The sequence below is a fragment of the Dysgonomonas hofstadii genome, assembly GCF_014196915.1.
Lineage (GTDB): Bacteria > Bacteroidota > Bacteroidia > Bacteroidales > Dysgonomonadaceae > Dysgonomonas > Dysgonomonas hofstadii.
Genome location: NZ_JACIEP010000015.1, coordinates 1 through 57671, shown reverse-complemented (window position 1 = coordinate 57671; position 57671 = coordinate 1). Strand labels below are relative to the sequence as shown.

Annotated in this window: 60 protein-coding genes (1 of these 60 running past the window's edge); 23 read left to right on the top strand and 37 right to left on the bottom strand. The window is 40.5% G+C overall.

Annotated elements, in window-relative coordinates; all coding sequences use genetic code 11:
* The 4 genes from GGR21_RS17090 to GGR21_RS17075 all read left to right on the top strand — a co-directional run.
* Positions 1–86, top strand: partial view of a DUF4831 family protein gene (locus tag GGR21_RS17090; protein ID WP_183308452.1) — the end only. 994 nt of this gene lie to the left of the window's left edge; only the last 86 of its 1080 coding nucleotides appear in the window; its start codon lies off the left edge, out of view; it ends in the stop codon at positions 84–86.
* 81 nt (positions 87–167) lie between these two features.
* Positions 168–650: a CYTH domain-containing protein gene (locus GGR21_RS17085; protein ID WP_183308451.1), complete on the top strand. Its 483-nt coding sequence runs from the start codon at positions 168–170 to the stop codon at positions 648–650.
* A 270-nt stretch (positions 651–920) separates the two neighbouring features.
* Positions 921–1130 carry a hypothetical protein gene (locus GGR21_RS17080; protein WP_183308450.1) on the top strand — a complete coding sequence of 70 codons (210 nt, stop codon included), beginning with the start codon at positions 921–923 and terminating at the stop codon, positions 1128–1130.
* A 35-nt stretch (positions 1131–1165) separates the two neighbouring features.
* Positions 1166–2629 carry a hypothetical protein gene (locus tag GGR21_RS17075; protein ID WP_183308449.1) on the top strand — a complete coding sequence of 488 codons (1464 nt, stop codon included), beginning with the start codon at positions 1166–1168 and terminating at the stop codon, positions 2627–2629.
* Here GGR21_RS17075 and GGR21_RS17070 read toward each other — a convergent pair.
* The 4 genes from GGR21_RS17070 to GGR21_RS17055 form a co-directional block, all read right to left on the bottom strand.
* Positions 2626–2766: a hypothetical protein gene (locus GGR21_RS17070; protein WP_183308478.1), complete on the bottom strand. Its 141-nt coding sequence runs from the start codon at positions 2764–2766 to the stop codon at positions 2626–2628. The genes GGR21_RS17075 and GGR21_RS17070 overlap by 4 nt on opposite strands.
* Before the next feature lie 83 nt (positions 2767–2849).
* Positions 2850–3674 (bottom strand): MBL fold metallo-hydrolase, encoded by an 825-nt coding sequence (locus GGR21_RS17065; protein WP_183308448.1) that lies wholly within the window; start codon positions 3672–3674, stop codon positions 2850–2852.
* A 96-nt stretch (positions 3675–3770) separates the two neighbouring features.
* Positions 3771–4100, bottom strand: coding sequence for a zinc ribbon domain-containing protein YjdM (locus GGR21_RS17060; RefSeq protein WP_183308447.1), 330 nt, complete (start codon positions 4098–4100; stop codon positions 3771–3773).
* 64 nt (positions 4101–4164) lie between these two features.
* The gene (locus GGR21_RS17055) at positions 4165–4365 is read right to left on the bottom strand and encodes a helix-turn-helix transcriptional regulator (protein WP_183308446.1); all 201 of its coding nucleotides are present in this window, start codon (positions 4363–4365) and stop codon (positions 4165–4167) included.
* 135 nt (positions 4366–4500) lie between these two features.
* Between GGR21_RS17055 and GGR21_RS17050 the strand changes: the two genes are divergently transcribed.
* Complete coding sequence (locus tag GGR21_RS17050; RefSeq protein WP_183308445.1) at positions 4501–4785, top strand: hypothetical protein; 285 nt, start codon at positions 4501–4503, stop codon at positions 4783–4785.
* A gap of 227 nt (positions 4786–5012) precedes the next feature.
* Positions 5013–6533 carry a glutamine-hydrolyzing GMP synthase gene (gene guaA, locus GGR21_RS17045; protein WP_183308444.1) on the top strand — a complete coding sequence of 507 codons (1521 nt, stop codon included), beginning with the start codon at positions 5013–5015 and terminating at the stop codon, positions 6531–6533.
* A 268-nt stretch (positions 6534–6801) separates the two neighbouring features.
* Here guaA and GGR21_RS17040 read toward each other — a convergent pair whose 3' ends face one another.
* Complete coding sequence (locus GGR21_RS17040) at positions 6802–7851, bottom strand: linear amide C-N hydrolase (RefSeq protein ID WP_183308443.1); 1050 nt, start codon at positions 7849–7851, stop codon at positions 6802–6804.
* 312 nt (positions 7852–8163) lie between these two features.
* On the opposite strand from GGR21_RS17040, the gene GGR21_RS17035 reads away from it, so the two are divergent.
* The 3 genes from GGR21_RS17035 (at position 8164) to GGR21_RS17025 (ending at position 9596) form a co-directional block, all read left to right on the top strand.
* Positions 8164–8547: a DUF6249 domain-containing protein gene (locus tag GGR21_RS17035; RefSeq protein ID WP_221233032.1), complete on the top strand. Its 384-nt coding sequence runs from the start codon at positions 8164–8166 to the stop codon at positions 8545–8547.
* Entirely contained in the window at positions 8547–9092 is a 546-nt protein-coding gene (locus tag GGR21_RS17030; protein WP_183308442.1) for an RNA polymerase sigma factor, read from the top strand. Before GGR21_RS17035 ends, GGR21_RS17030 begins: the two co-directional genes overlap by 1 nt.
* Positions 9093–9233: 141 nt before the next feature.
* Entirely contained in the window at positions 9234–9596 is a 363-nt protein-coding gene (locus GGR21_RS17025) for a hypothetical protein (protein ID WP_183308441.1), read from the top strand.
* A 12-nt stretch (positions 9597–9608) separates the two neighbouring features.
* On the opposite strand, the gene GGR21_RS17020 is transcribed toward GGR21_RS17025, so the two are convergent.
* The 3 genes from GGR21_RS17020 to GGR21_RS17010 form a co-directional block, all read right to left on the bottom strand.
* Positions 9609–9968, bottom strand: coding sequence for a hypothetical protein (locus GGR21_RS17020; RefSeq protein WP_183308440.1), 360 nt, complete (start codon positions 9966–9968; stop codon positions 9609–9611).
* 77 nt (positions 9969–10045) lie between these two features.
* Entirely contained in the window at positions 10046–10597 is a 552-nt protein-coding gene (locus GGR21_RS17015) for an NAD(P)H-dependent oxidoreductase (RefSeq protein WP_183308439.1), read from the bottom strand.
* Between the two features lie 87 nt (positions 10598–10684).
* Positions 10685–11464, bottom strand: coding sequence for a radical SAM protein (locus tag GGR21_RS17010; RefSeq protein ID WP_183308438.1), 780 nt, complete (start codon positions 11462–11464; stop codon positions 10685–10687).
* A 457-nt stretch (positions 11465–11921) separates the two neighbouring features.
* Here GGR21_RS17010 and GGR21_RS17005 point away from each other — a divergent pair, with 457 nt between their 5' ends.
* Entirely contained in the window at positions 11922–12314 is a 393-nt protein-coding gene (locus GGR21_RS17005) for a barstar family protein (RefSeq protein ID WP_183308437.1), read from the top strand.
* A gap of 7 nt (positions 12315–12321) precedes the next feature.
* On the opposite strand, the gene GGR21_RS20820 is transcribed toward GGR21_RS17005, so the two are convergent.
* The 14 genes from GGR21_RS20820 to polA form a co-directional block, all read right to left on the bottom strand.
* The gene (locus GGR21_RS20820) at positions 12322–12579 is read right to left on the bottom strand and encodes a hypothetical protein (protein ID WP_221233031.1); all 258 of its coding nucleotides are present in this window, start codon (positions 12577–12579) and stop codon (positions 12322–12324) included.
* Positions 12580–12590: 11 nt separating this feature from the next.
* The gene (locus tag GGR21_RS20815) at positions 12591–12953 is read right to left on the bottom strand and encodes a hypothetical protein (RefSeq protein ID WP_221233030.1); all 363 of its coding nucleotides are present in this window, start codon (positions 12951–12953) and stop codon (positions 12591–12593) included.
* A gap of 5 nt (positions 12954–12958) precedes the next feature.
* Positions 12959–13402 carry a YqaA family protein gene (locus GGR21_RS16995; RefSeq protein ID WP_183308436.1) on the bottom strand — a complete coding sequence of 148 codons (444 nt, stop codon included), beginning with the start codon at positions 13400–13402 and terminating at the stop codon, positions 12959–12961.
* On the bottom strand, positions 13395–13607 hold the full coding sequence (locus GGR21_RS16990; protein WP_183308477.1) for a hypothetical protein: 213 nt from the start codon (positions 13605–13607) through the stop codon (positions 13395–13397). Before GGR21_RS16990 ends, GGR21_RS16995 begins: the two co-directional genes overlap by 8 nt.
* 2 nt (positions 13608–13609) lie before the next feature.
* Entirely contained in the window at positions 13610–15298 is a 1689-nt protein-coding gene (locus GGR21_RS16985; RefSeq protein ID WP_183308435.1) for a glycosyltransferase family protein, read from the bottom strand.
* Positions 15255–17015, bottom strand: coding sequence for a glycosyltransferase family protein (locus tag GGR21_RS16980; RefSeq protein WP_183308434.1), 1761 nt, complete (start codon positions 17013–17015; stop codon positions 15255–15257). The genes GGR21_RS16985 and GGR21_RS16980 overlap by 44 nt, the downstream gene beginning before the upstream one ends.
* A 1-nt stretch (position 17016) precedes the next feature.
* Entirely contained in the window at positions 17017–18678 is a 1662-nt protein-coding gene (locus GGR21_RS16975; protein ID WP_183308433.1) for a glycosyltransferase family protein, read from the bottom strand.
* A 6-nt stretch (positions 18679–18684) separates the two neighbouring features.
* Positions 18685–20370 (bottom strand): YfhO family protein, encoded by a 1686-nt coding sequence (locus tag GGR21_RS16970; RefSeq protein WP_183308432.1) that lies wholly within the window; start codon positions 20368–20370, stop codon positions 18685–18687.
* A gap of 2 nt (positions 20371–20372) precedes the next feature.
* Entirely contained in the window at positions 20373–21653 is a 1281-nt protein-coding gene (locus tag GGR21_RS16965; RefSeq protein ID WP_183308431.1) for a hypothetical protein, read from the bottom strand.
* Positions 21641–22033: a hypothetical protein gene (locus GGR21_RS16960; RefSeq protein WP_183308430.1), complete on the bottom strand. Its 393-nt coding sequence runs from the start codon at positions 22031–22033 to the stop codon at positions 21641–21643. The genes GGR21_RS16965 and GGR21_RS16960 overlap by 13 nt, the downstream gene beginning before the upstream one ends.
* Positions 22030–23727, bottom strand: a complete 1698-nt coding sequence (locus GGR21_RS16955; protein WP_246348102.1) for a glycosyltransferase family protein — start codon at positions 23725–23727, stop codon at positions 22030–22032. Before GGR21_RS16955 ends, GGR21_RS16960 begins: the two co-directional genes overlap by 4 nt.
* The gene (locus tag GGR21_RS16950) at positions 23720–25429 is read right to left on the bottom strand and encodes a hypothetical protein (RefSeq protein WP_183308428.1); all 1710 of its coding nucleotides are present in this window, start codon (positions 25427–25429) and stop codon (positions 23720–23722) included. Before GGR21_RS16950 ends, GGR21_RS16955 begins: the two co-directional genes overlap by 8 nt.
* 62 nt (positions 25430–25491) lie before the next feature.
* On the bottom strand, positions 25492–26004 hold the full coding sequence (locus GGR21_RS16945) for a hypothetical protein (protein WP_183308427.1): 513 nt from the start codon (positions 26002–26004) through the stop codon (positions 25492–25494).
* Positions 26005–26023: 19 nt separating this feature from the next.
* Positions 26024–28819 (bottom strand): DNA polymerase I, encoded by a 2796-nt coding sequence (polA, locus tag GGR21_RS16940; RefSeq protein ID WP_183308426.1) that lies wholly within the window; start codon positions 28817–28819, stop codon positions 26024–26026.
* A 245-nt stretch (positions 28820–29064) separates the two neighbouring features.
* Between polA and uvrA the strand changes: the two genes are divergently transcribed.
* Positions 29065–31851: an excinuclease ABC subunit UvrA gene (gene uvrA / locus GGR21_RS16935; protein WP_183308425.1), complete on the top strand. Its 2787-nt coding sequence runs from the start codon at positions 29065–29067 to the stop codon at positions 31849–31851.
* Between the two features lies 1 nt (position 31852).
* Here uvrA and GGR21_RS16930 read toward each other — a convergent pair whose 3' ends face one another.
* The 12 genes from GGR21_RS16930 to GGR21_RS16875 all read right to left on the bottom strand — a co-directional run bounded on the left by GGR21_RS16930 (position 31853) and on the right by GGR21_RS16875 (position 43200).
* Positions 31853–32767: an FkbM family methyltransferase gene (locus tag GGR21_RS16930; RefSeq protein ID WP_183308424.1), complete on the bottom strand. Its 915-nt coding sequence runs from the start codon at positions 32765–32767 to the stop codon at positions 31853–31855.
* A gap of 63 nt (positions 32768–32830) precedes the next feature.
* Positions 32831–34069, bottom strand: a complete 1239-nt coding sequence (locus GGR21_RS16925) for a 3-deoxy-D-manno-octulosonic acid transferase (RefSeq protein WP_183308423.1) — start codon at positions 34067–34069, stop codon at positions 32831–32833.
* Between the two features lie 3 nt (positions 34070–34072).
* Positions 34073–35593 (bottom strand): glutamate--tRNA ligase, encoded by a 1521-nt coding sequence (gene gltX, locus GGR21_RS16920; protein ID WP_183308422.1) that lies wholly within the window; start codon positions 35591–35593, stop codon positions 34073–34075.
* Between the two features lie 232 nt (positions 35594–35825).
* Complete coding sequence (locus tag GGR21_RS16915; RefSeq protein ID WP_006800744.1) at positions 35826–36047, bottom strand: DUF2795 domain-containing protein; 222 nt, start codon at positions 36045–36047, stop codon at positions 35826–35828.
* 67 nt (positions 36048–36114) lie between these two features.
* On the bottom strand, positions 36115–36675 hold the full coding sequence (locus GGR21_RS16910; RefSeq protein ID WP_183308421.1) for a cob(I)yrinic acid a,c-diamide adenosyltransferase: 561 nt from the start codon (positions 36673–36675) through the stop codon (positions 36115–36117).
* Positions 36676–36686: 11 nt separating this feature from the next.
* Positions 36687–37376 carry an O-methyltransferase gene (locus GGR21_RS16905; protein ID WP_183308420.1) on the bottom strand — a complete coding sequence of 230 codons (690 nt, stop codon included), beginning with the start codon at positions 37374–37376 and terminating at the stop codon, positions 36687–36689.
* Position 37377: 1 nt separating this feature from the next.
* A complete protein-coding gene (locus tag GGR21_RS16900) occupies positions 37378–38082 on the bottom strand; it encodes a porin family protein (RefSeq protein ID WP_183308419.1) in 705 nt (234 codons plus the stop codon).
* Positions 38076–39866 (bottom strand): lytic transglycosylase, encoded by a 1791-nt coding sequence (locus GGR21_RS16895; protein WP_183308418.1) that lies wholly within the window; start codon positions 39864–39866, stop codon positions 38076–38078. The genes GGR21_RS16900 and GGR21_RS16895 overlap by 7 nt, the downstream gene beginning before the upstream one ends.
* A 158-nt stretch (positions 39867–40024) precedes the next feature.
* The gene (locus GGR21_RS16890; protein WP_183308417.1) at positions 40025–40759 is read right to left on the bottom strand and encodes a lysophospholipid acyltransferase family protein; all 735 of its coding nucleotides are present in this window, start codon (positions 40757–40759) and stop codon (positions 40025–40027) included.
* Positions 40760–40926: 167 nt separating this feature from the next.
* The gene (locus tag GGR21_RS16885; RefSeq protein WP_183308416.1) at positions 40927–41592 is read right to left on the bottom strand and encodes a DUF4252 domain-containing protein; all 666 of its coding nucleotides are present in this window, start codon (positions 41590–41592) and stop codon (positions 40927–40929) included.
* 144 nt (positions 41593–41736) lie between these two features.
* Positions 41737–42654 (bottom strand): tRNA (adenosine(37)-N6)-dimethylallyltransferase MiaA, encoded by a 918-nt coding sequence (gene miaA, locus GGR21_RS16880; protein ID WP_183308415.1) that lies wholly within the window; start codon positions 42652–42654, stop codon positions 41737–41739.
* 51 nt (positions 42655–42705) lie between these two features.
* Positions 42706–43200, bottom strand: a complete 495-nt coding sequence (locus tag GGR21_RS16875; RefSeq protein ID WP_183308414.1) for a hypothetical protein — start codon at positions 43198–43200, stop codon at positions 42706–42708.
* Between the two features lie 442 nt (positions 43201–43642).
* Between GGR21_RS16875 and rsfS the strand changes: the two genes are divergently transcribed.
* The 3 genes from rsfS (at position 43643) to GGR21_RS16860 (ending at position 47087) form a co-directional block, all read left to right on the top strand.
* Positions 43643–43999 carry a ribosome silencing factor gene (gene rsfS / locus GGR21_RS16870; protein WP_183308413.1) on the top strand — a complete coding sequence of 119 codons (357 nt, stop codon included), beginning with the start codon at positions 43643–43645 and terminating at the stop codon, positions 43997–43999.
* A gap of 65 nt (positions 44000–44064) precedes the next feature.
* Positions 44065–46098 (top strand): ATP-dependent zinc metalloprotease FtsH, encoded by a 2034-nt coding sequence (gene ftsH, locus GGR21_RS16865; protein ID WP_183308412.1) that lies wholly within the window; start codon positions 44065–44067, stop codon positions 46096–46098.
* 125 nt (positions 46099–46223) lie between these two features.
* The gene (locus tag GGR21_RS16860; protein WP_183308411.1) at positions 46224–47087 is read left to right on the top strand and encodes a phosphatidate cytidylyltransferase; all 864 of its coding nucleotides are present in this window, start codon (positions 46224–46226) and stop codon (positions 47085–47087) included.
* Here the strand turns inward: GGR21_RS16860 and GGR21_RS16855 are convergent.
* Complete coding sequence (locus GGR21_RS16855) at positions 47081–48052, bottom strand: polyprenyl synthetase family protein (RefSeq protein WP_183308410.1); 972 nt, start codon at positions 48050–48052, stop codon at positions 47081–47083. The genes GGR21_RS16860 and GGR21_RS16855 overlap by 7 nt on opposite strands.
* A gap of 148 nt (positions 48053–48200) precedes the next feature.
* On the opposite strand from GGR21_RS16855, the gene GGR21_RS16850 reads away from it, so the two are divergent.
* The 6 genes from GGR21_RS16850 to trxA all read left to right on the top strand — a co-directional run bounded on the left by GGR21_RS16850 (position 48201) and on the right by trxA (position 53077).
* Positions 48201–49208, top strand: coding sequence for a hypothetical protein (locus GGR21_RS16850; RefSeq protein WP_183308409.1), 1008 nt, complete (start codon positions 48201–48203; stop codon positions 49206–49208).
* Positions 49209–49355: 147 nt separating this feature from the next.
* Positions 49356–49715, top strand: coding sequence for a MarR family winged helix-turn-helix transcriptional regulator (locus GGR21_RS16845; RefSeq protein ID WP_183308408.1), 360 nt, complete (start codon positions 49356–49358; stop codon positions 49713–49715).
* Positions 49716–49763: 48 nt separating this feature from the next.
* Positions 49764–52205, top strand: a complete 2442-nt coding sequence (locus tag GGR21_RS16840) for an FAD-dependent oxidoreductase (protein ID WP_183308407.1) — start codon at positions 49764–49766, stop codon at positions 52203–52205.
* Positions 52206–52225: 20 nt separating this feature from the next.
* Complete coding sequence (locus GGR21_RS16835) at positions 52226–52438, top strand: DUF6132 family protein (protein WP_183308406.1); 213 nt, start codon at positions 52226–52228, stop codon at positions 52436–52438.
* Between the two features lies 1 nt (position 52439).
* Positions 52440–52589 (top strand): hypothetical protein, encoded by a 150-nt coding sequence (locus GGR21_RS16830; protein WP_183308405.1) that lies wholly within the window; start codon positions 52440–52442, stop codon positions 52587–52589.
* 8 nt (positions 52590–52597) lie between these two features.
* Positions 52598–53077 carry a thioredoxin gene (gene trxA / locus GGR21_RS16825; protein ID WP_183308404.1) on the top strand — a complete coding sequence of 160 codons (480 nt, stop codon included), beginning with the start codon at positions 52598–52600 and terminating at the stop codon, positions 53075–53077.
* A 233-nt stretch (positions 53078–53310) separates the two neighbouring features.
* On the opposite strand, the gene GGR21_RS16820 is transcribed toward trxA, so the two are convergent.
* Positions 53311–53724 carry a hypothetical protein gene (locus GGR21_RS16820; RefSeq protein WP_183308403.1) on the bottom strand — a complete coding sequence of 138 codons (414 nt, stop codon included), beginning with the start codon at positions 53722–53724 and terminating at the stop codon, positions 53311–53313.
* A gap of 244 nt (positions 53725–53968) precedes the next feature.
* Between GGR21_RS16820 and fsa the strand changes: the two genes are divergently transcribed.
* Positions 53969–54625, top strand: a complete 657-nt coding sequence (gene fsa, locus GGR21_RS16815) for a fructose-6-phosphate aldolase (protein WP_183308402.1) — start codon at positions 53969–53971, stop codon at positions 54623–54625.
* A 43-nt stretch (positions 54626–54668) separates the two neighbouring features.
* Here fsa and GGR21_RS16810 read toward each other — a convergent pair whose 3' ends face one another.
* Positions 54669–55550 (bottom strand): methyltransferase domain-containing protein, encoded by an 882-nt coding sequence (locus GGR21_RS16810; RefSeq protein WP_183308401.1) that lies wholly within the window; start codon positions 55548–55550, stop codon positions 54669–54671.
* 128 nt (positions 55551–55678) lie between these two features.
* Between GGR21_RS16810 and GGR21_RS16805 the strand changes: the two genes are divergently transcribed.
* Together GGR21_RS16805 and ffh are read left to right on the top strand one after the other, a co-directional pair.
* The gene (locus tag GGR21_RS16805) at positions 55679–56005 is read left to right on the top strand and encodes a cupin domain-containing protein (protein ID WP_183308400.1); all 327 of its coding nucleotides are present in this window, start codon (positions 55679–55681) and stop codon (positions 56003–56005) included.
* Between the two features lie 209 nt (positions 56006–56214).
* Complete coding sequence (ffh, locus tag GGR21_RS16800; RefSeq protein ID WP_183308399.1) at positions 56215–57534, top strand: signal recognition particle protein; 1320 nt, start codon at positions 56215–56217, stop codon at positions 57532–57534.
* Positions 57535–57671 lie beyond the last annotated feature (137 nt).

Here is a 57671-nt window from a genome sequence, read left to right as displayed (position 1 = left end):
CCAAACAAATGTTCGATAACAATAAACAACCTGTCAAGGTGATCTTTTATCCCGATATGGGAGCGATAAAACAGATTATTCAATAACCGAAATAAGAGAGTATTATTGATATGCCGGTGAGAAGTCTGAAGATACTCACCGGCATATTTCTTTTTTATACATAATATATGGCACTGGAAATAGAACGTAAATTTTTAGTAACAGGTAGTTTCAAAGATGAAGCTTTCACTTATGAGGAGATTGTACAGGGATACTTGTCCTCGGTTGCCGAACGTAGTGTAAGGATAAGGATAAAGGGAGAAGAAGCATTTATTACCGTGAAAGGTATGGGTAATGAATCCGGCATCTCCCGCTTCGAATGGGAAAAAGAAATTCCTATTGCCGATGCACGTGAACTGATGAAATTATGCGAGCCGGGAAGAATTGAGAAAATACGTTATTACATTATTAGCGGTGACAATACTTTCGAGGTGGACGTATTTAGCGGGGAGAATGAAGGCTTGATTATTGCCGAAATTGAATTATCTTCGGAAGACGAAATCTTCGAAAAACCCGGATGGCTCGGAGAAGAAGTCACAGGCGACAAGCGTTATTATAATGCGGCATTGAGTAAGAATCCGTATAGGGAGTGGGGAGGAGGAGAGTTATAAATTATGCCAATCAGTAGTTGAAATTATTATGATTGTAAAAAATAATCGTTCTATTCATCTAACGCACCCTTCGGGTTTGTTTTTCATTTTGGCATTGCCCAAAACGAAACAAAAGGCTAGTGCTTGGTTCCCCGTCGACCTGTCAACGGCTTGCCGGCTAAACCAAATAAACTCGCCTTCGGCTCAGACAGTATTTGGTTTCACGCCGTCTTCACCGGACAGGTGAACCTATGCACGGAAAGCTGACGCACGATAGGGAATTACCCTGCCTTGACGTGGCTTTGCCCGGTGGCATTAGGCCGTAGTGCTGGGCACCCGTCAGGTGAAAGGGGCGTGAAACCGAAAGCGTCCGCAGGACAATCTTTCGGTTTAGCCCGTGAACCTGTAACGGGTAGCACGAAGGATGAGCCACCAAAGCGTTTTTGGTTCCTTTTGGGGATTTGGCCAAAAGGGACACAAGCAATCTGCGATTGCGCGTAGTATAAGAGAAATGAACGTTTTATATAACAAAATATATGATAGATACACAGGTAAAAGTACATGATAATTTTTCACTTGAATTCAAGATAGGCTTTATCACCGGCAGCAAAGATAGAGATGCCAATGAATTCAAGATAAACACATGGATTTTTGTGCCTAACAGTATCGATATAAACCGTGCGACTTACAAAAAGACAGATTTCTACCGTGATGTAAAAAATAATATCCGGCTCATTACTCCGGTCTATTCCCTGCAAGAGATTTTAAAAGCCGGGAGAGGGCCATTACCCCGCCTGCAAAAGGCCATAGATGCACTTGTGCTCGATCCGGCAGATGAAGTGAAAACAGAAAGCTTCGTCTATCAGGTGAAAATGTTTGTCTGCATAGTGAAAAGCGCCTTACGCAGACATGTGGAGATCATAGAGAGTATAGCGACTGATGACAAAACAATAGATCATGTAGAGGCTTTTATCCGCGACATCAGCGAGATCAATCTCCGTTACCGTGAAATGTGGGATGAACTGGAAAATCCGGAAATCACCAAACAGCAACGGGAATATTATCTTTTCGGAGACGATTTTCTGGGGAATATTACCGAGCAATATACTTTTCAAGTGATTAGTTCACTGAAAGACAACCCTCTGTACCCGCAAGTAAAGTCAGGCTTGAACCGATTGCTCGAAAATGAAATAGCCCACCGGAAGAAACGGGGTTTTATGCTGCTCGATAAAGACAACGACAAGCATAACAGCCTGGTGATAACACAACGCAATATCCTTAAAAAATTCGTCGAAAGTGACCTTTTCCTTCAGGTTATACGCAAAAGGGACGGGTTATTGGCCGAGCAATTCTATTACAGTATCGCCGCCGGTATCGCTATGGTGTTTGCCACAGTTGTTTCATTCTTTGCAACCTTGCGCTTCGGGAATTTCACAACCGACCTGTTTCTTATACTGGTGTTCAGCTATATGTTCAAAGACCGTATAAAGGACATGATGCGTTACTATTTTTCTTCGCAGATGGGGAAAAAATATTTCGATACCAAGCTCAAATTAAGTATTCGCAAACAGGAGATCGGCTGGGTAAAAGAAGCCTTCGACTATATGCCCGACGAAAAGATACCTGACGAAGTAAAGGCTATCCGTGCCCGTAGCCCACTGGTAGAAGCTGAGAATCAGGTATATGATGAAAAGATAATCTTATACCGCAAATGGGTGAAACTATCGAAAGAAGACATCGAAAAGTATAAGGAATATCGGCTTTCGGGCATTAACGACATTACCCGTTTCAACCTGATGAATTATACACAGAAAATGGATAATCCGCATATACCCCTTTATATGGCAGATGAAGACAACGGCTTTGTGAGTATCAGGGGAAATAAAATGTATTCGCTGTATTTTATTTTACATTGTAAATCCGATGAGGACGAGTATTACAAAAAATACAGGGTACTCTTCAACAGGAGGGGAATAAGCGACGTAAGCGAACTGAGTTAAATGAAGTTTACAGGTAAGTTCCTGCGTTTGGCCCTGTCACGTTTTTTCTTTTGTATATATGCATAAACCGCAACACTGCTCACTGCTGCAACAATAGTTATGGCTAGTACTTTTTTGGTCATGTCAGTTTGTCCCATTTTCTATGATATTAAGATATTGTAAAGGTAATAACAAAAAACAGGAAATCCATTTTCCCTATTTATAAACTTTAAATAAAAGATCAGAATTCCCTCAATCCCGATACCTTATAGCGGCTGAGAGCCTCCAGCCTGATATGTTTGCCTACCTGGCAGCCTTTGGTCTTGAGAGCCTCTTCTACAGTCTGGTATGCCAGTTCGGGGCGGTTGTTGTCCTGGCTGAGATGGCACAACCAGATGTTTCGCAGGCGTTCATTGTAAATGCTGGCGATAAAATCGGCCGAAAGACGGTTGCTCAGGTGTCCCATCCCGTTTCCTATGCGCTGTTTAAGGTAATAAGGATAACGGCCTGCCTGTAGCATATATTCATCATAGTTCGATTCGATAACCAGATGATTGGCCCGGGATGCATACTCCCTTATTTTGTCCGTAATGCATCCGATGTCGGTGACAATGACAAAAGACTGGCCGTCGAATTCGATATGATAGCCTACGTTATCTATACTGTCGTGAGGCACTTCGAACGCAGTTATTTTAAAATCCCTGATTTCGAACGCTTTTTCTTTCTCAATCACTCTTTTGGTCTGGAAAAGATCGGCATGAACAACCCTGTTGCGTTGTATACCTTCGTGTACGGTTTCGGTAGTATAAACCGGAATACTATGTTTATCCCCAAAACAGCCAACTGTTTTTATATGGTCGGCATGATCGTGGGTGATTAGTATAGCATTGATCTTCTCAAATGCCACCCCATACTCTTTTAATGCTTTCTTAACGGTGCGGATACCTACTCCGGCATCTATCAATATGCCGTATTCTTTGGTGCCCAGGTAGTAACAATTACCGCTACTGCCGCTGCCAAGACTAAAAAACTTATATTTATATTGTGTGAAGAGATCGTATTGCATAACGGCTGCAAAGTTATGCAGTATTCTCAATAAAAAAAGTATCTGTAACGTTAAAGTTATAAACACTTTTGTATAAATGATTAATAGTCAGTCAGATTATTTTTTCAGGAAACAGGTTTTCAATACGATGCTCGATCCTTCTATTTTGCAATCCACCTCGGTAGGTTCTTCTGTCAGACGTATGCTTTTTACTTTTGTTCCTCTTTTTATAACCATCGACGAACCCTTTACTTTCAGGTCTTTGATTACGGTCACAGCATCCCCGTCCATCAGCTCAGCTCCGTTGCTGTCGCGTGGAGTCGTATCGTCCGCTTCTGCCGGAGCATCTCCTGTCCATTCATGAAAACAGTCGGGGCAGATAAACATTGTACCATCAAAATAAGTATTAGCCATGCTGCAGGCAGGGCAATTTGGAGTTCCTTCCATTTTATATGTTAGTTTTTTATGTTAAAGGTGCAAAGATAAGGGAAATAGAGGCAGGGTGCAAATCTTAGTCTTTATCGTCCAGTTCGAATATCTCGTTTACTGATTTATTGAAAATTGCCGATAATTTCAAAGACAGCACTGTAGAGGGTATATAGCGGCAGGTCTCAATAGAATTGATCGTTTGTCGCGAAACGCCTACCTGTCTTGCTAGCTCCTGTTGGGTAAGATTCAGCCTGACACGTTCAAGTTTTAGTGTATTTTTCATTTCATTCTTCTTCTCAGGATATAAAACATGATAAGATAGCACAATAACATGAAAGATATAATTTCGTAAGAATTAACCTCAGTTATCCTGTCATATAAAATAAAATTTCCCAGTGGTTTTAGAAAAGAAAAATAGATGACGGTAGTAGCGAAAGAAAATACAATGGCTTTGGAACGTATTGATACGGTCATTTCATCTTCTATCCTTTCCCGGGCAAATGTGATGAACGATAGCCCGAGTATAATCACTGTAAAAAACAGAAATTTTAACAATGATTGTTCCATGTCCGCAAATATGTCTTTCCTTAAAATAATAAATACTAGAAATGGGGTTATACCAGAGATAATACATCCTAAATACTTGAACGAATGCGGTAATAAACGTTGCCTGTTTTCCATACTAATCAATTTTATTATGTAAAGTTAGTTTTACTAAAAGACAAATATACTTTACATTATTTATATTTGCAATTATATACCCATTTTTTTTCATCAGGCAGGATGCTGGCTGACCGGCGAAACAAAAATAATATAAGGTAAACAGGCAGATATTTATAAAATATATCAACAATAGCTTATAACAACTTTATACAAAAAAAATGATGTATCTTTGTGCTCATTAATTCAATAACTTTTACTTACTTCTTTATGCAAGAGAAAATTATTATCCTCGATTTCGGGTCGCAGACCACCCAACTGATCGGTCGCAGGGTCAGGGAATTAAATGCATACTGCGAAATTGTTCCTTATAACAAATTCCCTTTTGGCGATGAATCGGTGAAAGGCGTTATCCTGTCGGGAAGCCCTTTTTCTGTAAATGACGAAAATTCATTTAAACCCGATCTCAGCCAGATCAGAGGTAAATTTCCTGTATTGGGTATTTGCTACGGAGCGCAATATCTGGCTTATACATCGGGAGGAAAAGTAGAAAAAAGCGATTCCCGCGAATACGGACGGGCTCATCTGACTAAAATAAAACAAGGCTCCCCTTTGTTCGATGGTATAGGAGAAGGATCTCAGGTATGGATGTCCCATGGTGATACGATCACCGTTTTGCCCGATAATTTTGAAGTGATCGCCTGTACCGAAGATGTGGAGGCGGCAGCATATAGAATACAAGGAGAAGAAACATGGGCGGTACAGTTTCATCCCGAAGTGTACCACACAAAAGACGGGACAAAACTCCTGAGCAACTTCCTTAATATCTGTCATTCGAAAAGAGGATGGAGTCCGGCTTCATTTATAGATACCACTGTAGCAGAATTAAAAGAACAACTGGGCGATGACAAAGTAATATTAGCCCTTTCGGGAGGTGTCGATTCTTCTGTTACTGCTGTTTTGCTAAACAGAGCTATCGGCAAGAATCTGACATGTATTTTTGTCGATCACGGATTGCTACGTAAAAATGAATTCGAGAATGTGCTGAAAGACTATGAACATCTCGGACTGAATGTTATAGGTATCGATGCCAAAGAACGTTTCTATAAGAACCTTGCGGGAGTAACCGATCCTGAACAGAAACGTAAGATCATAGGTAAAGGCTTTATCGACGTTTTCGACGAAGAAGCGCATAAGCTTGAAAATATAAAATGGCTAGGGCAGGGAACTATTTATCCCGATGTTATCGAGTCATTATCTATCACCGGAACGGTCATAAAATCACATCACAACGTGGGTGGATTACCCGAAAAAATGCATCTGAAGCTGGTGGAGCCGCTTCGTTTGCTATTCAAAGATGAGGTTCGCCGGGTAGGATTGGAGTTAGGCATGGCCGAGCACCTGATCAAACGCCAGCCATTTCCGGGGCCGGGACTGGGTATCCGTATATTAGGTGATGTTACCGCTGAAAAGGTTGAAATAGTACAGAACGCTGATGATATATTCGTTCGTATGCTTCGCCAGCATAACCTTTACGACCAGATATGGCAGGCCGGAGCTATCCTGTTGCCAATCCGTTCGGTGGGAGTGATGGGTGACGAACGTACTTATGAAAATACCATCGCACTTCGCGCCGTGACTTCGACTGACGGAATGACCGCCGACTGGGCGCATCTGCCATACGAGTTTCTGGCTAAGGTATCGAATGAGATCATCAATAAAGTGCAGGGGGTAAACCGTGTAGTTTACGATATTTCGTCTAAGCCGCCTGCGACGATCGAGTGGGAATAAAACCAATCTCTGAATCTATCAGAAATATTTCATATAAATCTATATAAAATCAAAGAGTTAGCTCAAAAATGAGCTAACTCTTTTTGTTTCAATAAATCCCTGTTTTTATCACATCTTTTGTTTTGCTCCAAATAACTTATTAATACAAATCAGCAGTTGGAATTATATAAATTAATAATTCCAACTGCTGATTTGTATTACTCACTGGGACTTCTTTTTCACCATACTTAAAAAAAGTATGGTGAAAAATCCTTTTTATCGGGAACGCTTAATCTCTTCCGAGAAATTCAAATGGCTTACTATCAACAAAATTATTGATTGTATTACCTACATATGTCTTGTTGCTCACAAGATCAAGTTTTTTCACGGGAGCGTTTTCGGTAAAATTGATGTCTTTGAAGTTTACCCATATCACATTCGGAGACAAGGTAGATTCGAAATAATATGTTTTATTCTTCTGGTCTGCTACTGTTCTCCATATTGTAGATGAAATATTCGGTTCGTTAGGAGTGCTTATACCAAAAGGAACAGATGTGTTGCGTATAACACTGAAGACACTTGCTACAGATGTGCGTGTATCTTCAGTCTTTGGTATAACATTAATATAGTAAGAAGCTCTTACGAAACGGTCGGCGGCACGATTAGTTCCCGGAAGAAAAGTAAGTCCCCCGATATTTTTCCAGTATTCGTTCAATGCCAGTTGCTGGTCGAATATAGGAGAGTTTGTCATCACCTGATAAGATCTGTCGTGATGGATTACCAGTTTACCGTTGATGTATTCGAATATAGCATTATCTCCTGTCGTATCTGAAATGGAAAGATGCAAGGTAGCCATACGCGATCCGTCGGGCATCATATCCGAAACCACCTCAAATTCTCCTTTCTCCATTTCTTTTACAGCTTCGTCTACTGTTGCAAAGTTATCGAGCATATATTGCACCCATGCTGCAATAGATAGCCCTGGTTTTTGTCCGTTCCATTGCGGATATTCCGATTCGGCCAGCCACAACAGATTAGCTACCAGCCCTTTTTCATTCATTCCGTCGGTACTGCAAATATCATAAGCAGCAGTTACCACACTGCCGTATTTGGATGTCCATCGCAGAGGGTTCTTACTGATTTCTCCACTACGTTGCATACCTCTTGGGAAAATCCAGATATTACTGCGGCTGTCTTCTTTCCAATCCATTGTGCGGCCTGTCAGTATTGTATTGGCCGGACCATGATAAACAACTCTTGTGCAGGCATCGGCAACAGTTAATTGTGCTCCTGCAATGATAGTGAATAGCACTAAACTTAGTTTTTTAATAGTTCTCATATTTTTTTATTTCATGTGATTCTATCTTAAAACAATGGCATTCTGGGAAATGTTCTGTAATAGACGCTGAAATCTCTATTTTATAATTTTAAGGTGATTGGTAAATGAAATTTCTTTAGAGAGAAGTATTGGATTGGCCATTCACTATAAAAAGATTATTTAATAAAGATGGCTGTTTAAAACCTTTCTACACTTATATTTGCAATAAAAATATGATTACCGGGAAAAAAATACCTGAAATTTGTAACCGAATGAAAACCTTTGTAGTCATATTATCGAAAACAGATTAATAACAACTAAAAATAAATAATTATGGAAGCATTTATGGAAGCATTAATACCGATACTTGCGATAGTTTGCATATTCGGTTTGCCCGTTATCTTAGGAGCTTATGTATTGGTAAAACTTATTACTTCTAACAACAAGGAACGCCTTGAGTTGGCTAAGCATGGTATCGTGCCTCCTGCCAAGAGTAAACCCGCCCCGAACAAATACCGTTCGCTCCGCAATGGTATACTGTGTATAGGCATTGCTCTAGGGCTTATTCTCGGGATGATTATTACTGTAGGCAGTCTGTATGAGTACTATGTGGAATTCATGATAATAACCTCGTCTACAATAATGTGTATGGGATTGGCCTATATTGCATTCTACCTGATAGTGAGGAATAAGGATCTGGAAAACGAAGGCGAATAATGGACGAAAAGCTACAGATACGCAAAGTGCTGAAGGGGGATACATCCGCCTTCGGCTATTTTGTCGATACTTATCAGGATATGGCTATCACCATAGCCTATCGTGTCTGTGGTAACAAACAGGATGCGGAAGACATTGTACAAAATGCGTTTGTAAAAGCCTTTCACAATTTAGAAACATTCAGGTCGGATAGTAAATTCTCCACATGGTTTTACCGCATTGTTTACAATACGGCCATTACCGAAACCAGAGGGGTGGGGCGCAATACTGAATTTGAAGATTACAAGATGGCTGATACCGCTTATTACTCGGATATGGACACTATGACCCAGATAGAGGAGAACGAGCGGAACGAGATGATTAACAAGACGCTCGATATGATGCCGAAAGACGAGAGTGTTTTGCTTACCCTTTACTATCTTGAAGACAATCCGGTAAAGGATATTGCGGTAATAACCAATCTGACCGAAGCGAATGTAAAAGTGAAGTTACACAGGGCACGGAAGCGATTCGCCGAGATAGCCAGCCAGCAAATGAGGATTTAGATTAGTAATAATGGATAAATTTGTCATGTTGAACGAAAGTGAATTGCAAATCGCCGATGCGAAAGCGAGGCAAACATCCCATAGAGATCCTTCGTTTCTCCCAGGATGACAAAGTATACTAATAATTTTATATATTTGAATATGAATAAAAAAGAAATAAATAAAGAAGACGCCTTGTTTAAGGAAATACTTTCCGGAACTAAGATGAAAGCCGGCGAGAACCTTAAATTCAGGATCATGCAGCAGATACAGACCGAAGCGGCCTTTTCCCGTAAAAAGAAAGCCGTGAGTAATCCGCAGATAGGGAATATGTTCTCTATATTCGGTGTTATGTACGCGCTTATAGTAGTGGTTGGACTGGGCGTTTATTTCATGGGAGGTACAGGCGCCCTGGAATCGGTATTATTCTTCCTGCCCGTAATTCTGATAGCATCGGTTTGTGGCATGTTCTGGATGATATCGTCGTACGACGATCGCAGGCGCAGTAAACATAAAGTGAAATAAGCTGCCGGATAACTACTTTTTAGTATAATTTACCCACGCCTTGTCGTTATTCTGATATATCGACAAGGTGTTGTTGTTTACTTTATATAGCAATCCCGAATTAGGATAATCATCAAAAAATATAGCGTCTACAGTGATTTTATACGAACCATACGATAAGTTTTCGCTTTCGGCCAGTGAAATCCTGTCATTCACTTTCACAGAGCCTTGATTGTTCTCAAAGATATAAGTGGTGGAATCGGTTCCGTTTACATAATACCATTTGCCTGCAATAAGGGAATTATCGAGGTAATTTACTTTTTCGTCATCAGACGAACAGGATAATATAAAAATGGAGAATAAGAGTACTGATAAAATAGCTAACTTTTTCATAAGGCTCTACGGTTTTGATACAAAACTATATAGAATTGTTAACTAATCAAAATCAAACACTTTTTATTTTGCTTTTGTCACACTGTTTCTTCGACTTTTCTCAAGAACTCTTGCCGTTGTTCACTCGTCCCTTTTGATGTGCCTTCGCAACTCAGCCATACAGCATTACGTATACCCACAGGATTGAGCATATCGCCGATGAAACCGTTTTCTATCACATTTTTAAAGTTAGGACTCGGATGTTCGGATGTGGTGATGACCGTCGACTTGTTTATATCCAGCAAGGCATTGAAACCCCCTTCGTAATTGAAAGCGAAATCTTTGAGCAACACTTTATCAAAGAACCCTTTCAGGATGGCAGGCATAGTGTTCCACCAGTTGGGGAAAATAAATATCATTTCATCCGATTCTTTTATCATCTGCTGATATCGGGTGATAAGCGGATCGAGGGCTTTTCCCTGATTGTAGACTGCCAGTTCTTCTTCGGTGAATACGGGATTGAACTTGTCTTTGTTCAGGTCGATCACATGATAAGGCTTGTTCTCTTTCTCAAACTTTGTTGTTATCACATCCAGTATCGCCTTATTAAAACTACCATGCCATGGATGGGCAAAAACGATTGTTGTCATAATTTTTTACATTTAAAAATTTCAAGTTTCAAGATTGGAGAACTATCCAATCGTGAAATTTTGAAACCTGAAATCTTGAAATCTTATTCATCCTGCAATATTCACTTTTATCCCCAATTCTTCGACTTTTTTGCCTATTTCCCGCAGTTTTTCCACCGGGACTTTTTCAAGGTTCTTTTCGGGTGTTTCGCGGTCGATGGTGTAAATCATTACTTCGCGAGGGTTAGTCATTTTTACGGCTTCCAGCCATGCTGAAATTTCTTCGTCGGTGGTGTTGTCCACTGTCTTTCCATTGTGCGACCCTGTAACGAACATGGTTTGCATAATAAAATTACCGTTGAAACGTTTGAACAGTTCAATCTGCTTTTCTATACTATACGATGGCGCGTTGGGGCGGTCGATCAGGCGGGCTGTGGCGATAATTGCCGAATCGAGTTTCAGTATATTATTATCTACTTTTTTCAGTGTTTCAAATACTTTTTCCTTGTCGATATGCATGGCATTGGATAGTACACTGATCTTGGCTTTGGGAAAATATTTATCCCGTAGTTCTATCGTATCGTCGATAATTCCGGCAAATTGCGGATGCATAGTCGGTTCGCCATTTCCTGCAAAGGTAATGACGTCTATATTAGTCTCTTCCTGTTGCAATTGTATAAGTTTATCTTCCAGCGCCGCCTTCACGTTTTCCCTGTCGGGTAGCTTGGTCTTGGTCCTGAAATCTTTATTATACCCGCATTCGCAATAGATGCAGTCGAACGAGCACAGTTTTCCGTCGTAGGGAAGGAGGTTCATCCCCAACGATGTGCCCAGTCTGCGGCTGTGGATGGGGCCAAAAACTATTTCGTGAAAGAGTATTGTTGACATCTTTTATATTCAGATTTTTATGAGTACGAAATTAAACAATATTATTAAGAGCATGTTTACTTTTTAAGTAAAATCAATAATTGTGCCAATTTGTGGTATAAAATATATGTTCATTTATTTTTTACTACGCGCAATCAAAGATTGCTTGTCATTCTTTTGGCCAAATCCCCAAAAGAATGCAAAAACTCTTTGGTGGCTCATCCTTCATGCGACCCGTTACAGGCTTAGGGACTAAACCAAATAAACTCGCCTACGGCTCAAACAGTATTTGGTTTCACGCCCCTTTCGCCTGACGGGTGCCCCGCACTGCGGACGAATGCCACCGGGGAATGCAGCCTTGATTTTTTGTAACTTTTGTATCAAGACAAAAGTTAAGAAAACAAGCCGGCAGGCGCGTTAGTGAAATTGGACGATTAAATCTAACACTGATTCACATTAATCATAAAAAAGTAAACCTATGACAAAAACAATACTCATCGACGGGAACAACATACATGACATTCCCGCTTTCTATGAAGAGATAAACCGTGTATTTATGGCGAATACAGACTGGAAACTGGGACAGAGCCTGGATGCACTTAACGATATGTTTTATGGTGGATATGGCGAAATCAACGGAAACGAGAATGTCCGTCTGTTTTGGAAGAATATGGATAAGAGCAGGGAAGATTTAGGATTGGAAGTTACAAAAAATTATTATGAAGAGAAATTGAAATCTCCCACTGTGTTTAATTCTGACTTTGTGGCGGAAAAACTGGCGGAATTAGAAAACGGTGTGGGTAAAACCTATTTTGAAATTGTGATGGAGATCATTAGCGAGCATCCTAATGTCGAATTAATTATGGGGTGAGATTTTTTTACTCAGTATTTATCTTTGTATATATCTTTCCTTTCCACCACATGGGAATACTATCGTTATCGGGATGAGCAAAATCAAGATCGAATTCAGCCTTTAATATTCCTTTTTCAAATAAGGACTTATCTATTTTGATTTCACCACCTTTTCCTTTAAAGTATTCCAGACCTGTGCGTATGCTGTTCAACTCTATAGAGGGGAAACATTTGTTGCCAATGATCTTCAGTAGCAGGCTCGAATGTGTTGCTACATTATACAATGTATAGCATTCTATTGTATCGTTTTCCCTTTGTATGCTTCTGCATAATTTGTTCCTGCCCATTCGTGGGCGTGAGCCTCGCTATGCAATGTATAATAATGATGTGTAGTATCTAACAACTGATAATAGTGTGTGATTGAATCTTTGATGATACGCCCGTTTTCATCGCGCATTTTATCTAAAATGGTATCACACAAACCGTTGCAGACCAACTCTCCGTATTCGTTCAGGAAAACATTTTCGGGATAACTCCATTCTTGTGTAAAAGAGAAATCGCCTTCCAGATTGTCGGTCCATCTTATTTCTATTCCCTGCTTTTCTTTGCATGAAAAGAGAGTTAATAACAGGATGGAGACTGTCAGCAGATGTTTCATAAAGTCTAAATAATCCAGTTGACCCCGTACATAATGAGAACATAGCGGGCGAATTTTCCCAGAAACATGGCGACGTTCACTATATAAACGTTTGACCGCATATAGCCTAATGCCAGTGCAATGATATCGCCTACAACCGGCATAAAGCTGAAAAAGGCCATAATAGCTCCTTTTCCTTCCAGCCAGTGTTGCATTTTATCTATTTTGGCTTTATCGACTTTCAGGTATTTTTCTATCCATTCTATTTTACCCAGACGCCCGAGATAGTAGTTTGTCATTCCGCCCAGCCAGTTACCTACCGAAGCAACTATGACACAGCCCCAGGCATTCATACCCATTGCCAGCAATCCGGCAAAGACGAATTCGGAGCCAAACGGAAGGATAGTAGCCGCAAGAAAAGAAGCCAGAAATAGGCCGATATACCCGTATTCTACAAATCCGTCAAGCATTCATCTTGTAATAAAAGAATCCGGCAAGCAACGGTGCGAATACGCAAAGTCCTATTCCTGTCCATTTAAGCCATTTCTCGGCTTTGGTACGTTCTTCGTTATACCCTACCTTGCGGATGAATGTTCCCGGACTGAAGATCATAAACAGCCCGAACAAAAGCATGAAGACAGGATATATGTAATCGATGTTTGAGATTTGATTCATTGTTACTTTTCTTTAGATAAACGTTTTCTTCTATTTGCAAAGATATAAATACATAACGAAAAGATACTCATAATAGTTGTGTACCACGAAATTTTTTGAACAGTAGTCCCTGTATAATACACTTTTATATCGCCCGGTTTTTCTGCAGGGATTTGTACAAGTCCTAAAAGACTGTGAGTGACAGGGATTTGTTGTCCGTTTAGTTCTGCTGTATACCCTTTGTAATAAAATAAAGGAAGCTCGATAGAATCGGGTTGCTGCACCTCTACTTTTAGGCTGGTGATGCTTTTATTCCTTACAAAGTTTTCGATCCGGGTGTCATCATTTTTCTTTCCTATGCTGTCGCCCCGTTCTTTCATATAGCCTCTGTCGGGTACTCTCGAAGGAATATACTCCAAAGAACCCATTCCATAGCCATCCGAGACGATCTCGAATGTATAGCTATTATTATTACAAATAATATAGTCGTATAATTTGCCGTCGAAAAACATCATCAGCACGATTAACCCTGTAATTGTGGAAAATGCGATCAGCCTATGTCCTTTCGACTTGATAAGGAAGGACAGGTAAACCCCGATTCCAACGGCGAAAAAGTAAGAGGTGAACTCAAAGAGCCGCCAGGGAAACTGGATGAATGAGAATGAATGAAACGGCTGTGTACCCCATGGGAAAAGCCATGATGCGCCCCATATGTAAAAGATTCCGATGATTACGCCTATATCGGCTTTCCGGAGTGTATCAGCTTTTTCCTTTACAAAAATCCTCAAAAAAATTCCGATAGTTAGTATTGCTCCTATTGCCGGGATAAACCCATTTGTCTTCTGTAAAAATCCTCCCAGCAGGGCAATAATCATCTGGTCGGGTCTCAGCCTGTTCCAATGAGCTACTATTTCTTCTGATGTGCTGAAATAGAACGAACTATTCCATATCTGTTCCAGCATGGGGAACAAATAGTATGATGTTATCACGATTGTCGCCAGGCCGGCGATTATCAACGACAAAATTCGCTTGGGTTCTTTTATCAGCCTTCTTGCCCCCACAAGAAGCAATAAAAGCATGGTTACGAACATGAGAAAGGACGACAGGACATGGGTAAATATAAGCAGGCTGTAACCAATTGTTATTATATACCATTTACGGTAGTCGCCATATATGATATAATATAACCCCAGAAAGACAATAGGGATAAACGTGAAAGAGATGGCCTCTCCTAATGCAAAACGGTAGAAAAAATCGATCAGCCTGTAAAGGCAGAAAGTATACAGCAAAGAAGCGGTAAAGGCGGCAAATCTGCTTTTGAAGATCTTATATACCGTTATATAGGTGAATGAGGCACATAGAAGTGTCATTGTTATTATCAGGCTGTAAAATCCAGTCTCTGCGCTAAATAATAACCCTATGGCAGCGAAAGAAATCAGGATAAGGTCGCAATAGAAGACCTTTGTAAGATACCCATAATTATCAACGGCAGCATAATCTGTATAATAAGGGAAGGCACCTTCTTTCAGTGCATTCATTAGGGCAACAAAGCGTTGATAATGGAACTGGTAATCGTGAGCCTGTGCCAGGCAGGAAAGATTATACCCGTTCATCATCAGCATAGTCAGAAGAATGACAATGGCAGCAAAAATAAAGTACTGAAGTCTTTTATTTTCTTCCAGATGGCGCAGTGTCTTTTTGATGAATCTCATTCTTTCTTTTTCTTGAATACAATATATAGGATACAAATATTAATATGGATATTAGAGAAATATACCATGATACTCTTTGTACAGTTGTTCCGGCGTAATACACTTTTATATTCCCCGATTCGTTAACAGGTATTTCTACAAGTCCGTTATCGCTTTCGCTTATGGAGATATTTTTTTCGTTGAGAGCGGCTGTGTATCCTTTATAATACAGTAGGGGGAGTTCTAGTGTGTCGGGTTCATCTATTTTTACATTCACTGAAGTAACTCCTTTGTTCCGCTCAAAATTATCGATTGTTGTTGGCTCATGCAGCGGAATAACACTGTCTTTTCTTTGTTTAATATAGTCTGGAGAAGGGACCTTTGAAGGGACATATTCAAGATTTCCCATGCGGAAATAAGTATATATATCCCATGGTTTTTTTTCGCGCTTGGCCTGAGCAACTTTTGGTATAGGTTTTTGGATACGCTCAAAATTATTCCGAAGTACCTCCTGCCGGTATAATTTCCCGTCGGTGTACATCAATGCCGTGGTGATTATTACTGTAATAAATACAGCAGCAAGAGAACGTGACGGGGATTTAATAATGGCAGCAAGATAAACACCGATGCCTATTGCAAAAAAGAAAGAGACGAATACAAACAATCTCCAGGGGAACTGGATGAAAGAAAATTCATAAAAAGGAAACTTCTCCCAGGGAAAATAAGATGATGAAACAAACAAATAGAACACACCAATGAGAACTCCCATGTCGGCAATCTTTATTTCAGCTGATTTTTTCCACACAAACAGGCGGATCAATATCCCAAAGCCAAGTATAGCCCCGATTCGTGGGGCAAAGTCAAATTTCGGATAGGTGAACCCGCCAAATAACGCGTCTATTACTTGAAAATTATCAAGCCTGAAATAACGTGGAAAAATAGTTTCATTTGTCTTATAGTAAAATGTATTAGAGAGCATTTGCTCAAACATTGGGAAAAGATAATAAGATGTCACCAGAACAGTTGTGCAACCAGCCAGTATCAGATACATTAATCGTTTAGGTTCTTTCCTGAGCGATTTATAATTTATTATGAGGATCAGCAATATAGTTGCAAATGTAAGAAAAGTGGAAAGTACATGTGTAAAGACCAATAAACTGAATCCGATAGAAATAATATACCACTTCTTGTAATCTCCTTTTACAATATGATATAATCCCCAAAAGACTATAGGAATGAAAGTAAAAGAGATAGCTTCTCCGAATGCAAAACGATGATATACATCTAGCAGCCTGTACAAACAGAATGTATACAGGATAGCGCTGATAGTCGCAGTGAAGGCACTCCCACTGATTTTATTTACTGTCATATATGTAAAAATACCGCAGAGTATCGTCATTGTGATGATAAGTATCTGAAAAGCTGTTGTTGTATCGGAGAAAATGGCAATTATGGCAAAAGGCACGAGTATAAAATCGGAATAAAAGCATTTCTCCATATATCCATATCCATCTAAAATAGTGTAATTTATATATATGGGATATTTTCCTGTTTTTAAAGCCTCGATAAGCGCTTCGAAGCGTGCTAAATGAAAAGAATAATCGTGGCCGTTGGCTTTGCCCAGAAGCGGGTACTGACTTACCATATACAAAGTAAGAAGTACCAGTATTATAAAAAATAACCAGAACTGGAGTTTTTTGTTTACGGCGATTTTATTAATTAAACTGTTGAATTTCATGCTATATATGATTTTTCCTTTTGCGCTTAAAAATATAAATACATATTACCAATATACTTATTATGCTTACGTACCACGAAATTCGTTGAACGGGTGTCCCGGCATAATATACCTTCATATTTCCCGACCCGTCGGCAGGTATTTGTACCAGTCCGTGGGTGCTTTGACTTACTGGTTGTTTTTCTCCATTCAGTTCGGCCGTATAACCTTTATAGTAAAACAATGGCAGTTCAAGCGAATCGGCAGTCTGCGTGATTATCGATAGGTTTATAATCCCTTTCTCTCTCTCAAATTTATCGATCGATAAATTCCCAAACTTACTGATCACGCTATCGCCCCTTGCCTGCACATAATTGGCTGATCTGACACGGGCAGGAACATATTCGCCGCCATTGAGATAGAAAAAATTGCCCGGCACAGGTTTTTCGTTTGTCTGGTTGATATATGTACGGTGCATATATTTATAGTTTTCGCTATGCATATACATGGTAAATATGGTACACACAACGATGACTAAGGCAATGACTTGTCTCTGACGGCTTTTTACAAAAACGGCTGACAGGTAGAATGCCGCCGCCACAGCGAAGAAACAGGTGACAAACAGATAAAACCGGGTGGGATACTGAATGAATGAGAGCAAAGAGAATGGAAACCGTCCCCACGGGAACAGGCTCGAAGAAGCAAGTATATAAAATAGCCCGATGAATACGCCTATATCTACACTTTTTATGCCTTCAGGCTTACCTTTTATAAAGAAGCGGATAAAAATTGACAGGGTAAGTAAAATGCCTATTCCCGTCACCATTATATCTTTTGGGAAAACAAATCCGCAAAAGAGCGCCCATAGTAAGTGTAATAACGGGAGCTTAGTGCGTGAAGGCAGGCTCCAGTCATTATTTTCGTAAAGGAATGTATTGGAGGATAACTGTTCGAACAATGGAAAGATATAAGAGGATGTAATGGCAACAGCCGTTACTCCCGCCAGCATAAGATACAAAATGCGTTTCGGCTCTTTTATCAACGGTTTATAGTAGATAATTAGCACGATTACCACTGTGATAAATGCGAGAACCGTGGATATGATATGTGAAAAGATAAGCAGACTAAATCCGATGGCAATAACATACCATTTATGGTAATTGCCTTTTATAATATGGTACAGTCCCCAAAAGACGATTGGCAGGAATGTGAAGGCAAATACTTCACCCAATGCTCCGCGCGGATAAATATCGATGAGGCGGTACACCGAGAATGTATAAAGGATGGAGGCGATGAATGCCGTATAAGAATTCCTGTAAATAATATTCACGGCTTTGTACATAAATAGTCCGCAAAGGATTGTCATCACAAATAGCATAACTTCGTATGCCGGTTGCGCTCCGATGAAGATGCCAATGAGTCCGAACGGAATAAGGATAATATCGGAATAGAAGAAACGGTGTATATAGCCATATCCCAAAGAAGCGGTATAATCGGCATAAATAGGGAACCGCCCGTCCTGTAGTGCGGAGATAAGAGCTTCGAAGCGTTTGAGGTGAAAATAATAATCGTATCCCGGATGATTATATGACGCGCCGTATATAAAAACTGAGAACACGGCCAGAATCAGCAGTGTTGCCAGAAATATGCGGAATATCATTTTATTATTATCGGGATGTATCATTGTTTTTCATTCTTTTGGGATTTGTTTTTTTGCTTTCCTCTTCCAAACAAAAATATATGTAATAAGCACAAAGATACAGATAAGGGAGATATACAAACTGATTTCCTGAACGAATGTCCATTCATAAAATACATTCACCCTGCCATTACCCCGGATCGCGATTTCTACCAGTCCGTTCTGGCTTTCCTGCAGAACCAGTGGCTGTCTGTCTTTAAAGGCTTTATATCCTTTGTAATATGTAAGGGGCAGTTCCAACGTGTCGGCAGAAGATGTTACGCTGAATTTGAGTGTGCGGCCTTTTCTTTGAAAATCGGATATACTTGTGCTTTCGTTCAGGGCTGTGATGCTGTCGCCACGGTCTGTCAAATAGTAAATCGATGGTACTTTTTCAGGCAGATATTCCAACCATCCCAGATTGTACCAGTTGCCGATTATCGGTTTATCGGTAGTCTCGTTCGAATTGGAAGCCCGGGCTTTTATCTGTCCTTCAGTATAATATTTATTGCTTAATATAATAACTGCAATGGTAAAGATTACAAGTATTACACTGCCTGCTGCCTGTCGCGACTTCGATTTTAAGAGCGCCGATAGATAATAACTTCCGGCAATGGCAAACATCATACTCACCAACAGGTAAAACCGCGATGGAAACTGTATAAATCCGAGAGGAAGCCGTCCCCATGGAAAAACAGATGACATAATGATCAGGAATGTTACCCCGATAATCAGGCAACCATCAGCGATCTTCAGATAGTTGCTTTTTTCTTTTATAAAAATGCGCAGGCAGGCCGAAATAGTGAGTAATAGACCTACTCCACAAGAAGGAGAATTCTGAGGATATAAGAATCCGCTGACAAAGCCCCATAATATCCTGTGAGCTCCCAGTTTATTCTGTCCCGTAATATTCGGCTGGTTTTCATAGTAAAATGTATTGGAGGCCATTTGTTCCAGCATCGGGAATATGTAAGATGCAGTGAATCCTACTGTTACTATGGCTGCCAGCAAAAGATATCCCAGTCTTACAGGCTCTTTCCGGAAAGACTTGTATGAAATTGCGCAGAGAATAAAGAGCAAGACAAATACCATGAATGACGACAAGACATGTGTATAGATAACAAGGCTATATCCGGCCGCCAGTACGTACCATTTGCGATAATCACCCGAAATTATATAGAATAATCCCAGCAGCACCAGAGGCAGAAAAGTAAATGAAAGCGCTTCGCCCAATGCTCCTCTCTGGTACAGATCGAAAAGGCGGTAGGCCGAAAATGTATAGAGTAACGCGCCGGAAAATGCCGCCGGGGAATTAGAAAAAATGGTAGATATCAACTTGTAAGTAAAAATACCACACAGGAATGTCATGATGAAAAGCATAACATTGTAGGCGGCCCCTACACCTGTAAGAAGAGATAACAGCGCAAAAGGCAGTAGAATAAGATCGGGGTAGAAAATTTTGGTAAAATAGCCGTATCCACCGATGTTTTCATAATCCAGATATATGGGATATTCTCCATCTCTGAGCGCATCCACCAATACATTGAAGCGTCTGAGATGGAAAAAATAATCGTGTCCGCCATAATCGGATACAGGACCTGTCCACCAAACCATAAACAGCGACAACAGGAACAGGACGATAAGGAATATCCTGTAAGTTTTTTTATTTGTCTTGTTGTGCAATGAGGTTTCTGTCATATTTACTGTTGCTTTCTTTCCCTGTATTTAAGTATAAATAAACAAAGGAGTATTGTGCTTATGAGTGAAACATACCAACTCGCTTTTTGTATAATAGTTTCCTGGTAAAATATTTTTGCTTTTCCCGGTTTATCCGTTGAAATCTGGGCAAGCCCCCTTGTGCTTTCCTCTAACGGAACTTCGTTTCCATCGATGAATGCTTTATATCCTTTGTAATAAATGAGAGGAAGTTCGAGTGTCACGGGTTCGCTTGTGATCACATCGAAACTGGTGATGCCGTCTTTCTTCTGAAAATTTGAAGTATATGCTCCGACAAAAGAAGTGGTAATACTGTCTTTCCGTTGGTTGAACATCCGGTATGTAGGCACTTTGGCAGGCATATATTCTCGGCCACCCAGATAATATTCGTTGTCTACAGATGGAATGCCTGTGAATAATTCGGGAATATCTCGCAATGCCTTTGTTTGCCAGCGGACATAATTATTATTGCTTATGACGATGGTGGTTAATGTCAGTATCACTATGCCCGCACTCACAACTATATATTGTTTTCTTGTCTTGATAATGTTAATCAGATAATATGTTCCGGCGATGGCGAAAAAGAAAACTACAAATTCATAAAGCCGCCATGGAAACTGGATAAAACCTAAAGGTAAACGTCCCCATGGGAAGATAAAGGACATGGTAATAGTGTAAATAACTCCGATCAAAGCGCAGCAATCAGCGATTTTTAATAGTGGTGTTTTTTCTTTTATAAACAGGCGCAGGACTATTAACGTGATCAATAAGATTCCCATGCCTGCAATATTCTCACCTTCGGGATAAAACAGTCCGCTAAGCATTCCCAGTCCTATCTGTTGCAGGCTTAGCTTGGTTTGCCCTGTAATGTTGACAGCATTGCTATAATTGAACGTGTTCGATGCCATTTGCTCCAGCATCGGGAATAGATAACCAGCCACTATCGGGATTGTAACCACTGCGGCCAGTAACAAATACAATATCCTTTTCCGCTCTTTTACCAGTGGTTTAAGATAGAAGAGTGAAACGATAATCAGCGTGATGAAAGTGAGAAAAGATGATAGCAGATGTGTGTATATCAGCAGACTGTAACCTATTGTCAACAAGTACCATCTGCGATAATTCCCTTTAGCAATCTCGTAAAAACCCAGAAAAACAACAGGCAGGAAAGTGAACGAAATGGCTTCGCCCAAAGCTCCCCGGTTGTACCAGTCGAACAGATGATAGGCCGAAAAAGTATATAATACGGCACTCAGATATGCCATCTTTTTATTTCAGCCTGATACATGAACAGTCCGCAAAGGAATGTATATGTAAAGATCATTACATCGTAGGCAAACGGAATGCTGGTAAGAATGGCCAGCGCAGCGAAAGGCAGCAGCATAAGATCGGGATAGAAAGCTTTAGTAAAGTAACCGTATCCTTCCATCACCTGATAATCGAGGTATATAGGGTAATTGCCCGATTGCAGTGCTCCCATTAGTGTACGGAACCGCTGCAAATTGAAGAAATAATCATGTCCTCCATACTCCGACACGGGTGCATACCAGCATACCATAAATAGCGATAGTGCTGCCAGAACGAAAAGAAATAAGAGCTTATCGTATTTCTTCGCATTGGTTGTTATCGGAGAGTGAGACATCATTTCTCTGTCAGTGTGTTCTTTGTTTTCCTGTTCGAAATATAAATATATATGCAAAGGGCCAGAATGCTTGTTATACTTATTAACCAGCTGATCACCTGCAAAGGTGTGCCTGAATAATAAGCTTCTACTTTGCCCGGCCTGTCGGCTTTCATTTCTATAAGGCCATTCGGGCTTTCCTTTATGCTTGCTTCCTTGCCGTCGATAGTAACTTTATAGCCTTTATAATAAACTAAAGGAAGCTCCAGTATATCGGGTTCTATAATATCCAGATCGAACGTTGTAGCATTTCCTTCTCTTTTCAACGAGGTAATTCCTGTTTTGGGATGTTTGTGTAAAACTACCATGCTTCTCTCTACAAAAAAATCGGGAGATGGCACGCTTGCCGGAAGATATTCGAGTCCGCCCATATGGTAACCGTTAGGCGGAAGCGGTATATTATTATCAGTCGATTCTATAGAGTTGGAGCAGCGCACATCTTTATAAAGCTTGCCATCGTTAACCAGTACCAGCAATGTTGCCATTACAACCATGCCGCCGCATACCAGTGCACGTTTGTTTGATTTTACAAGAAGCGACAGATAATACCCTCCGGCCACTGCAAAGAAAAAGCTTGAAAATTCATAGAGGCGCCACGGCATCTGAATAAAGTCGAGTAGGGTGAAAGGGAAAACACTCCACGGAATGACAGGTGAACACATCAACAGGAATATCAGTCCGATAACTACACCTACATCGGCATATTTTAGTTGCGGCGATTTGCCTGCTACGAAAATCCGCAGTGCTATCACGCAGGTCAATAAAAGCCCTGTGCCCGGAATGAATAATTGTTTTGGATGTATGATGCCCGTGAACATTCCCCACAGTATCCAGTGGAAATCGAGCGTCATATCTCCGGCCTTCGCCATCATATTGCGCCCGTTATAGTAGAATGTGTCCGATGCCATTTGTTCAAACATCGGTAACAGGTAGTAACAAGCCATTATCAATGCCGCCACACCAGCTATTATGAGGTATAAGATTCGCTTCGGTTCTTTTATCAATGGCTTGTAGTAAATCACCAGCAGGATAAGCATGGTAAAAAACATCAGCACGGTAGATATCACATGGGTGAATATCAACAGAGCATAGCCAATTGCCAGAATATACCATTTCTTATAATTTCCGCTGATTATTTCGTGAAGCCCCCAGAAAACTAGCGGGATAAACGTGAATGACAGGGCTTCACCCAGTGCAGTCCGGTGATATATATCCAGTAACCTGTAAACACAGAACGTGAAAAGGATTGCTCCCATAGCGGCAGCAAACGGGCTGCGGAATATCTTGTTAATGGTTATGTATGTAAATACACCACATAGGACAGTCATTACAAAAATCATCGACAGGTAGCCGAATTCAGCATTCGTGAGGTTTCCTATAATGGCAAATGGTATAAGGATAACATCAGGATAAAAGGCCTTAGCAAAATATCCATACCCGTCTATGGCTGTGTAGTCAAGATAGATAAGGAAAGGGCTCTCTTTCAGCCCATCCATCAGTGCCTGGAAACGACGGAAGTGGAAAAAGAAATCCTGCCCGGGACAAAGTGGCTGATAACAGAACATCATAGCCACAGTGAGAAAGACCAGTATTGCGAAAAACAGCCAAAAGTGGGTTTTCTTATTCCCGGCTATCCTGTTTATTATGTTGTCAATCATGCTCATTTCTTATTCTGTTGCGTCTTCTTTGCACAAATATATAAACTGAAAGTAACAATATGGCTATAAGGGTAATATAAAAACTTATTTTTTGTATTGCTGTTCCGGCATACCAGGCTTTTAACTCTCCGGGCTGGTTAATGGGGACAGCTATAAGCCCCTTATCGCTTTCTATGTAAGGTAGCTTTTCTCCATTCAACGTTACAGTATAACCCAGATAATAGACCAGTGGTAGGATTACTGTATCGGGACGGACAATATTTACATTGAGTAACGTCGTATTATAATCCCTTCTCAGATTTGAGATCCGGGTGTCTTCATTTTCCGTTTCCGCAACCAGTCCTCTTTCGTGAATATATTCTATGTTGGGTAATTTATACGGGAAATATTCGCCGCCAATAGTGTGGTAGCGGTTAAAATATACAGGCTCTTCGCTCGTAAAAAACCATAACCTGTCCTCTTTTGCGGGATAATGATGCTTAAAATTAACGCTATGTATATAAATTAAGGCGAATGTTGCCAGAACAATTCCACTAAAAGCAAAGAGCCTTCGCTTGTCCTTTTTCACCAGTATGGAAATATAATACCCTCCGCCTACCGCGAAGAAATAAACCACAAATTCAAATAATCGCCAGGGATATTGTATGGCCGAAAGCAGGTTGAAAGGAAATCGTCCCCACGGAAATATACTGGAGATGGCTATAATGAAACAAAAACCGGTGATTACGCCGATATCGGTACTTTTCAATAAATCACTTTTATCTTCTTTTTTAATAAAAAAGCGAAGGAAAAGCAGTGCTGTAAGAAGAATACCGGGACCTGCCCATAATTTGCCTTCGGGATAATGGATGCCACTTATAAATCCTTGCAGGATAAGTGCGAAACTACTCTTATTGTATCCCGCACCACCTCCTGGTGTACGTATATTGAGGTAAAAGGAATTGGAGTTTAACTGCTCTATTACGGGAAAGACATAGTAAGAAACAATAACAAGCGTCGTCAGTCCCGCCAGGAAGAGGTAACCGATTCGTTTTGGCTCTTTTATCAACGATTTGTAATTAACGGCAAGTATTATCAGCAGGGTGACAAACATCAGCACCGAAGCTATTACATGGGTATAGATCAGCAGACTGTAACCGATGGTCAACACATACCATTTTTTATAATCGCCTTTCACTACATAATAAAGTCCCAGAAAGACAATGGGCAGGAACGTAAATGAAAGTGCCTCGGCAGTTGCTCCCCGTTGGTAAAAATCCAGAAGCCGGTATAGGGCGAATGTATACAAAAGGGCACTGATGGCCGCAGCATAACCGTCTTTATAAATTACCCTGACCGTATGATACATGAACACTCCGCAAAGAATGGTCATAACAAACACCATAAAGTCGTACGCAAAGTAAGTGGTTGTGAATACTCCAATAAGAGCAAAAGGCACCAATGTGAGATCAGGATAGAATCCTTTGGTGAAATAACCGTATCCTTCGGCAGTGCTGTAATCGATATAGACAGGGTAGGAGCCATGCCGTAAAGCGTCGATCAAGACATCGAACCGACGATAATGAAACATGAAATCAAATCCGGAATATGATGACGAGGAACCATTACATAACATCATAAACAGTGTGAGTAAAACCAATGTGGAAAGAAATATCCAGTATTGGGTTTTGTCTTTAGATTGAATGATGTTTGGTAGCCCCATGTTTTTTGTATTAAGGCTGTAAAGATAATTTTTTTCTGTTTAAATCAGAGAATATAAGGTATTCAGTTTTTATTATTATGCCCCATTAGGTGCAAACCAACGAGATTTTTCGCATGACAAATATTGATTTTTGAATCTCCGGATTTTTTCCCGAAAGGAAAGATATTCCCACAATAACTAAATCTTTGTATTCCTCTTCTTTCATCATTATCTACCATCGCCGGATATAAAGACAACAAATATTTTTCACCTACTTTTATTTTATCCGGAGAATCAGATTCCACATGATTCTGTTTACTATAAGAAAAAATAAAAAAGATATCGTATGAACCTTCCAATTCTGCTTCTATTTTATAACCATAACCAACTATATCGGTATGCGATAAAGTATACATTACTCTCTCCCCTGATTCAAATGTTATAGAGTCAGTATGTTTTCCGTTAGGCTCTAAGTCTTTATAAACTTCTATGCTGCGTATCTTGTAGCATGCCGGTTTTTGCAAGTCATTGTCCGGTAAAATAAACGAGCATGTAATTATTAAAGAAATAAATAATCCGACAATCGTTTTCATCATATCTTGATTTTCTGTGAAGCTAATGCGCCTCCAGCCAGTTCTTCCCTTTTCCGCAATCGGCTTTAAGGGGAACGGCCAGCTTATAAGCATTTTCCATTTCCTGAATCACTATTTGTTGCACTCTTTCAAGTTCATTTCCTATCACATTAAAGTTTAATTCGTCATGTACCTGAAGGATCATTTTCGATTGGATATTCTCCCGGTCGAAACGCTCGAATATACGGTTCATCGCCACTTTGATAATATCGGCGGCGCTTCCCTGTATCGGCGCGTTGATGGCATTGCGTTCGGCGTAACCACGAACGGTGGCATTTCGTGAATTGATGTCCGGCAGATAGCGTTTGCGTCCGAATACAGTTTCCACATAGTTTTTTTCACGGGCTACGGAAATGCTCTTATCCATATATTCTTTCACCTTAGGATAAGTTTCGAAGTACCCGTCTATCAATTCTTTTGCTTCTCCCCGTGGAATCGCCAGACGTTCGGCCAACCCGAATACCGAGATGCCGTAGATAATACCGAAGTTAGCCGTTTTGGCTTTACGGCGCATTTCGGGAGTAACTTCGCTGATAGGTAATTTGTATATTTTTGCGGCAGTGGCGGCATGGATATCCTCTCCGCTATTGAATGCGTCTACCATATTCGGATCCTGACTGAGGTGCGCCATAATGCGAAGTTCGATCTGTGAATAGTCGGCAGAGAAGAATGTGCAGTTTTCATCGGCAATAAACGCCTTGCGTATCTCCCTGCCCTGATCTTCACGGATCGGGATATTCTGCAAATTGGGGTTGCTCGAGCTTAACCGTCCTGTGGCTGTTACTGTCTGGTTGTATGATGTATGTACTTTCTCATCTTTAGGACTTACCAGTAATGGAAGTGCATCCACATAAGTACTCAAAAGTTTTTTCAGCCCGCGGTATTCCAGTATTTTTCCGACTATCGGATGTGCTTCCCTGAGCGCTTCCAGTGTTTCTTCACTGGTTACGTATTGGCCGGTTTTTGTTTTCTTCGGTTTATCCACTATTTTCAGTTTATCGAAAAGAACTTCACCTACCTGTTTGGCCGAATTTATATTGAGTTCGGTTCCGGCTTCCTGATGTATGTCGGCCTCTATATTCTGCAATTGTACGGTCAGTTTCTTGGAATATTCCGCTAATGCGTTGGTATCGAGGCGTACTCCGGTATATTCCATATCGGCAAGTACATATACCAAAGGCAACTCTATTTCGTAAAGAAGTTTTTCAAGACCTTGTTTCTCAATAGCTTTTTCAAGAATTGCTTTCAGTTTTAGGGTAACGTCTGCATCTTCACAGGCATAATCTTTGATCTGATCGGGGCGCAGGCTGCGCATATTCAACTGGTTCTTACCTCGGGCTCCTATCAGTTCATCGATATGGATAGTGCGGTATTTAAGATAAGTCTCAGCCATATAGTCCATATTGTGGCGCAACTCAGGGTTGAGCAGGTAATGGGCTATCATGGTATCAAACAGCTTCCCTTTCACATGGATGCCATATTTTTTCAGGACAATGATGTCGTATTTCAGATTTTGTCCTGTTTTTTCAATTTTTTCATTTTCGAAGAACGGGCGGAACTGTTCTGTTATTTCTTTCGCCTTTTCAAAATCGGCAGGAACAGGCACATAATAGGCTTCTCCCTCTTTGAAAGAGAAGGACATACCTACCAGTTCGCTGATTATCGGGTCTAGTCCTGTGGTTTCGGTATCGAAGCAGCAGGACTTTTCGTCCATTAGTTTTATGGCAAGAGCAGCTATTTCTTCGGCTTTATCTACCAGATGGTAGGTATGTGGAATATCTTTTAATTCCTGTAAACCGGAGTAGTCGAAGATATCTGCCGATTGATTCTGAGCAGGTAGTAATTCAGCAAAAAGATCGCCCTGGATCGCTTCGTGTGTCGTGGTTATCCTTACCGGATTGGCAGGTGTACCATCCTTTTTGAGTACCCGGTTAATGAGCGTGCGGAATTCCAGTTCTTCGAATAATGCCGATAGTTTTTCTGCGTTTATTTCCCGTCTTTTATATTCTTCTTTCTGAAACTCGATAGGCACATCAATCTTGATTGTGGCAAGGAATTTAGAGAAAATGATCTGCTCTTTATTCTCTTCGAGACGGAGTTTCAATGTGCCTTTAATGTCTTTTGTGTTTTCAAGCAGGTTTTCAATCGTACCATAATCGGCCAGTAGTTTTTGTGCTGTCTTGGGTCCTACACCCGGACATCCGGGTATATTGTCCGACGAGTCTCCCATCAATCCGAGCAGGTCAATCATCTGACATGGTTCTTTCAGTTCGTATTTCTCCATTATGGCTTTGGCATCCAGAGTGTCGAACCCGTTTCCTGCGAATTTAGGTTTGTACATAAAGATATGGTCGCTGGTCAATTGCCCGTAATCTTTGTCGGGTGTCATCATATACACATCGAAACCTTCTCTTTCTGCCTTTTTGGCGATGGTTCCTATCACATCATCGGCTTCGTAACCGAGTACTTCCAACTCCTTGATGTTATATGCGTCTATCACCTGTTTGATAATAGGTACTGCTATCTTAATATCTTCGGGAGTCTCCTGCCGCTGGGCTTTATAGTGTTCGTATGCTTCGTGCCGGAAAGTGCCGCCCGGAGGATCGAAAGCCACGGCGATATGTGTAGGGTTTTCCTTCCGGAGAAGTTCTTCCAATGTATTTACAAAACCAAAAACAGCCGATGTATTCAGCCCTTTCGAGTTTACCCTCGGGCTCTTAATAAAAGCATAATAAGAGCGGTATATCAGCGCATAAGCGTCAAGAAGAAATAGTTTCATGTGATTTTATTCTAAAAAATGACTGGAAAGTTACGGAAAAACAGGGGAACTGCAAAGATATTTTTAGTTATCGGTTGAGGCTTCTTGCTTTTAATCACAAAACATTTTATAGACAACGGAATACAAAGTATGAATTTGGTAAAGATTTGCGATAACTCTTTGCTTATTTTATATTTTGGTAAGGTACAGGAATTAGATTATGTGCTCTTTTTTTCGTAATTTTACAGCCATTTTTTGAAAAGATTATGTCAGAGGAAAAAAATATATTAATAAAAGGCGCGCGGGTTAACAATCTGAAAAATATAGATGTAGAAATCCCCCGCAATAAATTTGTGGTTATTACTGGTTTATCGGGTTCCGGTAAATCATCACTGGCATTCGATACGCTCTACGCTGAGGGGCAGCGCCGCTATGTGGAGAGCCTGTCGGCTTATGCCCGCCAGTTCCTGGGCAGGATGAACAAGCCCGAAAGCGATTATATAAAAGGTATCCCGCCGGCTATTGCTATCGAACAGCGTGTAAGCGCACGCAATCCCCGTTCGACGGTAGGCACATCCACAGAGGTGTACGAATATCTGCGGCTACTCTTTGCCCGCATCGGAAAAACAATATCGCCCGTTTCGGGGCAGGAAGTGAAAAAACATCAGGTAAGTGATATAGTGGACAAGATGCTTACTTATCCCGAAGATACCCGTCTGGCTATTTTTACCAAAATAATCCTGCGTGACAACAGGACGCTGAACGAACAACTGGAAATTTTGCAGAAAGAAGGTTTCTCAAGGGTAGAATTCGACGGTAAAGTAGAGCGCATCGAGGACATGTTGAAGTCTAAAGAAAAATATACGGTCGACCGGTTATTACTGCTTATCGATCGTCTGACCTGCGATAAGGATGCAGCCAATATCAGCCGTTTTTCGGAATCGATTGAGACCGCTTTCTACGAAGGAGAGGGTGACTGTATTGTCCGTTTCTATATAGGTGATAAAATAGAATCTTTCGATTTCTCCCGTCATTTCGAAGCCGATGGAATCCAGTTTCAGGAGCCGACTGATCTGATGTTCAGCTTTAACAGTCCTGTAGGCGCTTGCCCTGTATGCGAGGGCTTCGGCCGGGTGATGGGTATAGATGAAGATCTGGTTGTACCGAATAAAGGTCTTTCGGTATACGAAGATGCCGTCATGTGCTGGCGGGGGGAAAAAATGAGCGAATGGAAAACGGCGTTTATCCATGCCGCAGGTAAATATAACTTCCCTATCCACCGTCCTTATTTCGAATTGACGGACAAAGAACGTGATCTGCTCTGGCATGGGGCAAAAGGTTTGCACGGCATAGATGATTTCTTCAAAATGGTAGAGGAAAACCAATATAAAATACAATACCGTGTGATGCTGGCCCGATACAGGGGGAAAACGACTTGTCCGGCCTGTAAAGGTGCGCGGTTGAAACCACAGGCATTGTATGTGCAGGTAGGCGGAAGGAATATAGCCGACCTTGTATTGATGCCGATAACAGAACTGGTGGAATTCTTTGGAAAACTGGAATTGAACGAAACGGATGCCGCAATAGCAAAGCGTCTGCTGACAGATATCAACGTACGTATACAGTATCTTATCAATGTGGGGCTAGGTTATCTTACTCTCAACCGTTTGTCGAATACTCTTTCGGGGGGGGAAAGCCAGCGGATCAATCTGGCGACGTCTTTAGGCAGCAGTCTTGTCGGTTCGCTTTATATATTGGATGAGCCTAGTATAGGTCTGCATTCACGGGATACGGACTTATTGATAAATGTTTTGCAGGAACTGAAATCAATAGGAAATACCGTTATCGTGGTTGAGCACGATGAGGAGATTATCCGTGCTGCCGATTACATCATCGATATGGGGCCGAAAGCCGGACGCCTTGGCGGAGAGGTTATTTATCAGGGAGATGTGGCAGGATTGAAGAAGAATACCGATAGTTATACTGTGCGTTACCTGAATGGAGAGGAAAAAATAGATGTGCCTAAAACACGCCGTAAATGGAATAATTATCTGGAAATAAAAGGCGCGCGACAGAATAACCTGAAAAACATCGATGTAAAGTTCCCGCTGAATGTTATGACCGTAGTAACAGGTGTCAGCGGATCTGGAAAATCGTCGCTTGTTTGCGATGTGTTCTATACTGCCCTCGAACGTCATTATAAAGGAAAAGGTGAGCAGATCGTACAATATAGCGATCTCAAAGGAGACCTTAACCTGATCAAAGACATCGAAATGGTGGATCAGAACCCGATAGGCCGTTCGTCCCGTTCCAATCCGGTGACTTATATCAAGGCTTACGATGAAATAAGGAAACTATTTGCCGAACAGCAGCTGGCTAAACAGATGCATTTTACACCTGCGTTTTTTTCATTCAATGTCGAAGGTGGCCGTTGCGAGGAATGTGCGGGAGAAGGAAAGATCCTTGTGGAAATGCAGTTTATGGCTGATGTTTTGCTTGAATGTGAGGTGTGTAAAGGGAAACGCTTCAAACAGGATATACTCGATGTGCAATATCGTGGGGCCAATATTTACGACGTATTGGAAATGACCATAGACCAGGCCATCGAATTTTTCGATGAAGGTAAGGGCAGCATTGAAAAGAAAATTGTTAAACGCCTGAAACCTTTACAGGATGTGGGTTTAGGTTATGTAAAGCTGGGACAATCGTCATCTTCACTCTCTGGCGGGGAGAACCAGCGGGTAAAGCTTGCTTTTCACATGGCAGACGAAAAGCCCGAACCGACATTGTTTATATTTGATGAACCGACTACCGGCCTTCACTTTCACGATATAAAAACATTGTTAAAAGCTTTCGATTCCCTGATAAAGAAAGGGCATACAATTGTGATCATCGAACATAATATGGATGTTATCAAATGTGCCGATCATATTATCGATATAGGTCCTGAAGGAGGAAAAGAAGGAGGTAATGTTGTATGTGAGGGTACTCCGGAAAAGATCGCGAAGTGTAAGGAATCTTATACAGGGCGTTTCTTAAAAGAAAAGTTATAAATTATCGTTGGCAACGGATCAGCCCCCTGCGAAAATAAGGTGCTTCCAATCCATTATAATGAAATAGCATATATCCGTTCGAGGTTTTAATCGTGTATGCTTTCCCGTTCATTATCGCTGAGAGTTCCTGATGATCGTTTTGATTATGGTAAGTACAGATGGCAATCTTTACATCATCCCTTTCCAACGTATGTTTTGCCCCTTCGAGGACTTGCGCCTCCGCTCCTTCCACATCGAGTTTGATGAACAGCTTTTCATCTTTTATATTTTCCTGATCCAGAAAAGTATCCAGTTTTATGGTGTCATCACTGTCGGTGTCCGATACGTATTTGTTGATTACCGTAACTTTGTCTTTCCAGGGCTCGAATGTTTTTTCCAATGTCTTTTTCCATTGGGGTTCCATTTCGAACAGGTAGATCTTTTTCGCTTTCTCAACAACAGAAAGGGAGAAATTACCCTCGGCCGCACCTACATCTATCAGGATACTATCGGGCGACACATCGAAATTTTCAGACAAGTAGCAATGTGTAGATTCTCTGTCCTGTTCGCATAATACCATAGTATAAGTATGCCGGACAAGATGTTTGCCCATTCCGCCGGGATAATATAGCCTGTGACCGCAATGCATAACGTAGTGCATATTGGAGGTATTATCTGTATAGACTCTTATTTTATCAGGATTATATTTTGAAGAAAACGGATACGGAAATGCTTTTATCCCTTTCTTCCGGATGAATTTTAGAGCCCGGGTTATTTCTTCCGGAATATCATTGACAGAATTATAATAGTTAAGTATTTCTTTTCGGAGAGCCCATTTTTGGTTTGCTCCCGATTTCCATTTCAACCAGTCTATAACCAGGGGAAAATGGCGGGCTATCCGGTTGATTGTTCTGTCTTTTAATGATATTTCTCCCATAAGGTTTTTAAAAGAGACTCAAAGATAGATAAGAAACATCGCGAAATGCGCTTCTTTTTCTTTTTAAAGTTTTAAAACATCCATTACACGGGCTACAACACCACTATTGGAGCGTACATAATCTCCTGCATATTGCCCTGCAGATGTCAAAGTGCCTTCATATTGCAGGAATTCGTCGATCAGTCCCCGGAAAGACTGGTAGTCGGATATGGAGTAGCCACCACCCCGTTCGAGCAATTGCTGTGCTTCACGGAATTTTTTGAAGTTGGGTCCGAATACAACAGGTATATCATATACTGCGGCTTCGAGTACATTGTGTATTCCCACACCGAAACCTCCTCCTACATAAGCGATGTGGCCATAGCGGTAGATAGATGACAGAAGTCCGAAACTGTCGATGATCAGACAGTCATAGTCGCCCATCATTTCGGGTATTGCCTGTGAATAACGGATATAAGGCCGTTGGAGAAGCCCTTCCAGGTATTTCAGATGGGCTTCATCTATTTCGTGAGGTGCTATTATCAGTTTAAGATCGCTCGTATTATTAAAATACGGGATAATAATGTCTTCGTCTTTCGGCCACGAACTGCCTGCAACAAATATCTTCTCGTTTTCTTCTGCAGCCTTCTTAGCTAGATATTCCACAATAGGCAGGGGTTTTGCCTGCTGTCGTATTTCCAATACCCGGTCGAAACGTGTGTCGCCGCAAACCTTTACATTGGTTATACCTATTGAATTCAAAAGCATAGCCGAGTTCTCGTCCTGCAGGCATATGCATTTGTAATACTTCAGCATCTTCCTCATTTGTGAGCCGTACCACTTGAAGAATATCTGGGACGGGCGGAAGATAGCCGATACCATGTAGATAGGGATATCTTTCTTATGAAGCTGGTTGACGAAATTGTACCAGAATTCGTATTTGATGAAGACAGCCATTTCGGGCTGTACGAGTTTCAGAAATTTTTTGACATTACGTTTCTTGTCGAAAGGTATGTAGCATACAATGTCTGCCAGCGGAGTGTCTTTTCTTACTTCGTAACCCGATGGAGAAAAGAACGTGAGCAGTATTTTATATTGCGGATGATTACGCTTCACCTCTTCCATTATTGGCCTGCCCTGCTCAAACTCACCCAGAGAAGCGGCATGGAACCAGATATACCGGGCATCCTTATCTACCTTTTCTTTCAGTATCTTATAAGTCTGCTTATGCCCTTTTATCATTAGTTTCGCCTTTTTGTGAAAAGGCGAGATTATACGTACGATAAAGGCGTACAGGTATATGGCGAAATTATAGAGGAACATAGCTTACAGGGGTTTTATCTCTTTAATGGCTTTCTCTAAACGGGAGATAGTTTCCTCTTTCCCGATAGTAGCCGTGATATCAAACATATGAGGGCCTTTAGACTCTCCCACAATAGCCAGGCGGAACGCATTCATTATATTACCCAGATGATATCCTTTCGATTCAATCCATGCTTTTATAATCTCTTCCTGATTATGTGCAGAGAAATCATCTATTCCATTCAGTACTTCTGTCAGTTCGGCCAGTTGAACGGGAGATTCGTCTTTCCAGCGTTTTTTCACTACCTTTTCATCGTACGACGCTGGTGCTCCAAAGAAGAAATATGACTGGTCCCAGAGTTCTTTTATAAAGTTTACACGTTCTTTTACCAGATTTACGACTTTTTCAACATATCCGATCTCGCAGTCGATGCCTTTTTCCTCCAGTATCGGATAATAGATATTGGCAATTTCACTGTCGGGTCTTAGCTGTATATACTGGTGATTGAACCATTTTCCTTTTTCATAATCGAACTTGGCTCCACTTTTACTGCATTTTTCAAGAGAAAACATGCCGATGAGTTCGTCCATAGACATTATTTCCTGATCGTTGCCCGGATTCCATCCCAGTAAGGCAAGGAAATTAACGACAGCCTCAGGCAGATAACCGCTTTCGCGATATCCCGAAGATATCTCTCCGGTTTTCGGGTCTTTCCATTCCAAAGGGAATACGGGGAAGCCGAGACGGTCTCCGTCACGCTTACTCAGCTTACCGTTGCCTTCAGGCTTCAGCAATAACGGGAGGTGTGCAAATTGCGGCATGGTATCTTCCCATCCGAATGCACGGTATAATAATACGTGTAAGGGAGCCGATGGCAGCCATTCTTCGCCGCGGATAACGTGGGTGATCTCCATCAGGTGATCGTCTACAATATTGGCGAGATGGTATGTCGGCAGACTGTCGGCCGATTTATATAGCACCTTGTCATCGAGTACCGATGAATTGTATTTTACTTCGCCACGGATTATGTCGTTTACAATTACTTCCTGATCGGGAGCGATCTTAAAACGCACCACGTACTGATTTCCTTCTTTTATCAGGTTATCCACTTCTTCTTTGGAAAGTGTAAGTGAGTTGCGCATTTGCATGCGGGTAGAGGCATCGTACTGGAAGTTGGCGATTTCGGTACGCTTGGCTTCTAATTCCTGTGGTGTGTCGAAAGCAATGTATGCGGCGTCTTTCTCCAATAGCTGGTCTACATATTCTTTGTATATGTCTTTCCTGTCCGACTGGCGGTAGGGGCCATAGTTGCCTCCTACATGTGTGCCTTCATCGAATTGTAGGCCCAGCCACGTAAGGGCTTCGATGATATATTCTTCTGCTCCGGGAACAAATCGCTGGGAGTCTGTGTCTTCTATACGGAGAATAAAGTCCCCGTTATTTTTCTTGGCAAACAGGTAATTATACAATGCTGTTCGTACACCCCCTATATGCAGCGGCCCTGTGGGACTGGGGGCAAAACGCACTCTTACTCTTCGAGTCATATGCAATTGTTTTTTTAAACGAGAATGCAAAAGTATATAAAATATCGGAAGAAGTAAAGTTATGAGGTTAATAAATGTGTTTGAGGTTAATTCTATAGTAGCATGTAATCGAATGCTCTATGCTGTATAGATGAGAGTCTTCAGTCAAAAATATGCAAAAAGAGATCAGGATAATGTGAATCATCCCAATCTCTTTTATATGATGTTATTTTATAGACCTTATTTTACAGTGTCAATATTCGTCCTCGTTAAAGAAGAAATCTTCCTTACTTGGATAATCAGGCCATATATCCTCGATCGTATCGAAAATCTCGTCCTCGTCTTCTATCTCCTGAAGGTTTTCTATTACTTCCAGTGGAGCTCCCGAACGTTGGGCATAGTCTATCAGCTCCTCTTTTGTTGCAGGCCATGGCGCATCTTCTAATTTTGATGCAAGTTCTAAAGTCCAGTACATAGTATATTCAATTTTAATTTATTTGCTAAGCTTGGTTATATTTCTCGCAAAAATATAATAATATTTCTTATATCAAACTCTGATCCCAAAATATTTCTTTTCCTTTCTTATTACCCTCTTTGCGGGCAAGCAGGAAAAAGTAATCGGAAAGCCGGTTTACAAACATAAGTACATGGTCGTCTACCGGAAAATCTTCTTTCACCCGGTATATACAACGTTCGGCACGGCGGCAGATCGAACGGCATAAATGTGCCCTTGCTGCCGATTCACTACCTCCGGGCAATACAAACTGACGCAACGGAGGTAACTCATTGTCCATCCTGTCCATCTCGCTTTCGAGCAATTCAATATCCTTATCGGTGATAATGCTGGCTGCCTTTGGCGCTCTGGCTTCAGTTTCGGTGGCAAGGTACGATCCCACAGTAAACATCTTATGCTGGATATACAAAAGTGTTTTTGAATCGTGTTCGTCTTCAACCGATTCTCTAAGAAACCCGATAAAAGAATTCAATTCGTCGGTCGTGCCATATGCTTCGAGCCTTACATGAGCCTTCGGTACACGCATGCCTCCCACCAGCGAAGTGGTTCCTTTATCTCCGGTCTTGGTATATATCAGGCTTTTTTTCATTTATAATATTGTTAAAAACTAATTTTATAATTCCATCTGTATAATGTTTTGTCGAAGAATAATATGCCTATATTAAACAAGTCTAAAGCGACAGTCCTCGACTCCATATTCATCATACCTCTCCATAACGCTTGATGCCTTTTATTTGTTCGGATACCCTTTACAATTATAAAAGTTTTCTCATATGACAGGTTTAAAAGATATTGGTTTAATCCTGATTGAAAAAAATTATAATTAGTCAGGTCAATAAAGATACAATCCTGCTTCTGGGATATTTCGGGCAGCCCGGATTCGGTATGTAATACTATCTTCCTGTCCCACTTTTCGTATAGCTGACGGGCATACCTGGATTTTTGTTCAGAAGCTTCGGCACAGATACATTTTATGTCTGCTGAAGGTGCTGTCAGGCAAAGAGTATTTATTCCATAACCCGAACCGATTTCCAGTATGTTTTTTGCTCCGAAATAATTTACCAACCTGAAAAAAAGCTTATTACTTTTATTTAATTTACGATGCTTTCGCCATAGCGAACTTAAAAGTACAGCCTCTATGTCTTCATAAGCATGGTAAGGCGTTTTTTCTTCGATAACTTTTGTCGCCAGATTGAAAACAAAAGGCGAATGTATACCATGTCCCTTGTGATGACGTATTTTATATAGCAATTTAAGGCCTGTACGTGAAAGTTTATATATGCGTGGCATATTAAAACAATTTGACGTAATATGTTAGTTTTGCAGATAGTACGCGGTTTGCCGAACGGGCAAATACATCTGCCTTGCTGTTACTGTATATATCCCCGAGGCTGAATGTATAGCGGCCTTCGAGCATGAAATGACCAATCCCTGTTCTGAATTCGAGCCCTAATCCTCCTACCAGCGAGTAGTCGATCTTTCTTTCGGCCATGCGGTAATACTGGTGTGTGATCATCCCTCCGGATGCTTCACCGTTGGCCAGATAATTAGCTAGTTTTTCATTCATTTCCTCACTGTCGTTGAGAAGAAAACTTAGTTTTGGTCCCAGGTTGAAGACGAAGCGCACTTTTCTGCCGAAATAAATATGAGTAAGTATGGGTAATTCCAGATAATTTAATTTGTGGATATGAGAAAACCCTTCATAGGCAGGATTGTCTTTTACTTTAAAATCCTGTTCCCATCCTTGCTGGCTGTAATTAAGTTCCACGATAAAGCCCAGGTTTTTTTCGGACAGGTATCTGACAGCAATCCCTCCGAAATATTGTTGCATATTTTTTGTACCCACTGTTGTATTGCTGAAAGTACGGAGATCCATAGACGAAAAGGTGGGTCCGAATCCTACCCCGACATTCCATTCGGGAGTGAATTTATTCTGACCTTTTGTGCTAACTCCCAGAAGGATGAATAGCAGAATAAATATGTGCTTTTTTACCATTTATTTTTTCCTATATCTTTTTTCTCAATGCCTGAGTTTTCTTTGTAGTTTACAAAATACACTCCCTTGTTGACAAACGCTCCACCATTTTCGATCCGCTTAAACGTAATTGCCGACTGCAATGTATTCACATTTAAAGTGGAAACTTCGGGTTCAAAGTTGCTGCCGTATTTGTCGAGTGCCGTCAGGAAATAAAGTCCTGTATCATAGCCGAGATAACCAAACTTAGGGAAAGAATTTGCCAGTTTCTTGTTATACCATTTCTTATATTCTTCGGCAAAATGTTTAACAGACCATTGGGTTTCGTCGAGGAAGAATATACTGTATATACAGGCTTCATATTTATGCAGGCTTTTTGCCTGAGAGGTATAAACCTGCCATTCTGGATAGCCGAACAATGTTATATTTTCTTCATTAAGCGAATTCAACGCTGCAATGATTTTTTTCAGGCTGGCTTCGGATGACGAAAGAGGAACCAGGATGTTTTTTCGGGAGGCATCTATAGAGCTCTTAATGTCAGCCATCAAATCGCTTGGGGTTGAAATGGTTTTAGACAGGATTCCCGATCTGGTCAGCTTTTGCTTCACTGCATCCGTAAAATCAGCTTTATCTTTATTCGAACCTGATTCTGACACGAAGATAATATTATAGGTGCCAAACCGTTTTACAAATTCATCTGTTATTTCAGGGTATAAGGTTGAATGTGATTCTGTCATCTGGAAAAGTGTGGGCTCTGTCTTTTTTGCCTGCCCGAAAGGGATTACATATTTTATTCCTGTCTCTTTCGAATATTTAGTCAGCATATCTATCTGCCTGTCCGAGACGCCACCGATTATAAGATGAAGGTTCTTCATCTCATTAGTGCCCAAAAGGCTTTTCAGTTTGTCGGTGTTCCTTTCTGTGCCTATGTCAAATGTGTATATTTCGGCATTCAGCCCTTTACCTTTAAGGTCTTTCACTGCCAGCAGGAATCCTTCATAATATTCTATCAGTTTGCTTTTTTCCACTGTCCCTTTATCGTCGAGGAACGGGAAAAGAATGCCGACTTTTACAGTCTCACCACGGGATGCGTAAGGTGTTTCCGATAGGTTGATCACAGTTCCCTGCGTTGTCGCAGGCCCTGTGTTTTGCCAGTTTTGAGACTCCTCTACAGGTATTTTTATATATGCACCTTCTTTCAGTCCATCTTGTCTCAGGTTTGGGTTTGCATTCAGCAACGCATTTACTGTGACGTTATGTTTTTTGCCGATACTGTATAATGTTTCGCCTTTTTGTACACGATAGGCCGAACCGATTTCGGTGGTTTCGCCGGTGCTGCCCGAGAGGGCTGCACCTGATGTTCCGTATTTAGGAATCTTTATTGTTCTCCCTGCTCTGAACGAGGACTCATTAAGTCCGGCATTGGCTTCTTTTATGTCATCAACTGAAATTTTATACAATTTGGCAACCGAATATAATGTTTCTTTAGACTCTATCAGGTGATTACTGTATCCAGTGGGCTCTCTTTTGATTGGTATTTGCAAACGGTCACCCTCTTTTATGCCTTTTTCTGCTTTGGGATTAAGTTTGTAGATAGCATCAACTGTTGTTTGATGAGCGGCAGCAATGGAATAAGCTGTATCTCCTTTCTTTACGGTATAAACGATAACATCATCAGTTGGAAATGATATCATCAAAGCTGTTTCTGTTGTGTTATTTGTGTAGTAAGCCTCTGCAGCCGGAATATTTGTGAAGAATCCGGCAACAAAAAATAAAGATAAAAACAGTATATTTCTAAACTTCATATTGATGTTAGTTAAGTAAATGTAAGTATGTAGTTAAAACGATAACCATCTATTGCATTTATACTTACCAAGTTAATAAATAGGTCTGCGACCTTAAAACCACAAAAGTAGTAAAATTTGGTATTGTATTAAGTTCTAACGCCCATTATTAGGCTTTATTATTTATATTTATCCCAAAGGCCCGAGTAAACGATCTCATGACATTTGTTCATCAGTTCCGAAAGATTTGCACTGGCTACTTCATCAGCAGGTATAGGATCATGGATCACCAGTTCCATCTTTTGACCGAGATTGATAAGATAAGTCTTTATCTTCATCACATCGTAAGGGCCGTTTACGGTAATAGGTACAATGGGTAACCCCATCTGCCTGGCTATAACGAAAGCACCTTTTTTAAAGCTGTCCATTTTCCCCGTTTTCGTTCTCGATCCTTCGGGGAAGATTGTAACGGAAGCTCCGTCCACTAGTTCAGATTTTGCCTTGTCGATCGAGGCGATCATCGATTTCAGGCTCGACTGGTCGACGAAGATATGCCCGGCTATCTCGGAAGCCTTTCCTACAAAAGGAATTTTGCGCAGTTCTTGTTTTTGCATCCACTTGATATCCTGTCCCAGATAACCATAGATAAGGAATATATCGAATGCCCCCTGATGATTGGCGATGAAAACATAAGATTGTTTCGGATCGATAGTTCCTTTTTTTACTACCTTGATCCTGCTCAATGCTAATCTGCAACCCACCTTTGACCAATAGCGTGGTGGATTATATCTCCAAAAATTATTTTTGCTCAAAAGGCGGCCAACCATAACTGTCACAGCAGTAGCAATAGTCGCGAGAACAAAAATGGGAGCGAAGATAAGCAGCTCGTACAAAAACAGAAAAACCTTCTTCATAATCACGATATTCGATTCAACATACAAAAATACATTTTTAATTGGAAAATGGTTTTGTGAATTATGGTAAATAAAAAAACTGCTTCTTTTTAGGGGAGCAGTTACTATGTTTTATATTGGGAATATTTATTTGCCTTCGTTTATTATCTTATCCACTTTAATTCTATCTATTTTTCATTACAATCTTTAGGAGGGGCCAGAACTGAACCATCGAATGAACCTTTCATCCACACCAGGTCGATTGTCGATTCGTCAGTTTCGTCTATCATAATGATCTCGGAGAAAGACTCTTCTCCCTTATTCTTCATTATCATCGACCTTTCGCTATCTTCATTTGTTGATATAAGCACTTCATAGGAAGACTTCATTTTATCTATTTCGTTCCAGAATTCGCTTTTTGCGTTCTCGTTATAATTGTTTAACTCTAAGTGGGTTATGGATTTTGCTTTTTCGAGGATAGGCATTTTCATCCCGATAAAAACAAACTCATTCACTTCGGGAATATCAGAAAGGGTAACTTTGGCCGCTTCGGTTTTCACTTTATCAAAATCCACGCTGTAGCTGTTGTTATTATTCGCTTTGCGTGTAAAAACTTTATCGAACCAGAAGCTATTAAGAGTATCTTTCAATTGCATTTCCGCTTTTGCTTCATAAAAGGAAGGGGCGATTTTCGAAAAAACAAATTTCGCATATTTCCACTCATTTTCATTCAGAGCTTCTACTTTAGAATATTCACGATTGGAAAAAGAAGCAATCACATCTTCAACACTCTGCGAGAAAACGTTAATCATAGAAATGGTCAACAGCAACACTACCAATGATATTTTTTTCATAATATAAATTGTTTATTAATGTTTAAAGGGCATATTCAAAATAAAGACGTGCAACGGTAAGAATTTGTTACACTACTATGTGAAAATGTTTTTCCTGCTGTCCGATATCCCCATTACCCGAGAATAGAGGCAAGTAGTCTATACTTACCCTTTTATTAAAGCCATTGCCTGCCCCACTTTTTCCTCCATAGGTAAAGTAGCATCTATCCAATGAATATGTACGCCACGTTTCTCCATGCCGCGGAACCATGTCATTTGCCGTTTGGCAAACTGGTGAATGGCTATTTCGAGCTGAGAGAACATTTCTTCATAGCTTAACTGCTTCAGCAGATAAAGGGTGACATATTTATATTCCAATCCATAATAGATAAGGTCTTCGGGTGATATGCCTTTATCCAGAATGTTTTGCACTTCTTCTATCATTCCTTCCTCGAGGCGGGCTTTCAGTCGTTTTGTGATTTTTTGGCGGCGCAGTTCACGGTCAATATCCACTCCGATAACAAGGCTGTTGATAGGTGGAAATTCGTTCTGCTCCAGCGGATGTTCTTTCTTGTATTCTTCTATCTCGATGGCACGAATGGCTCGCTGTGCTGTGTCCACATCGGTCGTATTGTGCAGGGCTTTGTATCCTGCCAGTATTTTGGTCAGTTCTTCTAATGTATGGTTTTCGTATTTCTTCCTTAGTTCTTTGTTCTCAGGTACATTCACCAGTGAATACCCTCTCAGTACCGATTCGATATATAATCCCGATCCACCGCATAAAACCGGAGTTATGCCCCGTTGCTTTATGCCGGTGAAAACTTGATGAAAATCATGCTGATATTCAAATATATTATACTTGTCGCCCGCTTCACGGATATCTATCAGGTGATAAGGGATTGCTTTTCCATTTACAAGATAGTCGCCGAGGTCTTTTCCTGTGCCTATATCCATCGAACGGTAAACCTGGCGGGAATCGCCACTGATAATCTCTGCATTCAATTTATATGCAAGGTGACAGGCGAAGTCTGTTTTGCCTGATGCCGTGGGGCCTAGTATGGTAATGAGTTCATAATTGTTCATAAATACAAAAGTAGGAAGTTATAATCAATAATTATTGATCTGGATTTTATTTCATCCGTTTTCAATACCCCGATTTTTCACTATATCTATCATTATTCCGATAAAAATAAATGATAAACTGCTTATCGGAAATGTTCTTATTGCTTCCATTATCAATTGCCCGTCGGACCTGAAGTCGAGTTGAATACCCCAATACAGATAAAACACTAAAGGATGAACAATAAAATAAAACAATAGCATTATCAGAACAATTTTTATTTTAGACATGTAAATTATCTTTTTCCCCCACACCCGGCCTATCCTGATGCCCGTTTTCCTCACTCTCACCAATACAATTATGAGAGTAGTTGCAAACATTATTATCAGGAATAATATGGTTAATTTTCCTACATTACTATATGGATCGTTATTAACGAGCCCTTGTGCAACGGCTTCCAACAAGCTTCCCGGAAGTATGGAAAAAACAGGAACCACAAGGGTAAGAGTGAGCAACAAAGAGCCTGCTGTAAAACATGCTCCTATCTTAGTTCCAAGATAATTAACCATAAATATAAAAATTAATCCCAAAAATGCTAAATAATTTAGCAAATATTTATATATTTGTAATATGAGAAAGAAAAATAAAAAATATATTGAAGAATATAGACTCAGGGATGTATGGGTTGCTATATCCGCTGCTTATCTTATTATTCTGATAATATATTTTGTGCTTCTGTCTTTCTGAGTCAATCATTCTGATTGCTATTTTTTTTAGCTAATATTGTCATTGATACCGGTCGTTGTAAGGGACCGTTCATTTGCTCCCTGCAATCCTTGTCCAGGGCGTTGCATCCGGCTGTACTGATCAAAGAAATCGTGATTATCGTATTTGTTTTCTTTCATTTTTCAATATAATTCTTTGTTCTTACGCCATATAAAAAGCGATTGTTCGAAAATTCACCTTATATTTGTAGGTTCAAATATACACATACACTTTTTAAAAGTACGAATGAAAGAAGGAAAAAGCTTAGTAAACAACATTGTGGCAGCTTGCCAGGATAAAAAGGCAAAGAATATTGTAATTGTCGACATGAGTGGACTTATTGGCACTATCTGCCAATATTTTGTCATCTGCGAAGGAAACACTCCAACACAAGTGTCGGCTATATCGGAAGAAATAGTAGATTCCTTGAAGAAAAAGAAAGAACGTCCCCTTACTGTAGACGGTTTGCGGGAAAGCCGTTGGGTAGGAATAGATTATGGTACGGTTATTGTTCATGTATTTTTACCGGAATTGCGTGAATTCTACAATATCGAAAACTTGTGGGCAGACGCGGAACTGGAAAGTATACCTGATATAGACTGACAACAATTTAGAATAATAGGTTGTTATACAGGTTCGGAATAAAACAATCACGTATTTGAAAATATATGGACAATTATAACAAAGGACAAGAGAACAAGCCGAAATCACCTGTCACGAAAGGGCCTAAAATGCCATTTAACCTTTACTGGGTTTACCTTATCGTATTTGCTGCGGTTGTAGGGATATGGATGTTTCAGGACAGGACGGCAAGTGTGCAGAAGGAAGTCGCCTGGTCTGAATTTGAAAGCTATTTAAAGGATAATAGTGTAAATAAAATAGTTGTAGACAATAAAGGGCTTACATTGAAGGCTTTTATCCGCAAAGATTCTATCGAGCGTGTCTACAAAGATATGGCTGACAAAGTTGGTACAAACCCTTCTATTGTAGTAAAAATGCCGTCGGTAGATAAATTCTCGGACCTGTACAATAGTGTTACCAAAGAGAACGGGTATAATATAGAACTATCCTACGAACCAAATACAACCAGTGGCTGGGATATTTTGCTCAGCTTTCTTCCCATCCTGCTTATATTCGGACTATTCATCTACATGATGCGCCGTATGTCAGGCGGTGGCGGCGGCGGCGGTGGTGGCGTGTTCAGCGTTGGTAAATCCAAAGCTCAGCTATATGACAAAGGATCAGACCTGAGAGTTACGTTTAAAGACGTTGCAGGGCTATCCGAAGCAAAGGAAGAAATAGAAGAGATCGTAGAATTCCTGAAAAATCCTTCACGCTACACTGAGATTGGAGGAAAAATCCCGAAGGGGGCCCTGCTGGTTGGCCCTCCGGGAACAGGTAAAACCTTGCTGGCAAAGGCCGTTGCAGGAGAAGCAAATGTACCGTTTTTCTCTTTGTCGGGTTCCGACTTTGTGGAAATGTTTGTCGGGGTGGGAGCTTCTCGTGTGAGAGACCTGTTTAAGCAAGCAAAGGAAAAATCACCTTGTATTATCTTTATTGACGAAATTGATGCCATTGGCCGTGCCCGTGGGCGTAACCTGAATATGGGATCGAATGATGAGCGTGAGAATACATTGAACCAGTTGTTGACCGAAATGGACGGTTTTGGAACAAACAGTGGTATCATCATACTAGCAGCGACCAATCGTGCCGATATTCTGGATAAAGCCCTGCTTCGCGCAGGACGTTTCGATCGTCAGATCACAGTCGATCTGCCTGACCTGAACGACAGGAAGGAAATATTCAAGGTGCATCTTCGTCCGGTGAAAATAGACGATACAGTAGATGTGGAGTTCCTTGCCCGCCAGACTCCGGGTTTCTCCGGGGCAGACATAGCTAATGTATGTAACGAAGCTGCTCTGATTGCAGCCCGTAAAGGCAAAAAAGTCGTACAGAAAGAAGATTTCACCAATGCTGTTGACCGTATTATAGGTGGACTGGAAAAGAAAAACAAGGTTACTACGCTTGAAGAGCGTAAGACCATCGCTATACACGAAGCCGGACATGCTACATTAAGCTGGTTCCTGCAATATGCCAATCCGCTGGTTAAGGTGACTATCGTACCCCGTGGTAAAGCGCTGGGTGCTGCCTGGTACCTGCCCGAGGAACGGCAGATAACCACCAAAGAGCAAATGCTGGACGAAATGTGTGCCCTGCTTGGCGGACGTGCTGCCGAGGAGGTGTTCATCGGGCATATATCGTCGGGTGCTGCGAACGATCTCGAACGTGTGACAAAAATGGCGTATGCCATGATTTCTTATCTGGGTATGAGCGAGAAGATGCCAAATCTGAGCTACTATGACTCATCGGGTGAGGCTTATGGCTTTACAAAACCATATAGCGATGAAACCGCCCTGCTGATCGACAAAGAAGTACAGGCAATGATTACCGAACAATATGAACGGGCAAAACGGTTGCTGAAAGAACATAAAGATGGTCATGAGAAGCTGGCAAATCTGTTGATCACGGAAGAGGTGATTTTTGCAGATGACTTGAAAAAAGTATTCGGTGAGCGTCAATGGACATCACGTTCCGAAGAAATCCTGAAAGAAACAGAAGAGCTTCCCGAAGATGTGGAAATAGAAACGCTCAAAAAAGAAGATGCTCCGGGTATAATAGCTCAGGATGATCAATCGGAATAATAATATAAGAATTTATATATCAGACGAAAGGAATATCAGATTATGGTATTCCTTTTTTTCATATCATTATCGATAATCTTATAATATTTATTACTTTTGCCCGTATAACTAAAAACCCGATAACTTTGAAATTACCTAATATCGTTGTACGTATTTTGGCCGGGGCAGTGTTCGTAGGTCTGTTGCTGGGCGGAATTCTCATAAATGAATACACTTTCCTCCTCATTTTTTCTGTAATTACTGCTTTGTGTCTGTATGAATTTTATGGATTGATAGAGAAGGATGCGAAAGTTGAGGTTCCCAAATACTTAAATATTGTAGGGGGATTATTGTTGTTTGGCGGAGCTTTCATGTATTCCAGTGCGGGGAATTGCTTGTATATTGAGGGGTTATCACCTAATTTAATTCCATATGCCTTTTATCTGCTGATACTTTTCATAAATGAATTGTACCAAAAGCGGACTAATCCTTTGCAATCTCTGGCATATTCTATTCTGGGACAGGTGTATATTGCGCTACCATTCGCCTTGCTTACAGGTCTGGCATTTCCCGATAGTTGGGAAACCAACTATAAATATATCTTTGTACTGGCGATATTTGTGTTCATCTGGGTAAACGATTCGTTTGCCTATCTTACAGGAATGACCTTTGGGAAGCATCGCTTGTTTGAGCGCATATCTCCTAAAAAGTCATGGGAAGGTTTTATTGGAGGGGCTGTTGTTTCTATCGCTTCTTCACTGATATTTGCACATTTCTATTCTGATCTGTCCATCCCGGCCTGGATGGGATTTGCAGCTGTAACAGTTGCATTCGGTACATGGGGCGATTTGTTCGAATCATTGATCAAACGTACATTAGGTGTAAAAGATTCAGGGAATATGATACCCGGGCATGGAGGTATACTCGATCGCTTCGATAGCACGATATTGGCTATCCCTGCGGTATTGGTATATTTGCTATTGTTAAACTTTATCGGTTCGTTTCAGTAAGCCCTTTCCACAATATAATTTACTGTGGCCTCAAGAGCTTTACGAACTTCTGTATTGGGTACTTCCAAGATTATGGCCTCAGCCTCTACTCTTATTTCTTCTATCTTTTTATATGCATATTCGATGCCCCCATGCTCTTTAGCATAGTTAATTAACTTCTGAATATTCTCGTCAGTATAGTTATACGAATTAATAATTGCAAGAAGTTCTTTTCGCTCATTTTCCGGTGCATTGCGGATAGCATATAGTAACGGCAAAGTCACCTTTCCCTCGCGAATATCATTGCCTGTAGGTTTCCCAATGGCATTCGTAAAATAATCGAAGATATCATCTCGAAGCTGGAAGCAAAGTCCGAGTAACTCGCCCAGTCTGGTAAATTTATCAACTATTTCCGCCGGAGCATTCACCGACATCGCTCCTATCCGCATGCAAACCGACATCAGCGAAGCGGTCTTTTTCTTTATCACCTGGAAGTATTCGTCTTCATCCAGGATCAGTTCTTTGACGAGTGATAACTGGTTGAGTTCACCTTCCGCCAGATCGCGTCCAAGATCAGATATATGCGATATGATCTCTATATTACCGGTCAATACGCTTTTGATGAGTGCTGTCGATAAAAAATAATCTCCTGCGAGCACAGCCATCTTATTGTCATAGATGGCATTGATTGAAGCCAGTCCCCGTCTGATCTTAGACTCGTCCACGACATCGTCATGGATCAAAGAGGCTGTATGCAACAATTCTATGGTAACAGCTGCATTATAAGTCGTATTGTTTATTTCACCACATGCTTTGGCGGCAAGCAACAATAAGATGGGACGGATGCGTTTTCCGTCCGATTTCATGATGTAGTCTATGATTTCCTGTATTCTTACATTGTCGCAGAAAACGGATTCTTTATAAAAAGAGTTGAATTTATTCAACTCTTTTTCGACCGGTTTAGCTATCAAAAGCTTCTTGTCCATATCTCTGTTTTGTTGAAATGCAAATTTAAGAATATTTCGGTGTTTCGCACTATTATATTTGTATATTTGAGTGTGCATAAGTAAAGTATAATAGTTTTATTGTATTTTTTAACATAGATATTAATTCATATACCAAAGTCTCTTTGTTATGAAAAAAAGGCTGATCGTTTTACCGGTATTTATTTTCTTCTCTATAGTATTGTGGGGGCAGAAGAAAAGCGATTTCAGTATTCTTATTCCTGATATCACAATAGAGGGCAGTAAATATAATGATCTCGTATACATAGAATCGCGTCCCGAACCTCAGGATATGGGGATAGTGTATGTAGACATGTGGAACGGTATGCAAAGGGTAACTTTAGACAATCCGCTTGATGAGCAATTAAGACGGCTGGTAAATCTTGTGACATCCGGTAATGAAAGTAAAGCAATTGCTGTGCAGATGAGGGCTTTATATTTCGACCTTGGTGTAAATAAACTACGGGGGAAAGGTATTTCCCGTTTGCGTATGTCATTATATAAAGTGGATAATGATAAATACTATTTTCTCAATACAATAGATACATTGCTGGTAGATGAGCAAAAGAAGATAAGGCCGGAGACAAGCAATGTGATTACTTCTTTCATCATTGAAAATCTGCCGTCCGATGTTTCTGACGAGGAAGAGGCATTAGATATGCAACAGGTGGTGGATATAGACATGTATGAAAAAAACAGCATCCCTTTCTATATGGAGAGTAATCTGCCCGATGGAATTTATTATAAATATCAGTCATTGAAAAACCTCACTCCTGATGAGATTTCGCCTGTAAATATCACCAAGCAGGATGATGACAAAATAAAAGAAGCGAAAGTTGCCGATCCGGAAAACTCGGGGAAGGAGAAAAAACTGAAACCGGAAGAAGTATATGCTTTTATTCTCGGTGGAGAACCTTATATCGGTTTCGAAGGCGATTTTTATAAAGCGTCTTACAACGAAGGATTCTGGAGTTTTAAGATAACACGTAAAGTTGCCGGAAGCGGTTTCTCCCTGGGTATAGGCGTGGGTGGTGGTAATCGTAGTGTCGGAGGGGGAGTAGGCATAGGCATTCCAATCGGCGGTAAGAAGGAGACCATAGATATCTTTATCGATCATCTGAACGGGGACTTCTATTAGAAGACCTTTGTATTGTTATGATTCAAGCCTGTTTGCGATAATGTCATACGGGCTTTTTTCCTTTTTTAGAAATCTTAATACCAAATAATTTTGCCGTTTCAATAAAAATTATTTCCTTTGTAAATATTTTCTAATAGCAAATAAATTATGGAACCGATCTGTAAATTAAAAGATATATATAAAGCACTCTACAATTTCGAAAAAGAATTTGCAGAGAAAAATGGCATCACCATTAATGAAGGTATGCTGCTCTGTTGCCTGAAAGACGGTAATCCGAAATCTGCGAATGAATTGTGTGACTTTGTCGGACTTTCCAATTCGCGTGTATCAAGAGTGATAACCACAGTCGAGAACAAAGGTTATATTACCCGTTCGATGGGTAAGGAAGATAAGCGTCAGATGATTTTCACACTGACCGAATCCGGAAGGCAAAAAATCAATGAAATGCAGTCTCAGGAGATGAATTTTTCGGAACTGGCTCAACATGTTTCCGATCTGATAAACTAAAAAATTTATGCAATTAATTGCTAATAACAAATATTTATAATATAAATCATGGAAATTTTAATAATAGGAGGAGTAGCCGGAGGGGCTACGGCGGCGGCAAGGCTCAGGCGTATGGACGAGAAAGCGCAGATCGTGTTATTTGAGAGGGGAGAATATGTGTCTTATGCCAATTGTGGACTTCCGTATTACATAGGTGGGACGATAAATGAAAGAGACAGATTGTTTGTGCAGACGGTGGATGGGTTTGTAGACCGCTTCAATATTGATATCCGGGTAAGATCAGAGGTAACATCTATTGACATACAAACAAAGATGATAACTATACACAATCTCTCAACAGATGAAACATATACTGAGAGTTTTGACAAACTGATCGTTTCCACGGGAGCAGAACCTATCAAGCCTCCATTAAAGGGTATTGAAGACAAACGGATCTTTTCATTACGTAATGTGCCCGATACAGATGCGATAAAAGCTTATTTAGATCAGGACAAACCGAAATCAGCAGTCGTTATCGGTGGTGGTTTCATTGGGCTCGAAATGGTGGAGAATTTGCACGAAGCAGGACTGAAAGTATCTTTAGTGGAAAAAAGTAATCAGGTGATGGCACCTATCGATTATGCGATGGCAACAATGGTGCACCAGCAGTTGAGACAAAAAGGTGTACAACTATATCTCGAAGAGGGAGTAACAGGTTTCGAACCCGGAGAGGACAATGTAAAAGTTTTGTTGGAGAATAGTCCGGCTATCGATGCTGATATGGTAATACTGAGTATTGGCGTTCGCCCCGAAGTAAAACTGGCGAAAGAAGCAGGGCTCGATCTTGGTTCTTCCGGTGGGATCAAGGTAAACGACTATATGCAGACCTCTCATCCTGATATTTATGCATTGGGAGATGCCACCGAAGTTTTCAATCCGGTTATTGGTAAACATGCTCTTATTCCATTGGCAGGCCCTGCGAATAAGCAAGCCCGTATAGTTGCGGACAATATTCGCGAAGGCAATATACATAAATACACAGGCTCGATAGGCACATCTATAGCCAAAGTATTCGATCTTACGGTGGCAGCCACAGGTGCATCATCCAAATTGCTGAGCAGGGAAGGCATAGCACATATCGAGTCTTATACACATGGCAGTTCGCATGCAGGATATTATCCGGGAGCATTGCCTTTGTCTATCAAGATAAATTTTGCTCCCGAAGACGGGAAACTATTTGGAGCACAGGTTGTGGGTTTTGACGGAGTAGATAAACGTATCGATCTGTTTGCGCAGGTAATTAAAAAAGGAGGAACAATCTACGATTTACAGGAAATAGAGCATGCTTATGCTCCACCCTATTCCTCGGCAAAAGATCCTGTAAATATCGCCGGATTTGTGGCCGATAATATACTGAAAGAGAAAGTCAATGTGATCCAGTGGCATGAATTCGATAAGCAGGACAGAGCCTCGGTTATTGTAATAGATACCCGTACCGAAGAAGAATATTCATTCGGGCATATTGACGGGGCTATAAATATTCCAGTGGATGATCTGCGCAGCCGTTTGGATGAAATACCAAAAGATAAAAAGCTGGTTGTTTATTGTGCGGTAGGATTAAGGGGATATTTGGCATCCCGTATTTTGATGCAACATGGCTATACACAAGTATATAATCTCTCTGGTGGTTACAAAACATACTCCAGTGTGTCAGAAGAGGAGGGGATGCCGAAGACAATTAAGAAAGAAGAGAATACTCCAATTAAAGCAGATTATACAAAAGATATGAAAACAATACAGATAGATGCTTGCGGGTTGCAATGCCCGGGTCCGATCATGCAATTGAAAAAGAATTACGACCGGATAACCGAGGGCGAACGCCTGGAAATAAAAGTAACAGATCAGGCATTCGGAGAAGACCTCAATGGCTGGGCACGTATGATCGGTGCTAAAGTTGTTGGTATGGAAAATTCGGGAGGAGTGATCACTGCCACAGTAGAAAAACAGGTAAAAGATGTTCAGGAAAAATCCCCTTCTAACGGAGATAATAAAACGCTGATTGTGTTCAGTGACGATCTCGACAGGGCTTTGGCCTCGTTTGTCATTGCCAATGGTGCGGCGGCAGCGGGTAAAAAGGTGAGTATCTTCTTCACGTTCTGGGGGCTGAATGTAATCAAAAAAACAAAGAAGCCATCAGTGAAAAAGGATTTTATGGGTAAGATGTTCGGCTTTATGCTTCCATCGAGCAGTAAAAAGCTCAGCCTTTCCAAAATGAATATGGGAGGAATGGGTAGCAAAATGATGCGTATGATAATGAAGGATAAGAATATCGACAGCCTCGAAACTCTTATGCAACAAGCAAAAGACAACGGAGTGGAATTTATCGCCTGCTCCATGTCGATGGACGTAATGGGTATAAAAAAAGAGGAGCTGATGGATGGTATCACAATTGGCGGAGTAGCCGCTTATCTCGACAGGGCGGAGAATGCCAATGTGAATTTATTCATATAAAATATTAAACAATAAGACGTATGGAGAAATTAATAAGTATATTTAGGCGAAATTGGACATATCTGGCCGGAGCGGTTGGCGGAGCTATCACCGGATATCTGTACTGGTATTTCATTGGATGCGAATCGGGAACATGCCCGATTACAGCTTCACCGACCAATAGTATGATATGGGGTGCTGTTCTGGGTGGCTTGTTGTTCAGTTTGTTTAAGAAAGAAACGAAGGATAAATGAAATGATAAAAAGATACACTTTGCCGGTTTACATAAAAGGCATGGTATTTGCAATAATATTAATGAGCTTCACCACTTCTTGTTGTGTCACCGGTTACTGTCAGGTGGCTCAGGATATACCACAACAGGATGAAAAAGTGAAAGAAAAATAATTTAAAGAATGAAGAAAATTTTATTAATGGCACTGGTTGCCGCTTTTGGATTAACTACCTGCAATGCGCAGGTAAAGACCGATCAGCAACCTGAACCTACAAAAAAGGAAACTAAAATGAAAAAAACAATACAATTAACAAAAGTTGATTTCTTAACAAAAATCGCTAACTACGAAGCAAATCCTAAAGAATTCAAGTATCTGGGTGATAAACCTGCATTGATAGATTTTTATGCCGACTGGTGTGGACCATGTAAAGCCATCGCTCCTGTATTGGAAGAACTTGCCGCAGAATATGAAGGACAAATATATATTTACAAAATAGATACTGAAGCCGAACAGGAACTGGCTGCTTTATTCGGTATCAGAAGTATTCCCAGCCTGTTGTTTATTCCTATGGGAGACGAACAACCGCAAATGGCACAGGGTGCATTGCCTAAGCCGAACCTGAAAGAAGCGATTGATAAAGTCCTTTTGAAGAAAGACTAAGATACTGAATATAGACTTCCAAGGGGATGCCGTAATTGTGGCATCCCTTTTGTTTTTTAATCAGGGAAATAAATTGAAAAGTCTTACCTCTAGTATTGTTAATTTTCGCTCGACAAAAATTGAAACTACATCGCCAGATCTCTACGAAGAACTTCTATTTTACGATGCCGAATTTATATTTGCATTTCCTTGGGAAGAGGATCTCGTATATGTCTTTTATCTCTTTTTCCATATCACCATTCTACATCGTCAGTATACTCTTTATCTCTATATTCAATGAAGTCCCTTATTTTTTCTTTTTCCAAAGTATCAATTTTAAAAGTCCATATTGCAGACTTTTCACACCAGGGATCGATAAGTATATTTATCTTGTTTGTATTCGTTTGTCTTATATCAAATGCTGAATGTAAATCAACATCATCAATATATTTTATACCTTCCTTATTCCATAAGATCAAAGTATCTGTTCCTCCTACTATACAAAATGAATTATCAGAGCTAATAATTCCACATGATGGGTCACCATAAACACTACCTATATATTGGGTATTATTAGTCTGTTTATTTTTCAGATAAACCTTTTCATATACATATCCTAAAATTAGTCTATCTGTTTCATATAAAACTTTGTAACTATAATCTTCCATCGCTTTATAAATTAAAAAATGAAGTAAAATTCATAACTGTATTTTTGATTCTATTCTTTAATGATACAAAATAATACATAAGATGCGCAATGTTTTTGCGCATTCGGCAATATTTCTAATTTTTTATTCAGGATAAAAATCAATAAGTACAGATGGACAGATGAGACCAAACAATCTCCTATTTATTATTGTTTTAATCACAATATATGCCGATCTTTAAAAGACCATTTAAAACCAATACATTATGAAATTTTTTATCGATACAGCTAACTTAGACCAGATCAGGGAAGCAAACGATCTGGGAGTTCTTGACGGGGTAACGACCAATCCTTCCCTGATGGCGAAAGAAGGAATCAAGGGTGTGGCAAACCAACGTAAGCATTATCTGGATATTTGCAACATTGTGGATGGCGATGTAAGCGCCGAAGTGATAGCGACCGATTACGAAGGTATGATAAAAGAAGGTGAAGAGCTTGCAGCCCTGCACAAGAATATAGTAGTAAAAGTACCATGTATCGAAGACGGAATAAAGGCAATAAAATATTTTAGCCAAAAGGGAATCCGTACCAACTGTACGTTAATTTTTTCTGTTGGTCAGGCATTGCTTGCCGCAAAGGCGGGAGCCACTTACGTTTCGCCGTTCGTAGGCCGGCTCGATGATATATCAAGTGATGGGATCGAACTGGTGAGTAAGATTGTCGATATGTATGCCACTTACGATATGGACACACAGGTGCTTGCAGCCTCAATTCGCAGTACACAACATATTATACAATGTATAGAAGTCGGTGCCGATGTGGCTACCTGCCCGCTTCCGGCTATTAAAGGATTGTTGAAACATCCGCTTACCGATAGTGGATTGGCTACATTCCTTGCCGATTATAAGAAAGTGAACGGATAAAAACAAAATATGAGAGCCTTGAAATATATTCAAGGCTTTTCTTTTAAAGTAATCTTTTAATGACAGTTGATTTATAGCTCCGGTTATCTATTGGTTTTTGTTTTATCTTATAGATGCCAGTATCCAAAAACTGTTCAATAAAAGACAGATCGGGAGCATAATGAAATGAGCCATTTACCTTTAAAGATCGAATTACTTCCATATATTTTTTTGCATAATATACGTAATTGCCATCTTTCCGTAAGTGATGGTGTACAAAGTGATTGGAGAATCCCAGATTACTTATGATAGTACCCCATCTGTTCACCCCATAGTCAAATTCAAGCCAATCGGTATTTTGTATATATAATGAGTCTGAGGGAAAACGGTCTATCCCAAAAGCCTCAATTCCTTTTCTTCGGAAATAATTCACCAGATTTCCCTTTTGCCCACAACCTATATCCAGAACAGGCTCGACTATTTTACTCATATCGATTTGTAAAATGTCGAGCTGTAACCTGGGCGTGTATTCAAAACAGACTGTAGGTTCTATATTTTCTGCACTGTTTGAATACATTTTGGCTGCAAACAGATTGGTTTTTAATAACCATTGTTTCAGATTGGAGAAATGGATTTCTGCGAGTTGATCTGCCGGAGTCTGTTTGTTTGCGAGATCATTAATGAGATTTGCGTAAATAGACTTTAATTCGATTTTTGAATTATCATTAAACTGATAATACTGGTTTATACGGTAAAATTCATCAAGGACTTTGTTCGCAGCATAATCTGTCAACGATTCCTGAAGATATTTGTCTATGTATTTGATCTTATGAACCGATCGTAGCATTTCATCTGAAAAATTAAAATGGCTTTTCCATTTACATAATAGATTGATGCCGGCATTTTTGTTTATCTGATTGTCAATTACCGCTTTCAGATTATTCATAAAGAAGAGAAAATGATTATAAGGGTCGAAGATAATGAAAATATATATAATTGTTTTGACGGTATGTAACAATCATCTGTTTTAATTTGTTATCTTCATTATAGTATTAATATAAAAACTAATAGTAAATGAATAATATCTTTGAAAAAGGGAAAGTTTTAAAAATGGCCGAACTTATAGATTATTCTGCCGGAGGTGTGGTAAGTAAACAGGTCTTGAAAAGTGAAGCGGGAAATATAACGCTATTCTCTTTTGATAAAGGACAGGGGCTGACTGAGCATACCGCTCCATTCGATGCAATGGTAGAAGTTCTTGATGGTGAAGTAGAAATCAAGATAGGAGGACAACCTTTCCGTTTGAAGGAAGGTGAAACCATCATTATGCCGGCAAATATTCCCCATGCTTTGTTTGCTGTGGAAAGATTCAAAATGTTGCTGACAATGATCAAGGGCTGATCATCTGTAAATCCGGAAATCTTACTTATACTTTTACACAAGGGAGTTTTCACTTTATACCAAAAGTTTATATCTTTGTGCTCCCATATAAGGTCTCAGACCTATTTATTGTCCATCCAAGTATAACTCTGATGGTAGTTATGACTTTCAAATGCGACATTAAATATTAATGTTTACTTGTTACTGATAATAAATAACAACAATATATTATGTTTGAAAGCTTAAGTTCAAGACTGGAACGATCGTTTAAGATACTAAAAGGTGAAGGCAAGATCACCGAAATAAATGTAGCGGAAACGCTTAAAGATGTGCGCCGTGCCTTACTCGATGCCGACGTAAACTATAAAACCGCAAAACAATTTACCGAAACCGTTAAGGAAAAGGCTATGGGGCAGGATGTGCTTACCGCTGTGAAGCCTCAACAGTTAATGGTAAAAATCGTACACGACGAGCTAGCCGCCCTGATGGGAGGTACGGCTACTGATATTAACCTGAAGGGCTCGCCTGCGATCATATTGATGTCGGGGCTTCAGGGATCTGGTAAGACCACTTTCTCGGGTAAGCTTGCCAAAATGCTGAAATCAAAGAGAGGTAAAAATCCGTTGCTTGTTGCCGGAGACGTGTATCGTCCAGCTGCTGTCGAACAATTGAAAATACTGGGACAACAAATCGAAGTTCCTGTATATTTTGAAGAGGGCAGCAAAAATCCTGTACAGATTGCCGAAAATGCGATCAAACAGGCTAAGCAGAACGGCAACGACCTTGTTATTATAGATACCGCCGGGCGTCTGGCTATCGATGAAGAGATGATGAAAGAGATCACAGCTATAAAGAACGCTGTGAAACCTGATGAGATCTTATTCGTAGTCGATTCCATGACAGGTCAGGATGCGGTAAATACCGCTAAGGAATTTAATGACCGACTCGATTTCAACGGAGTTGTCTTAACAAAACTCGATGGTGATACCCGTGGTGGTGCTGCGCTTTCTATCCGTTCGGTAGTCGACAAGCCGATCAAGTTTGTGGGTACAGGCGAAAAAATGGATGCGCTGGATGTATTCCACCCTGAGCGTATGGCCGACCGTATACTGGGGATGGGTGATATCGTTTCACTCGTTGAGCGTGCACAGGAGCAGTATGATGAAGAAGAAGCCCGTCGCCTGCAAAAGAAGATCGCCAAGAATCAGTTTGACTTCAACGATTTTATCGGACAGATACAACAGATCAAGAAAATGGGTAACCTGAAAGACCTGGCTTCTATGATTCCCGGGGTAGGTAAGGCTATCAAGGATCTGGATATCGACGATGATGCATTCAAAAGTATTGAAGCTATCATTTATTCGATGACTCCGAAAGAAAGGACAAGTCCGGAAATTCTTAACGGAAGCCGCCGACAACGTATTGCAACTGGTAGTGGAACATCGATTCAGGAGGTAAACAAACTCATCAAACAGTTTGACCAGACCCGTAAGATGATGAAAGCGATGACTCAGATGAAAGGCGGTAAAATGCCAAATATGAGAAGATAGAAGATTTACGATATACTATTGATAAACCCTGCTGACATAATATGAAATAGTTTCGATCTGATCTGACAGTTAAAGGGCAAACAATTAAGTTTGTATTGCTAGATAAAACCAAAAGTTTAACCCTTTAAAATGTCAGA

Coding starts and splice junctions, on each gene's coding strand:
- GGR21_RS17085 (WP_183308451.1), top strand. CDS start 168: ATGGCACTGGAAATAGAACGTAAATTTTTAGTAACAGGTAGTTTCAAA.
- GGR21_RS17075 (WP_183308449.1), top strand. CDS start 1,166: ATGATAGATACACAGGTAAAAGTACATGATAATTTTTCACTTGAATTC.
- GGR21_RS17070 (WP_183308478.1), bottom strand. CDS start 2,766: ATGGGACAAACTGACATGACCAAAAAAGTACTAGCCATAACTATTGTT.
- GGR21_RS17065 (WP_183308448.1), bottom strand. CDS start 3,674: ATGCAATACGATCTCTTCACACAATATAAATATAAGTTTTTTAGTCTT.
- GGR21_RS17060 (WP_183308447.1), bottom strand. CDS start 4,100: ATGGAAGGAACTCCAAATTGCCCTGCCTGCAGCATGGCTAATACTTAT.
- GGR21_RS17055 (WP_183308446.1), bottom strand. CDS start 4,365: ATGAAAAATACACTAAAACTTGAACGTGTCAGGCTGAATCTTACCCAA.
- GGR21_RS17050 (WP_183308445.1), top strand. CDS start 4,501: ATGACGGTAGTAGCGAAAGAAAATACAATGGCTTTGGAACGTATTGAT.
- guaA (WP_183308444.1), top strand. CDS start 5,013: ATGCAAGAGAAAATTATTATCCTCGATTTCGGGTCGCAGACCACCCAA.
- GGR21_RS17040 (WP_183308443.1), bottom strand. CDS start 7,851: ATGAGAACTATTAAAAAACTAAGTTTAGTGCTATTCACTATCATTGCA.
- GGR21_RS17035 (WP_221233032.1), top strand. CDS start 8,164: ATGGAAGCATTTATGGAAGCATTAATACCGATACTTGCGATAGTTTGC.
- GGR21_RS17030 (WP_183308442.1), top strand. CDS start 8,547: ATGGACGAAAAGCTACAGATACGCAAAGTGCTGAAGGGGGATACATCC.
- GGR21_RS17025 (WP_183308441.1), top strand. CDS start 9,234: ATGAATAAAAAAGAAATAAATAAAGAAGACGCCTTGTTTAAGGAAATA.
- GGR21_RS17020 (WP_183308440.1), bottom strand. CDS start 9,968: ATGAAAAAGTTAGCTATTTTATCAGTACTCTTATTCTCCATTTTTATA.
- GGR21_RS17015 (WP_183308439.1), bottom strand. CDS start 10,597: ATGACAACAATCGTTTTTGCCCATCCATGGCATGGTAGTTTTAATAAG.
- GGR21_RS17010 (WP_183308438.1), bottom strand. CDS start 11,464: ATGTCAACAATACTCTTTCACGAAATAGTTTTTGGCCCCATCCACAGC.
- GGR21_RS17005 (WP_183308437.1), top strand. CDS start 11,922: ATGACAAAAACAATACTCATCGACGGGAACAACATACATGACATTCCC.
- GGR21_RS20815 (WP_221233030.1), bottom strand. CDS start 12,953: ATGAAACATCTGCTGACAGTCTCCATCCTGTTATTAACTCTCTTTTCA.
- GGR21_RS16995 (WP_183308436.1), bottom strand. CDS start 13,402: ATGCTTGACGGATTTGTAGAATACGGGTATATCGGCCTATTTCTGGCT.
- GGR21_RS16990 (WP_183308477.1), bottom strand. CDS start 13,607: ATGAATCAAATCTCAAACATCGATTACATATATCCTGTCTTCATGCTT.
- GGR21_RS16985 (WP_183308435.1), bottom strand. CDS start 15,298: ATGAGATTCATCAAAAAGACACTGCGCCATCTGGAAGAAAATAAAAGA.
- GGR21_RS16980 (WP_183308434.1), bottom strand. CDS start 17,015: ATGAAATTCAACAGTTTAATTAATAAAATCGCCGTAAACAAAAAACTC.
- GGR21_RS16975 (WP_183308433.1), bottom strand. CDS start 18,678: ATGATACATCCCGATAATAATAAAATGATATTCCGCATATTTCTGGCA.
- GGR21_RS16970 (WP_183308432.1), bottom strand. CDS start 20,370: ATGACAGAAACCTCATTGCACAACAAGACAAATAAAAAAACTTACAGG.
- GGR21_RS16965 (WP_183308431.1), bottom strand. CDS start 21,653: ATGGCATATCTGAGTGCCGTATTATATACTTTTTCGGCCTATCATCTG.
- GGR21_RS16960 (WP_183308430.1), bottom strand. CDS start 22,033: ATGATGTCTCACTCTCCGATAACAACCAATGCGAAGAAATACGATAAG.
- GGR21_RS16955 (WP_246348102.1), bottom strand. CDS start 23,727: ATGATTGACAACATAATAAACAGGATAGCCGGGAATAAGAAAACCCAC.
- GGR21_RS16950 (WP_183308428.1), bottom strand. CDS start 25,429: ATGGGGCTACCAAACATCATTCAATCTAAAGACAAAACCCAATACTGG.
- GGR21_RS16945 (WP_183308427.1), bottom strand. CDS start 26,004: ATGATGAAAACGATTGTCGGATTATTTATTTCTTTAATAATTACATGC.
- polA (WP_183308426.1), bottom strand. CDS start 28,819: ATGAAACTATTTCTTCTTGACGCTTATGCGCTGATATACCGCTCTTAT.
- uvrA (WP_183308425.1), top strand. CDS start 29,065: ATGTCAGAGGAAAAAAATATATTAATAAAAGGCGCGCGGGTTAACAAT.
- GGR21_RS16930 (WP_183308424.1), bottom strand. CDS start 32,767: ATGGGAGAAATATCATTAAAAGACAGAACAATCAACCGGATAGCCCGC.
- GGR21_RS16925 (WP_183308423.1), bottom strand. CDS start 34,069: ATGTTCCTCTATAATTTCGCCATATACCTGTACGCCTTTATCGTACGT.
- gltX (WP_183308422.1), bottom strand. CDS start 35,593: ATGACTCGAAGAGTAAGAGTGCGTTTTGCCCCCAGTCCCACAGGGCCG.
- GGR21_RS16915 (WP_006800744.1), bottom strand. CDS start 36,047: ATGTACTGGACTTTAGAACTTGCATCAAAATTAGAAGATGCGCCATGG.
- GGR21_RS16910 (WP_183308421.1), bottom strand. CDS start 36,675: ATGAAAAAAAGCCTGATATATACCAAGACCGGAGATAAAGGAACCACT.
- GGR21_RS16905 (WP_183308420.1), bottom strand. CDS start 37,376: ATGCCACGCATATATAAACTTTCACGTACAGGCCTTAAATTGCTATAT.
- GGR21_RS16900 (WP_183308419.1), bottom strand. CDS start 38,082: ATGGTAAAAAAGCACATATTTATTCTGCTATTCATCCTTCTGGGAGTT.
- GGR21_RS16895 (WP_183308418.1), bottom strand. CDS start 39,866: ATGAAGTTTAGAAATATACTGTTTTTATCTTTATTTTTTGTTGCCGGA.
- GGR21_RS16890 (WP_183308417.1), bottom strand. CDS start 40,759: ATGAAGAAGGTTTTTCTGTTTTTGTACGAGCTGCTTATCTTCGCTCCC.
- GGR21_RS16885 (WP_183308416.1), bottom strand. CDS start 41,592: ATGAAAAAAATATCATTGGTAGTGTTGCTGTTGACCATTTCTATGATT.
- miaA (WP_183308415.1), bottom strand. CDS start 42,654: ATGAACAATTATGAACTCATTACCATACTAGGCCCCACGGCATCAGGC.
- GGR21_RS16875 (WP_183308414.1), bottom strand. CDS start 43,200: ATGGTTAATTATCTTGGAACTAAGATAGGAGCATGTTTTACAGCAGGC.
- rsfS (WP_183308413.1), top strand. CDS start 43,643: ATGAAAGAAGGAAAAAGCTTAGTAAACAACATTGTGGCAGCTTGCCAG.
- ftsH (WP_183308412.1), top strand. CDS start 44,065: ATGGACAATTATAACAAAGGACAAGAGAACAAGCCGAAATCACCTGTC.
- GGR21_RS16855 (WP_183308410.1), bottom strand. CDS start 48,052: ATGGACAAGAAGCTTTTGATAGCTAAACCGGTCGAAAAAGAGTTGAAT.
- GGR21_RS16850 (WP_183308409.1), top strand. CDS start 48,201: ATGAAAAAAAGGCTGATCGTTTTACCGGTATTTATTTTCTTCTCTATA.
- GGR21_RS16845 (WP_183308408.1), top strand. CDS start 49,356: ATGGAACCGATCTGTAAATTAAAAGATATATATAAAGCACTCTACAAT.
- GGR21_RS16840 (WP_183308407.1), top strand. CDS start 49,764: ATGGAAATTTTAATAATAGGAGGAGTAGCCGGAGGGGCTACGGCGGCG.
- GGR21_RS16835 (WP_183308406.1), top strand. CDS start 52,226: ATGGAGAAATTAATAAGTATATTTAGGCGAAATTGGACATATCTGGCC.
- GGR21_RS16830 (WP_183308405.1), top strand. CDS start 52,440: ATGATAAAAAGATACACTTTGCCGGTTTACATAAAAGGCATGGTATTT.
- trxA (WP_183308404.1), top strand. CDS start 52,598: ATGAAGAAAATTTTATTAATGGCACTGGTTGCCGCTTTTGGATTAACT.
- GGR21_RS16820 (WP_183308403.1), bottom strand. CDS start 53,724: ATGGAAGATTATAGTTACAAAGTTTTATATGAAACAGATAGACTAATT.
- fsa (WP_183308402.1), top strand. CDS start 53,969: ATGAAATTTTTTATCGATACAGCTAACTTAGACCAGATCAGGGAAGCA.
- GGR21_RS16810 (WP_183308401.1), bottom strand. CDS start 55,550: ATGAATAATCTGAAAGCGGTAATTGACAATCAGATAAACAAAAATGCC.
- GGR21_RS16805 (WP_183308400.1), top strand. CDS start 55,679: ATGAATAATATCTTTGAAAAAGGGAAAGTTTTAAAAATGGCCGAACTT.
- ffh (WP_183308399.1), top strand. CDS start 56,215: ATGTTTGAAAGCTTAAGTTCAAGACTGGAACGATCGTTTAAGATACTA.